We start from the raw sequence: 57,671 nt of genomic DNA on the forward strand, positions 1-57,671 counted from the left end.
TTAGTCCATGATCCGCCGGGCATGGCATGAGACGCCTCGCTGGGACTATCCCGCTATCGCGAGAGGTATGTCAGTCGAGAGTCTCAGGTATGCCTGGCGAATCTCTGTTGGCGTCCGCCAAAGTGCCCGAGCCATCCGCTCGATCTGGGGCCGATCAATAATCTGTTGCGGGTCGATCTCGGCACCCCCGTCGCCGTAGCGGGTGAGCAAGTCACGCTCGAATTGGTTACGCAACTCGTTTCTATAGATGCCCATCCATTCACGGCGGACCGACCGGGACGGCGCAGTCAGTCCAATCCGCATCAGCCGCTGCGCGTGCGGGTCGCCCAGCCGGGCAAGCGGCCCGATCAGCGACCATCGGGCAGCAGCGGTCAGGTCGCCGTAGCTGCGTCGTAGCTCGGCCATGGGTGCAGCTTCGCCGAATGAGGCGAGGGCCCAGGCTGCTGTTTCCCGAAGGTAGTAGTTCGGATGATTGAGTAGCCTGCTGAGCGGTTGCTGAGCCATTCGCGCGTCGAGCCGGACGATGGCCCCGACGACTGCCACGCGCACCCACGGCGACGGGTCGTGCTCAAGTCGATCAATGAGTAGCGGAATCGCGGCCCGGTCGTTTAACCCAGCTACCGTGCGTGCTGCTTCCCGGCGCACTGCGCTTTCCGGATCGGTCAACGCTGTGCGGAGCGGCGCCTTCGGCACGGCGAGTTGCGCCCGCCGGAACTCGCGCACCGCGACTTGCCTGACCGCCGAGTGCGGGTCGTCGAGAGCGTCGGTCAGTAGCGGTATTACGTCTGGTCCTTCGATTCGGGACAAGGCCTCGAGGGCGGTCGCGCGCCGGCTCCCATACAGATCGGACAACTTGGCGTGCAGATACGGTGCGGCGGTCCGCGCGCCAACGACCCCAAGCGTCCACATCGCCGCCTCGCGTACCCGCTTGTCTGGGTCATCCAGATATCGAATCAAATGCCCGATTGCGCCGTCGTCGTCCAATGACAAGAGGGCATTACGCCGTACCAGCGGATGTGAGTCGGCCAGCAGTGGCAGCAAGTCGTCCACGCGACCCGGCGAGGCGACTTGGCCGATCGCGTCGGCGGCCGCGGCGCGCACATGCGGATGCGAGTCGTCAAGAAGAGTCCGCAACGTCGGCCGGCAGGCGGGGACGGCGCCCGCCGCGAGGGCGTCCGCGACAGCGCGGCGAACTCGGGGTGCTGGATCCGCCGGTCTGCCTGTCAGAACCGCAACGACGTGTTCAGATGCCAGATTACCGAGTGCGATCGTCGCTTGGCGGCGAACCTCTGGCTGTGGGTCATCGAGCGTGTTGGCCAGCGGTTCGATTGCTCGGTCGTCGAGCAGCAAACCTAGGCCCTTCGCGGCGTGTATCCGTTCTAACGCGTCTTCCGCGCGCAGCGAGCGGACGAGTCCAGAGAAGGTGCCGGGTCCGATGCCGACATCGCCTAACGACTCTACCGCCGCCGCACGCACACTTGGATCTTGGTCCTCAGCTAGACGGCGGAGAGTGCCGGCGATTGTCGAACGGCCGCACGGTTGGCGCAGAGCCAGGGCGACGCCGCGACGTACCTGGGAAACTGGATCATGGCTTGTCGCGATCAACAGGTCGCGAGCGCGGTCCTCGTCGTATTCTTTCATGCTCAACGCTGCAGCCTGACGTACCTGGGGATAGGGGTCACGAAGGCCCATTGCAAGCATATTGAAATCCGCGTTGGTGCACGCTGAGTTTATTGCCTTCATTGCCGCGGCCCGGACCGTAGAGTCCTCGTCGGCGGCCAAGCGTCTATTTGCCGCCAATGCGGACTCGCCGTCGAACTGGGACAAGGCGTCTGCCAATTTGGCGCGGACTTCGGCGGATTCATCCGCGACCAAACAGGCCAATTTCCGTGCGGCCTCATCGTCGCCGATGTACTCGTTCGCCCAAACGGCCTGTCGGCGCGTTTCGGGCGCGCTCGAAGCCAGCGCGGACTCGATCACTGTCCGATCTTCCAGGTCAGCCTCCATGAGCTGGCCAAGGGCGAGCACCGCCCACTCGGCGCCCGGAAACGTAGCGTTCCTCGTTAGAAATCGGCGCACAGTGTCGAGCGCTCGGCGGTCGGGTATCTGGTCGAAGGTGAAAAAGGCCCATGGGGCGGTCGATTCGGGCAAATCGTCGAACGCGTCCACCAGCGGGGGCACGACGCGATCGTCTCCTATTCTGCGCAGGGCGTCGAGGACACGTTCCGGCAGGCTATTGTCCGGCGACTGAAACCGCTGCAGGAGAGGATCGACTGTTGTCGAGTCGCCAATCGTGCCGAGTGCCCGTATTACCTCGGAACGCACGCTGCTTGCCGGATCGTCCAGCGCTGCGATGAGTTCGCCAGCAGTGGTGGTGTCGGCCAACGCGCCGAGGGCCGATGCGGCAGCTGCCCGAACGTTCGGTGCTGCATCGCCAAGTGCAGCCATCAGCGCCGATCTGGACGCGGAACTGCCGAGTGCGAGCAGGCCTGAGGCAGCGCTTTCGCGGACCTCGACCTCACGGTCAACGAGTGCTGCCAGAAGGATTGGCAGGACCGCCTCTTGGCCGACGTAACCAAGTAGCCGAACTGCCTCACTTCGCACCGCCGTGGCGTGGTCCTGAGCGATCTTGCCGAGCACGCCAGCCGCGTCTGGCCATCGGCGCGGACCCACCGCGTCGATGAGGGACAGCAGGGTGCTTCGCTCCTGCGCGCTGGTAGGCGCGAGCGAGACTACTTGGTCGATGGCTTCGTCAGACGGCCACCAGCCGCCTCCCGACGGGGGCTGCGTCATAGCCATAGCCCAGGCGACTGCTGCGACGACGATTGGATCCGGGCGCTTCAGAAGAGCCAACAAGTCGGCGGTCGGGAGCATGATCGGATCGTCATACTCGCTGGTCATCTGAGCGAACACCAAGGCGGCGACGAGCGGCTGATCGCCGTCCGCCCGGAGGCCGGTTAGCAGCGCAGCTTGGCGTGCTGTCAGATCATGACCACTGGCTGGCCGAAATGCCTGGCCGATCAGCCGCCCCAGTAATGGCACCGCCCCCGGGCCGCGCAGCCGTAGCTCCGCAAGCAGATGATCGCGCAGGCTGGATGACCATGTTGTGCGGCTAAGAGCGTTGATTGCCATGGCTTCGGGTGAGTCTGGGCGCGCGTCGGCGGGTACAGCCCGCACCAAGGCGTGCAAGATGGCGCCGACCACGTCGATGCCGGCGTTCGGTTCGTCTTCGAGGCAGCGGGCGGCCAGCACTGGATATTCGGCCAACACGGTGCCCAGCAGCCTGTCCACGTCGTCGCCGTGGCACAGTGACACGCACAGCCGGATCACCTCTTGCCAGGTGTCCTCCGAGTCGTCCCGGACTCTTGCTCGCGCGGCCAGGCGGCCAACCCGGGCGGCCAAGTCCTCGCCGCGGTCACGACCCGGGAAGTGGCCCTGCACCATGGCCTGGGCGGTTAGGTATTCCTGAAAGGTCAGGTGCCGGAACTCGAAGAGCGGCACTAACCGGCCCGCCCGGCGTACGTGACCCTTCTCGATCACGAGGCTGGTGCGGCGCTCCAAAAGGCGGAGAAAGTCGGCCGGATCGTGTCGTTGGAGCGGTCGCAATTGGGGATACTCGGTGCGGATCTGTTCCAGCAGCTCGAGCATCTCATCCTCGGTCAGCTGCTGTGCGCCGCGATCAGTCATCGCGTACGCCAGATATTGCAATTGCGGGTCAGCTTCTCGCGGGCTGATCGGGTCATCTACCTCGGATCGCCAAGAAAGGAGCACCCGGACGGCGTGCCCGTAGAGGTCGGCCCTGTGGTCGGGCAACTTTCCCACGCTCCGCTTGACTAGAGCTAGCGTGGTCAGCAGCATCGGATTGTTGGTCAGCTGCTCGACCCGGTCGGTGCCGTGTACGTCCGCGATGAGCTCGTCGGCCGCCGCTTTGCGGCGTTCGGGCGGCTCGGTGACTGAGCACCAGCGCCGGATGAAGTCGTCTTTGGCGGGCCTGTCCAGTTCCGTGATTTCGACGTGCTCGAAGCCGCGGCCGATGGTGTGGCTCATCTCCCGGTAACCGACGATGCGGCTGGTGATCACCATTGGTGCTCTCGGCCGTGAGAGGTGAATGCGTTCGAGCGACTCACAGAATCGAGTCCGGGAACGCGCGTCGCTGATCTCGTCGAGGCCGTCTACAAGAACTAACGCGGTGCCGGCGGCCAGCCGCGCGTCGAGGTCGGTGCGCATCGCCTCAATCTCCGCGGGAGACAGCTCGGCTCGTCGAAGGGTGTGTAGCAGAACATCCTCGAACGTGCCGTCAAGTTGTGCCGGGCCGAGGTCCCGGCAGCGCACCAGAATCGGCAACCAGTCCTTGTCAGGTAGGGTGTCGACTCCAGGTAAGTCGTGCCAGGCTGGGTCGTCGCGAAGGCGCAATAAGTAGGCGGTGGCCATCCATCGGAGCAGCGTCGTCTTGCCGGACCCTGGGTGGCCGAGGACCACTAGCCGACGGGCTGCCTCGAGCCGGACACCAGGAGGCTGAGCCGTGGTCTCTACACGGGCGCTCTGCACCGGCCCGCGAATCCGACGCGGACCGGTTAAGGCAGGGTGTTGTTCTCGCGCGCCGGGTGCCGACGGAGGGGTCGCGTCCGGTTCGGTATCCGCTCGCACAGTCAGCGGAAGAAAGAGATTACGCAGCGCCAGTTCTTGAGTGGCGAGGCGGCGGTCGGCAGGGAGGTTGGCAAGGTTGATGATGTCGGTAGTGCCTAAGAGTAAGTCGCGGTAGCGGCGTACGGCCGCCATGCCATCACTCGCCGGGGGCGTCGCGATGGAACTTATGGGGTAATGCCGCAGTAGTGCAGTGACTACCGCCTCGAGGGCGCCGGCCGGGTCACGCCAATACTGTGCGATCTTGCCGTCTAGTGAGAGAGGTTGCAGGTAGGCGTCTTGTTCGATGGCGACCCCGTAGACAGGTGTCTCCAGATTCATGCCGCGTGCGGCGTTCACCACGCGGTGCGCCCAAGGAGTTCCCATCGCGCGGATCGTGCCGCACAGCACAATCGGAGCGCCGACCGACAGCGCACGGCTCACCTCTTCGATGATGCTGTCACCGACAAGAACGGTGCCGGCGTGCACGACGGCGTATCCGGCGGCGGTGATCGAGTCGGCGAGGGTCTCGGCGTACTGCTCGTCACCCGCGGCGTGTGCAATGACGACAGGTCGACTCATCGAATCGCCGCGAGCAGTTGACGAATGCCGGCGTCCCAGTTCCTAACGAGATCGGCGTACTTGATGTCGGCGAGGATGGCGGGAACGGCGTTGCCGGTCAACCGCACCGGAAGAATCTTGACGGGTTGCCCGTCGAGCTGGCGAGCCAGGGTGGACATCCACTCCCGGCTCATCCACGGGGACTCCACTCCTGAACTGGAGTAGCAGAGGATCAGGTACGCCGTTGCGCTCAAGCCGGTGGAGATGCGCTCGACGATGGAATCGCCGAGGTCGATCCGCCACTCGTCGAACCACACTTCGTGGCCGGCGTTGCGGACCTCTTCCGCCAACCGGCGCGCCGCTGGCGCGTCCGCCAACCGATAGCTGACGAAGGCCTCGGCCATGTACGCCCCCACGAAGCTGATCGGTGTCGGACCGTCACGCTACCGGTACCGCGGGTGCCCGGCCAGCCCTGTCGAGGCGGCAGTGCGGGCAGAGGCCTGCCACCTCTCGTTCGTGGCACGCGGCGCGCTCGAGGCGGATGAAGGCACATCCTTGGTGGTGCGGGTCAAGAATGTGTCGCGTTGACGCCCCGGTACCGGGTTCCGGGAGATGCGCGCTCTGCGTCTCCGCCGGAAGCGTGAAGGCAAGCCACCGACCCAGTCGCTGGATGCTGGGGCGCGTTCCTCTTCGTACACTCGCAACGCGAGGGAGGCTGCCCATGCCCCTGTTGTTCATCAGCTACAGCCGGCACGATATGGCCGCCGCGGTCGAGGCCCGCGAACGTCTGATCGCGGCCGGATTTACCTGCGTGTTTCACGACGTCGACCCAGAAGAGGGCATCCCGACCGGCGCTGACTGGGAACGTACACTCTGGTTTGAGCTGCGGCGTTGCTCGGCAGTTGTCTTCCTCAGCAGCCAGCATGCGATTTCTTCACCATGGTGTCTCGCCGAGTTGGCCGTGGCTCGCTCCTCCGGCAAGCCCATCTTCCCCGTGGCTCTTGATGGTGCGCTGCCTCCGCTGCTGAGCGACACCCAAGCGGCCGTCGCCACCGGCGGCCTACCGACGGCGGTGCAGCGACTTCTCGCCGCAATGCGCCGCGCGGGACTCGATCCCAACGACTCCTTTGCGTGGGACCAGACCCGGCCGCCGTACCCCGGGCTGAAAGCGTTCGAGGAAGTCGATGCTGCCGTGTTCTTCGGCCGCAAGGACCAGGTGCAGCGGTTGCACGACATGCTGCACCCGCCGCTACAAACCCGCGGACGCGTTGTCGCTGTCGTCGGACCATCCGGTAGCGGCAAGTCGTCGCTGGTCCGGGCAGGCTTACTGCCCAAGTTGCGCCGCGACCGGCAGTGGCTCGTGGTTGCGCCGCTGGACCGCGACGGGCCGCTGCTCGAGCGGTTAGCACGAGGCCTAGCCCGAATCGGCGGACGCAATGACTGGCGTCCCATCGCTCGAGCCGTCGACAGCGGCGGCGCCGAGGCGTTAGCGACTATCCTGCGCGACCTTCGTGACAAGCCGGCAGCCACAGCCGCAATCTTGGAGCGCCCGAATCGGGTCCTTGTCGTGATCGACCAAGCGGAGGAGCTTGTCACGCACGCCGCGCCGGCCGAAAGCGGCGCGTTCCTGCGGCTGCTGCACGAGGCGGTACATGCCGGCACCCTGCTGTGGGTGGTGTGCACCGTACGGTCGGAGTTCCTCAGCGCGGCGCCTGAGCATGCCGTCCTGACCGAATTCGTCGACGACTCGATGCTGCTGGGTTCCCTTCCGCCCGAGCGGCTGACCGATGTAATCGGCGGCCCGGCACGGCGGGCCGGTTTGCACATCACGCCGGACCTCATTGCTCGGATCGCCGCCGACACGGCGGGAGGCGATGCGCTGCCGCTGCTCGCCTACACGATGCGGCTGCTCGCCGACCGAGCCGGACCCGGCGGTGAGATCACGCAGGACGGCTACGACCGGCTCGGCGGCGTCGTTGGGGCGCTGCGCCAAAACGCCGATACGGTTCAGGAAGCGCTGACACGCCAAGGCCTTGCCGAAGACATCCTGCCGACGCTGGCCGCGCTGGCCGCGGTCGAACGAACAGGTGAGCCCATTCGACGGCGGGTTCCTCTCGCTTCCTTCAATCGCAACGGGCAGCATGTGCTCTCCGCTTTTGTTGACGCCCGGCTCGTCAGCCGCGGCACCGACGCGAACGGTGACGTCGTCGTCGAAGTCACCCATGAGGCCCTGCTACGGCAATGGGAGCCGCTGCGTGACGCCATCGAAGCCAGCCGCGCTGATCTTCGCCTCGAAACCGACCTGATTCGCTGGGCCGAGGAGTGGCGGCACGCCGGCACGGACAAGTCCTTCCTGCTCACCGGTGAGCGCCTCACCGCGGTGAATCGATGGGCTGAGGCACACCTGGACGCGTTCGCGCGGCTGCCCGACGCGAGAGAATTTGTTGAAGCGTCGCGAAGGGCGTCCCTGGAGGAACGCGGCGAGCGGGCGGACCAGGCCGCCGTTTGGGCACAGCAGCTAGCGAGCCGTGATCTGAACCTGGCCACGGCCGTTGCCGCAGCGGCCGTGGCGGAACTCGCGCCCACGCAGGCTTCTGTGCTGACGTTGTGGGGCTTAGGTGCCCAACCGGTAGCCACATCACTGCCCGTCGCCCACACCGCGCCGGTGTGCTCAATGGTCTGGATGCCGGACGGGCGCCTCCGCACTCTCGACGAGCAGGGCAAGGTCTGCACGTGGATGGACGGTCACCGCACCCAGGAGTGCCGATTGAGTGACCCAGCAATGGACCGGACCGGCGTCCTCAGCCGGAACGGCAGCTACGTGGTCGGCGCCACTGAACGAAATTCTGCTGGAGTGTGGCGGGTCGACGATGAAACCTACCTTGGCGGCAGGGAAGCAGGTTACGTCGATGAGCAACGACTTACCTGGGCGAATGATGAGAGATTCGCAATCTCACTCAGTTCGCTGAGTGTCGACGTGTACACCATCGAAGACAGCCAGCCGATGCACCATGTGTCGTTCGATGTGCGGCAGTTCGAAGGCGTAGCGTTTTCCGCGGATGGTGACTACCTTGCCATCGCCGCCTCGGGCCAAGTACGCATCTACCGCAGCGACAACCCCACCACGCCGACCGCCAAGATCAGACTCCGTGGTGAACTCGTCCGCATGGCGTTGGCGCCGGCCGGTAAGTTCCTCGCCGTGCTGGCTCGCGCTCGACCGGACCGGCTAGGTGACGGCCTCACCCTCACCATTCATTCCGGAAACGGACGCAAGAACGCCAGTTGGCACGTTGATGGCATCGACTCGCCGGTCGAGTGGTCACCGGACGGCACGACGGTGGCGTATGTGCAAAGAGATGACGTGGAGCACTACGTAGAGCTGCGCAAAATCGGCTCAAGTCGGATGGTGCACCGGCGCGTCGATGGCAACCCGAACCATCTCGCGTGGAGCCGCGACGGACAGCAAATCGCGATGGACCACATGACGGGCAGGCTGGCTGTCTGGATGCCAGACGACGACCGACTCGAGCACCTGCCTGGCGGAAGACTGCGTGTTGCCCGCTGGTCCGGGACGTCATCTGCGGTCGCTGTCACGGCTGTGCAGCGACCGGTGCGGATCATTGACTCCCAAGGCACTATACGCGAGTTGCCTGCTTCCCCAGAGGGCAGCCGCATCGAAGTCGGCTGGTCACCAGACTCGTCTATCCTGGCGATCGCCGACTTCGATGGCATGAAGATTTACAGCGACGTCGGCAAGCCCGGGCTGCAGTTCGGACCTCAGCAAGGCGAGGTGGGGGCCTTTGATTGGGCGCCAGACGGCAGCCGCATCGCCCTCTCGTGCTGGCACTTCAACCAGACCGAACCGACGGTCGTCTCGCTGTGGAGCGTTAAAGACGGCGCGATGCTCAAGGTGATGGCGGGGGAGCCCGACTCGCGCAACGTCGCCTTCTGCCCTGACGGGCGGCGTATCGCCGGAACGACCAAGGACGACACTGTCCTCATATGGGATGCCGAATCCGGCGCGGTCCTCAACCGCTGGTTCGTCGGTGCAGGGCTCATCACAGCGCTGGCCTGGGCGCCGAACGGGCGGTACCTCGCCGCAGGCTCTCACCACGACACCCATCTTTGGGACACCGTGGCAGCAGCCGGTTATGCCCGCACCGGATACCCGCAGGACGTCAACGCGATCTGCTGGTCACCGGATTCCGCCTACCTGGCGGCCACCGACGGGCAACGAGTCACAATCTGCCGATGCTTTGACGGCCGACCTCTCACTGCTCTACAGGTACCGTCCACCGCCGGAATGGTTGACCTGTGTTGGACTGACCACCTGACCATGACGCTCGAAGACGGCGTCGTGCTTCGTTGGATGATCCCCCTGGACGACCCGCCGACGGATCTCGACACCGAGGCGCGGAACCGGCTCACTGCAGAGGACAGACAGCGTTACCGCTTGCCGGTCGACACAGACCGCGAATAGCACGGCGAAGCTGCAGCACGCCGAGGTGGCGACGACAGCCAACGACTCCGGCCTGGTTCGACGCGGTCGTCTGCGGGGTCCGGACATCTCTTGGCACCACAACAGCCAGGCGGCGCGGATCTAACAGCCAGGGGACGCGGATCTGATCAGCGAAGACATGGAGATCATCGACCTGCCGGGCGACCGGCATTCCGATCGACATTCGTCGTTGCAGCGGTGGTCCCAAGCGCGGGCATGCGCCCGTGGGTGAACCACTCGCTGCCATGCATGCCCGAGTAACGCACACGTATCGGTGTTCTGAGCCGTGGTGAGTCTCCACTGACCGGCCGCCTCGGCACGCCGGCCAACAGTCGCGCCTTCGTGGAATTTCGTGCCGGGCTCAACTGCGCCTCTAGCTTGAATCTCGTCAAGTCTTGTCAAGGTGCAGGCACACTCGAAGGACGCGCCCCGTATCCGGCAGTCACAGTCGTCTTGTGCCTGGAAGCTCGAGGACCCTCCGTTTCAGGATCTCCGCTCTCCGCCGCTGCGGTCCGGGTGATGGGATGGCAGCCCCTCAACCACTCACCCAGAGGCCCGCTCGACAGTTGCAGCCGTTCCAGGTTTTGAGATCCCGGCCCGAGGCGTTGAAACCGACGCAAGATCTGCGGCGGTCGCAGTGCCGTCAAAACGACTGTTCACCGGTGAGGTGAGGAGGTGAGGTGAAGCGCGCGCCCCCCGAAAGCTACAGAGAACTCTGGCGGCGTGTCCGGTCAGATGTCGCCCGAGTCGGAGGCGCCAATCGAGATCGGCTGAGGTCTTCTACCGCATCCGCACTTGGCCCGTCAGGAGGCGTGTTCAAAAAGAAAGATCTGGGTGAATTGCGCCAATGGGGCGAAATGCTGGACGCGAGGGCCGGCTTCGCGAACAATCTGACCGCAGCTCCACAAGTTGACAATATGTAAACCCGAAGCGGCGTCGCCCACCGCAGACTGTTGGTCGAGCAACCTGGCAAACAGGGCTGGCAGTCGACACCAAGGAGGCAGCACCAGCCAACCCGCCGATCAATACCAGTCACCGAACTAGTCGCTTGACGCGCACTCACGACGAAAGCGATGGGACGACGCCCGGATCCCCAGAGACGGGGACGGCCCGCTTGGCAGAGCGGGCCGTCGTGCCGCATCCCGCCACACGAAGCAGTCGCATGCATGACGACAAGGAGTACGACGTGTCCACCGTATCCACCTCATCCGGTCAACACCAGAAAGAACCAGATCACCGACCCACCGTCATCAAAAAAATGCTCGCCATAGCAGGCAGCGGCATACTAATCATCCTGAGTGCTGTGGCGACCGGTGCTCTCGCCGGCGGCTTGGCATACGCGGCGCTCATGCTGCTCGGCATTCTGGTCCTCGGCGTTGTCCTCGCCGTGGTGATCTACACCGTCCGCCGGTAGGCGGCCAGCGGGCTGGCAGGCCCCGGCTGGCCGGCCCGCGGCGCCCCACCCGTTCCCCGGACGCAGTAGCACCGCTCCATCGCGCTCGGAACAGGGGGCCGCGATGCCAGCGTCCGCGTCACTCGACGCCCATGATCGATACTCTGGGCATGGCGACCTATGCCCAGTGGTATTAGCCGGGCGAGAACATCTGGGGCTACGGCGAACTCGACGACGAGCGATGGCCCACCCGTCACATCGAGGTACGCGCGCAAGACGAGATGGTCCTGGCCGCCGCGTCTCTGCCCGAAGTTCTCAGAGCGCGGAACTCGGGCGGCGCGGACGCTGTTATCGCCTATGTACATCGGTACGGCATCGTGTCCGAGACGCCCTTCCTGGTAGATACCCGCCGACGGTGAGCCGGCCATCGAGCCGATCACAGCAAAGACGTTCGACCGGCTGTGGGAGCACGGTCGCCAGGCCCGCAAGAGCGTCCACGATCATCGTTGCGTATAGGCAAGGACAGCCGATGCCTGGTGGCGCGGAAACTCACCGACACGACTCCCGGCCCGAAGTCGGTGACGTTGAGCCTTGGTTGCAACCGGCACTCGAGCACCGCTGAGGGCCCTGATGCCGATCGCTATCCGCTTCGCCCACCGCTCAGGTGCCGGCGCAGTTCACGGGGATGAGCTAGCAGGACCAACAGGTGCAGGAATACGAGCATCGCGAGATCCGGTGGAACTGCACCGTTGTGTGCTGCAAGAAGCAGGTTGGTCTCCTGCACCGACCCGGCCTTCTTGGCGCCGTGTCCGTGGGTCGCGTTGCGCAGCAGCTTGACGTAGCGGGCAGCCGCCCGCTCCCGGGTACCGAGGGCAGCCGCGTCGAGGAAGAAGCCCTGCTGCAGGTCCTGTAGGGCGACGACGCCGCGCTCCGCGAGCGGGAGCAAGACCGCGGCCGCTGGGGCAGGTATCGATTGCTGCAGGCCAGCGAAAACCTTCCGGACATGTGTGAGCTCGCACAGCGTCTCGATCGGTTTGCCGGTCATGCGCTCAAGCGTGTCCATGACCGTGAAGAAGAGCACCATCTGCGCCCGCACGTCGCGATGGAGGGTGAGCATGGTCGCCACACGCGCGAACAGCTGCTCGGCAGTCATCAGCGCCTGGTGGTGCGCGGCCGGGTCGTAGGTGTCTGATGCGTCGGCGAACACCACAGGATCGCTGAGGACGCCGAAGAATTCGTTCAGGCCGTTGGCCCACCACCGCACTGCGTTCCCGCAGGACGACGCCGCAAGCTGCGGCCGAGACCAGGTGGTGGCGCTGCGACTGAGATGCGGTAGCAGGTGCAGCATCTCGGCCGGTCCGCGGCGGGTTCCGGCGACTGTGGTCCCGAGGCTGAACAGGATTGCCCCGAACGATCGGTGGCCGGCAAAGCCCCAGACATCGGGCGTCAGCGAGCCGAGCAACGGTCCTATGTAATCGTCGAGTAAGTACAGGCCTCGTAGCATGTCCTGACCGCTCGCGAACGCTGGCTTGCGCTCGGCGAGGAGTTCGCTCAAATGGCGGGTCTGGCCCGAGCGCAGCTTCTCGTCGTAGCGCAGGCGCAGGAGGACGGCGGGCAGTTTCGTACGGTGCAGCAGCATTGGGTCGCGCTGCACAAGGTGAATACCGGCGTGCGCGAACGGCAGGACGGACGGGTCTCCCTCGAGTGTCGTGCTGGTCAGCGCCCGGTAAGCGTGCTCGATATGGTCGGGCAGTCGCGCGTGCGGGACGACGCTTGCCGTGAGTCTCAGGTGCTCGAACCGGTCGACGAGATCACCGGACGCGGCGGCCCGCCGGCCAAGCTCGTCGAGTTCTTGCGCGGTCGCAGGTTCTAGTACTCTGGACTCGAACCCGGTCCGCGCAGCCGCGCTCGCGAGGTCGGCAAAGGCGGGCTTTCGTTTGCCTGGACCGGCGATGGCCTGTTCGGTGACAAGACGCGGGCGTGTGCGGTGATAAGACTCGTCGGTACGGATTCGTATAACCCCGCCGACGTCGCGGGCATGCAGCCCGGCGGCGGAAAAGTAGCCCCGGGATGCCCCGCCCCAGAACCACGGCGGGATCTGGATCGTCACGAGCTTGCGCAGTGACGACTGCTGTCTCATGAGCGCAGGCTAGCGTGTACACCAGGGCCGAGTGAGTTCTTACTCATGCGACCTTCCCACCTTCTGGTGTCTTGGTAGCCGGAGCCCCAGACCGCCGTGCTGCGCCTGGAAGCCGTCGCGCCGGCGTCCCCGAACGTCCCGCTCGGCGACGCCGGTCCGGATGACATCATCCTGTCGCTCGGCACCGAGCAGTTGGCGCGCCTCGACGGCCGGTATCTGTCCACCGAAGTCGCCTCCGGCTTCACCGGCCGCATGCTTGCGTTGTCCGCTCCCACCGTCGCTGTCCACGTGCGCTCAGTGCAGTATCGCCCTCGCGACGAGTAACGCCACCACCGTTCCGGCGGGTCGCAGGGTTCCAAGCTGTGAGGTAAGGCGGATCATGGTCCTCGGGCTGCCGGTATCGGCCGCCGGCGTTCCACAACCTCGTGGCGTCGGCAACGCGTCGCCGCTCAATGACGGCGCGTCGGCGGTGCTGCCCGGCAGCGCGGACGCGGCCGGACGGATCGGCAGCGCGCCGATCGCCCGGATCGCCGACCGCGGGGTGACGGCGGTCGAGCCGCCGATGTTCGGCTACGCGCCGGTCGAGGCCGCCGGTCGCGCCCTGCGGCGAGCCGGGATCACCTGGGCCGACGTGGCCGCGGTCGAGCTCAACGAGGCGTTCGCGGTGCAGTCCATCGCCTGCGTCGACTCCTGGCTCCACGAGGGGCTGCGCGACCCTGAGATCGTCAACGCCCGGGGCGGCGCGATTGCCATCGGACACCCGCTCGGCGCCTCAGGCGGGCGCATCCTGGCCACACTTGCCGCCCGCCTGCAGGAGTCGGGCGGGCGCTGGGGCTTGGCCGCGATCTGCATCGGCGTCGGCCAGGCCCTCGCCGTGGCGCTGGAGAACGTGGCCTGACGGCGACGCTCGGCGACAGCATGGCCTCGTTCGCGAGAGGGGACACCAGATCCTCGCGCGACTGTTGCGTCGCGTGGGTGTCCCACCTATTGCAGGATTGACAATCTTTCGCCGCGAACGGGTACTTCCTCAGTCTTTGATGTGAACGGCATGCTGAGGCGGTGGAGGAAGGCCTGGCACAAGTTCTCGAGGCGCAACTGAGGCGCGGGCGACATCATCAAGGTGACGCCCTTTGGAACAAAGCTCGTGAGATCGCCGACCGACTTTTCGCCGATGTCGAAACGCTAAGGAACGAGGCGCTGAAGGGTGTAGCCATGGGAATCCACGTCCTTGCGCACGAGCAACTCGGCAGTCCTCCGTGCGACTCGGCCCGCGGTTGGTCGAGCACTCGTGCGACTGAATTACGGCGCCGGGTGGACAAACGTGGTGGAGGGCGGTCAGTCGTGGAAATAGCGACGGTTCTTCTGCATGACAACCTTGCAAGTGGGGGCACCATGAAGGTGAGTGAAGCTTTCAAGTATGCCGTCATGCTGTCGCGATAGGCGCGTTCCGGCCGAGGGATGCTGCGGCAGTGAGGCCGGCTGAGCGGATCAGCGCTCGGGCAACCGTCGAAGTCACAACGCTGGGCGGGTCAGCGTGGCGCCGATGGCGTCGAAGCATCGGATGGTGTCCTCCAGCATCGTGGGCGCCTGGGCGTCGGGCCAGGACGACAGCTTTGCGGCGACGGTCGCCGTGGCCGGGTTGACGTAGAGCATCTGTCCGTAGATGCCGAGGCACAGCAGGACCGGCCCGGTGTCGCGAGGCAGGAACCAGAACTGGTTGCGGTACCAGCCACCGGGAAGGTAGGGCCCGGACGCCGACTCGGCGAACGCGCCGAGAACATCAGCGTCGACGTTCCAGGAAGCGTTCAACCATTCCGAGGGAACGACGACGCGGTCCTCCACCTTCCCGTCCGCCAGCAGCATCAGGCCGAAGCGAGCCAGGTCGCGGGTGGTGGAACACATGCCGCCGTCGTGGACGGCCGTGCCGACGCCGTCGCACGTGATCTCCGCGTCCTTCTCCGCCCCGATCGGACCCCAGATGAGCTCGGCGATGAGGTCCGCCATCCGCCGGCCCGCGGCTCGTTCGCACACCCAACCCAGAACGTCCGTCTCGCAGGACCGATACTCAAAGACACCGCCGTGATCACGCGCCTGTGTCAGGGTCGCCAGGTAGGCGTACATGGACTGGGGAAGATCGATGCGGGTCTTCGGCCGCCAGCCCATCGCCTCCTCGATGACCCGGACTTCGGCGTCGAGATCGGTGTACTGCTCGCTGAACTTGATTCCGGACCGCATGTCGAGCAGGTCGCGGATGCGGGCGCCGCGGTATCCGCTGACGGCGAGTTCGGGAATGTGGTCGGTGACAGGCTGGTCGAGGTGTACTACGCCCCAGGAGACCAGGTTCGCCACCACGCATCCGACCACGGACTTGGACATGGACATGAGCAGGTGCGGGGTGTCGGACCGGGTCTCGCCGTGATAGCGCTCCAGGACCACGCGGCCGCGGTGCACGACGAGCACCGCATCGGTGAAGGTGTCCTCGAGGACGTGATCCACGTCGGTGACGGTGCCGGCCAGACCGCGTACCGCTACTTCACCCACCGGTTGAGGATCGACGACCAACGCCGTCGGCGGGCTCGTTCCGCGGCGGATCCGTTGCGTCGGAACGACCTCCCGCAGATGGGAGAACGACCAGCGGTTGTACGGCGGATCCTGCCAGTTGGCCAACGTCACCTGTGCACCTGGGACCGGGGGAAATCCTTGCATGAGCATGGCGGTGGCGAGCCCTTCAGCGGGGAGCGGCCTCGGTATCGGCAGCTTCGTGGTTGTCCCACCGGCTCAGCGCCGACTGGGTGAAGACGGAGAAGCCGGCTCGGGGTTCGTACCCGTGGATCTCCTTGACGTCGAGCTGGGCGATGAACTCCAGAATCTCGCCGGAGATCAGCTGCCCGGGGACGAGGATCGGGAATCCGGGCGGGTACGGCACGACGAAGGTGGTCGACACCAGGGAGTCGCCCTTGGCGAGCATCTCGCTAGCGGTGGCGAGGTCGACGTGCTCCCGGTCGGCCTCCTCATAGCTGGCGTAGTAGGCGCTGCGCATGTCGCCGGCCGGAGATTCGGGCCGGCTGCGGAAGGCAGGAGCGAAGGCGCTGAAGTTGGGCAGCGACGGCAGATCGCGGGTGACGGCATCGACCCTGCGCTGATAGGACTGACGGGCGACGCGGCTGGCATTGGCGTGACTGGCGCTGATCTCGAAGGCGACACGCTGCAGAACGTCCAGCAGGTACTGCACGCTGGACCAGGTGACGCCGATGGTGAAGTTGAGCAGAACGGTGTTGATCGATGTCTTGTTGATCTGAATGCCCCACCGGTCCATGAGGACGTCCTGGCGGAACTCGAAGCCGTTCATCCCGGTGTCGCCGACGTACAGGGTGACGCGGGTCGGGTCGAGGACGAACTCGGCGTGCTGCCAGGCGTCGTCCCACTTGGCCAGGTCGGCCTCCTCGATGCGCTCATAAGACGTTCCGGCCGAGGCACGGAACTTCTCCGGGACGAGGTCCGCCTCGTCGAGGATGCGGAACCATTGACTGATCACCGGGTCGCGAGCGACACGGTGGCGGAAGGCGAGGGCCATCCGGTACGCCGTACGAACCAGCTCGAATCCCTCGAGGTCGACCTGCCGGCGGGCGAGGTCCAGGGACGCGGTGAGCTCCTGGTTCGGCGAGGTCGAGGTGTGGGCGAGGTACGCCTCGTAGAACGGCTCCCGGGCGAGCCGGTCGAAGTCCTGGTCCCAGATGTGGATCATCGAGCCCTGGCGGAGCGCGGACAGGGACTTGTGGGTGGACTGAGTGGCGTAGACCCGCACACGGGCCAGATCGGGGTCGGCCATCAGCGGGTGCGCGGACAGTTCGGCCGGATCGATGCCGTCCATGCTCGCCCGCCAGCGCTCGTACTCCTCGCGGTACTCGGCGCCGGCAAGACGTTCCTGCAGGCTGCGGGCGGCAGGCATGGCGGTGCGCTGGCGGGCGTAGGGAACCGCGGTGGCGAACGCGTACCACGCCTCATCCCACAGGAAGCAGATGTCCGGTTTGATGGCCAGGACCTCTTGCATGACCTGCAGCGGGTTGGCAACCACGCCGTCGAACGTGCAGTTCGTCAACAGCAGCATCCGGACGCGGTCCAGTTCGCCGATCGCTTCGAGGTCGAGCAGAGCCTGCTTGATCGTCGCCAGCGGCACCGCCCCGTACATGGCGTATTCGGGCAGTGGGTACGCGTCCAGATAGACGGGCTGGGCGCCGGCCAGCACCAGGCCGTAGTGGTGCGACTTGTGGCAGTTCCGGTCGATCAGCACGATGTCGCCCGGCCGGGTGAGCGCCTGGACGACGATCTTGTTCGCGGTCGAGGTGCCGTTGGTGGCGAAGTAGGTGTGCTGGGCGCTCCAGGTGAACGCGGCCTTGGTCATGGCGTCGCGGATGCTGCCGTGCGGGTCGAGCAGGGAGTCCAGCCCACCGGCGGCCGATGAGGTCTCGGCCATGAAAATGTTGCGGCCGTAGAAGTCGGCCATGTCGGCCAGTGTCCGGGAGTTGAAGACGCTGGCGCCGCGAGCGACCGGCAGGGCGTGGAACTGCCCGGTTGACGAGTCGGCGTAGGCGCGCAGGGCGTCGAAGAACGGGGCACGATAGCGGCGGCGTAGCCCGGCGATGATGGTGGAGTGCAGGTCGGTGGGGTCGTTGAGCCGGTAGAAGGTCCGGTTGTAGGCGCGCGGTGTGCCGGTGCCGCCGGCGGCGATCGACTCTCCGTGCAGGGAGTACAGGTCGATGTGCGGGCGCATCTCGCGCAGCGCTTCACCGGCCTCCTCCCAGTCGTAGTGTTTGGTGGTGCGGGCGGTCCAGTCGTCGACCTGAAGCAGCGCCGACGCGAGGGGAGTGCGGCGCTGCGAGCGCAGGGGAAGGTCGTGGCGGATGACGGCCGCCTGGATGTCGCCGTTGAGGGCGACCGCAGTGATGGCTTCCTCGATGCTGTCCACAGTCAGCACGCCGTACACCGTGTCATCGGACGGGAGGCGCATTGCCTCCAGAGCCTGGCGCAACGGCTCTCGCGCAGTCTCCTCCGTGTGGTCCGCCAGCAGCACAGTGTGGTACTGCCGGCGGGCCTGGGTTCCCGCGGGCTCACGATCGGGTGATCCGGCACCGGCGTTCAGCAGGGCGGCGCGGTCGCCGTAGGTGCTCAACAACTGGGCGGTGCGGGTCACCTCGTCGGCCAGCCTGCCGAAGTGGGCCTCAGCCATGAGCTCTCGTAGCCGGCGCAGTCCCGCCTCGCCCGGATACAACCAGTACCGCTCGTATGCGTCGAGCTGGTCGAGGAGTCGAGCGACGTGAGCTGCGTCGGTTGTCGTGTCCCGGCCGGCGTCATGCAGGGCGGCCAGCCGCCGACAGGTTTCGTCGAGGGCCTGCCAGACGTCCAGGCGCCGGTACGCCGGATTTGCCAGCGCGGCCATGGTGGAGACGTGGAGCCGGTGCGGGCGGTACGGCTGGATCGGCATGTGCTCACCCCTGGGGGACGGAATCGGTGTCAGCGGCCGGGTGTGGTCAGGAGGTCGCTCAGGACGGCGGTGAGAGCGTGCGCTCCGACTTCGGCGTCGGCGGCCTCCACGTGCTCGCTCGGTGAATGGGAGACACCGGTGGGGTTACGGACGAACAGCATCGCGGACGGCCGGACGGCGCTCAGGACACCAGCGTCGTGGCCGGCGCCGGTGGCCAGCAGTGGTGCTCCAGGCAGTGACGCGCTGAGGCGAGCGTTCAGGCCGTCGTCGAAGTGGACGGTCGGGCTGAGCGATTCCTGCGCCAGTTCGGCCGTGCAACCCTCCGCGGCGGCGACGACCTCGGCACGCTGCCGGACCGCCTCCACGATCGCGGTGGTCACCGCGTCGTCGGGATGACGCACGTCGAGCCACAGATCGACTCGTGAGGCGATCACATTGGTGCCGCCTGGAGTGGGGATCAGCCGGCCGACGGTCGCGCGGGCGACGGGGTGGGCGCGGGCGATGTCGCGGACGGCCGTGATGATCGCGCCGGCGGCAACCATGGGATCGTGCCGGTCCTCCATCAGAGTCGTCCCGGCATGGTTGCCCTCGCCGGAGACGGTCAGGCGCCACCGTCCATGGCCGAGGATCGAGGTGCCGATGGCAACCGCCCGGTCGAGGTCGGCGAGCCCGCGGCCCTGTTCGACGTGGAGTTCGACGAAGACCCCGATGCGCCGCAGCGCCTCCTCGTCGTGCCCGAGCCGGCCAGGGTCGAGCCCGTGTTTCGCGGCGGCCTCGGCAAACGTCGTTCCCTCGCTGTCGGACAGCCGGGCGGCCGCCTCGGGTGACAACTGCCCGGTGAGCAGGCGCGATCCGAGACAGGCAATACCGAAGCGCGATCCCTCCTCCTCGGGGAAGACGGCGATGGCAAGCGGTCGATCCGGTTGCACGCCGGACCAGTTGAGCTGGTCGACCGCGACAAGCGCGGACGCCACTCCGAGCGGCCCGTCGAACGCACCGCCGCCCGGCACCGAGTCGAGGTGGCTACCGGTCACGACGGCGTTCTCCAGCGGGGCACGAGCCGGGTTCCACCAGGCCCAGATGATGCCGTTGCGGTCCGTCTCGACGTCCAGCGAGCGGCGGCGGGCGTTCTCGACGAACCAGTCACGCAGGTCCGTCTCGGCCGGCGAGTAGACCGGCCGGGTGTACCCGCCTCGGCCGGTGTCGGCGCCGACACCCGCAATCTCGGTGAGCAATGCGGTGACACTCGAGGCAGGCCCCGGATCAGACATGAGCGGCTGCTCCGATCGCGCTTGCGGTGAACCTTTCCGGCACTGGGGCGGCGCCGGTGGCTGCGTCGGCGGCGATGTCGCCGATCACGGGGGCGAATTTGGCGCCGTGGCCCGAACACGGGGAGAGGAGTGTGATGCCGTCGATGCCGTCGACAAGGAAGTTCTCGTTGGCAGTGTTGGTGAACAGGCAGGTGGTCTCGGCGTACGGCTCAGGCACCAGTCCCGGCAGGTAATGCTGGACGTACTCGACGATTCGCTGCCGGTTCGCCGGGTCGATGACGCCGTCCTGGTCGAGCGCCGACGGGATGCGGCGGCCGCCGTTGTACTCCGCCAGCTTCTGTCCGCGGTAGTCCGCGTCGCGCCCACCGGGCAGGCTGTATGTCTGGATCGCCTCGCTCTTGTGGATGAACGTCGGCCACACCGGGCCAGATGCCGGCTCATCCCGGTACGGGAAGTGGTACGCGTACTCCTGGCTGACCTGCAGAGCCGGCACCGTCGCGCGGAAGGCGGCCGGAAGAGGCAGCTGGTCGAGCAGGGCCGGCAACCAACCACCGGACGCGACGACGATCCGCTCGGCGTCGATCGTTCGTCCGTCGCCACTGTTCAGCCGGTAGCCGTTCGCCGTGGCTTCGACTCGGCTCACAGGCCAGGGCGAGAAGAACTGGGCCCCGTGATGCCGGGCGGCGTCAAGCATGGTCGTCACGGTGGTCTCGGCATCGATGACCCCAGCGCCGGGGTGCCAGAGCACATCGGTGTCGACGCCGATCTGCGGCCAGCGTGCCCGAGCCTCCGCAGCGCTCAGCAGTTCGTGCTCGACTCCGGCCGACTCCAGCACCGCGGCCAGCGTCTTCGGGTCGCGGATGGTGCCGAAGTCCAGCGACCCGGTGGCCGTGATCAGCCGGTTGCCGCTGAGGCGCTCGAGCTCGTCGAAACCACCGCGGGCGCGGATCACCAGCTGAGTGTAGAAAGCATCCGGATAGGCGTAGCGGAAGATGCGCGCTGATCCGTGAGAGCTGCCGTCATGGGCGGCGGGCCGGGTTCGTTCCAGGACGGTCACCTCGTGCCCGCGGCGGGCGAGACTCCACGCGGTGGCAGCACCGGCCAAGCCGGCTCCGATGACGACGTACTGCGACGCATTCACGACCGGTCACTCCAAGGGGGCGGTTGTCGGACGATGGACGTGGACGTTGCCGAGCAGGACGAGCGCAGCGGTGGCCGATGCGGCGTCGATGCGAATGCCTTGTCGGCCGAGCACGAGCGTGTCGAAGGGAGACAGCGACTGATCGGCGACACCCAGCCGGCCGCTCAGAACGACGACAGCCGCGGCGTCGCGGTCGGAGAGCTCGGTTGTTCCGATCAGCTGTCGCACCTCGAGCCGGCCGTCGAGGCAGTCACCGGTCATCAGGTTCAACGCCTGGCAACCGTCCGGTGCGGACACCACCTCCACGTCGGCGGCGCCATCGAAAACGACGGACTCGGTGTGATGAAGGGTCGTGGCACAACCATTGACGGACAGGCGCAAGATGTCGCCGGACGCAAGCAGGAGGGTCCGCCGAACTCCCGGCAACACCGAGAAGGGACCCGGTGACTGGATGGTCGCCAAACTGAGGCGCCACGCGAGCCGATCGTCCTGCGCTTGTTTGTAAATCTCCCTGGTTCGGCCTCTGCCGTTCGCCCACGGAGCCTCGGCTACGTCTTGGGTCCGAATCACCTTGGCCGGCTCCGACTGATCGGCGACCCACATGTTTTCGAGCCTCCGTCTTCATCTCGGCAGCCCGCTCGACAAGTGCTGGACGTCGAGCAGCCGCGACCCGGAAGGCTGACCAGATTTCTGAAATTTCAGTGATGGTACCTACACTGGAAAGCGTGAGTCAACAGCCCCTGAGTTCAGGCGAGGAGTTCCCGACGGGATCGGCCGGCAACGGACGTGGGCGTCCACGCCTGGTCGATCATGCGTATCAGGAGATCCGTGATGACTTGATCACACTGCGGATCGAGCCAGGTGCGCCGCTGGACGAGAAGCAGTTGAGCACGGCGTTAGGCGTCGGGCTGACTCCGGTGCGAGATGCGATCAAGCGGTTGACACTGGAGCGGCTTGTGGTGATCTACCCTCGGCGGGGAACCTTCGCCGCGGAGATCAACATCAGCGACGAGCGATGGCTGACGGAGGCGCGGACCGGGCTGGAAGGGCTGGCGGCCGCGCTGGCGGCGCAGCGGGCGACGGACGCCGATCGCGCAGAGCTGCTCGAGCTGGCGCAGAAGCTCGACGCCGCGAGGTTGTCGATGTCGTACATCGATCACGACGCAGCGGTGCACCGGGCAATTTATGCCGTGGCGCGCAATCCGTACCTCGAGTCGACGTTGAACCAGTACACGAACGCGGCTTTGCGAATCTGGCACTACGCCCTGCGGAATCTGGGGTCACACACACCCCGGGCCTGTGATCAGGCCGAGGTCATCGACGCCATCGTCACGCGTGACGGCGAGCGGGCGCGCGCGGCCGCGGAGGCCCATCTGCTCGACTTCTCGGTGGAGGTCCGCCGCCTCCTGCGTACCTGAGCAGCAGGCCATCATCCGGCTCGGCGCAGGATCTCGACGGCGGTCCACAGCTCGACGCGTCCGCGAGGGGTGTCCGGGTCGCGTCCGGTGAGGTCGGCAATCCGGCGCAGTCGGCGACTGACGGTGTTGCGGTGGACGCCCAGCGCCGCAGCGATCACCGTGATCTGCCCATGGTGGTGGTGAAACGCGTCCAGCGTGGCGAGCAGAATGGCGTTCTCCGCGGAGTCGGCCGCCAGTGGCCCCAATACCGTGCGAGCGAATCCGGTAGCTGCCGCATCGGGAAGCAGTGCCGGCAGCCCCGCATCCACCACGTCGGCCCATCGTGCCAGCGGCCGGTGGGCCGAGGCGTGGGTCAGGGCTTCGCGGGCTGTCGCGTCCGCCATCGCCAGATCGTTCAGCGGGCCGGTGTCGCCCACCCCTGCTCGCACGCCGGTACCGAGGATCGCGAGGGTGTCCGCCGCATCGGTCCTCGCGTCCAGCAGCGCCACCGGCTGCCGGTCGGTGGCTGACAAACCCACGAGCCGGGACGAGGGATGCGTCGCGGCCCACCGTTCGAGGGTGGCAAGCGTGAGGGCAGGGTCGGCGGCGGTCAGGCGCACCACCTGGAAGGAAGGACCGCGAAGCGGTGCCGCCTGCGCGGCGCGGAGAGCCAGGAAGGCCTGGGCCGATTCGGCCCGGCCGACGAGGAACAGATCCAGCGCAGCCGCGCGGATCTCCCTTGCCGTGGTAAGCGCGTCGGCGCGCCGCTCGAGGTCGAGCGACAGGAGGGAAGCCGCTATGGCGACGGCGTTGCGGGCAGCGCCGTCCCACGGTGACGGTGTCGAGATCACCAGGTACGCGGTGGGGTCGCCGCTGAGGCCGAGAGGCTGGATCGACAAGGAACCGCTCGGGCCGGCCTCGGTGTGCGAGGCGCGCAGGCCACGCGGACGCAGGCGCTCGATCAGGCGGTCCAGATCTCCCGGCAGGTCGGGCGGAGGCCGATCGGCGACGCTTGTCGGCGGCGGCAGGATCACCCGGGCCTCGTTGTCGCAGACCACCACGTCGCCGCGTACCAGGCGGGCGAGCCGAGCCAGGATGGCCGACGCCCCCTCCGTGGCGGCGGCTGCGCGGGTGAGCTGTTGAAGCGCTCGTTCCTCTGCGCGCTGCACCAAGCGCGCGACCGCGCGGCTGACAGCGACGAACGGCACCGGGCGCGGAACGGTGAACAGCGCCAAGCCGCTGCTTCGCGCCGCCGCCACCAGCGCCAACGGGGCTTCGGTGAAGGTCAGTCCGACGCCCAGCCCGAGGCCGACGGCTCCGGCGTCACGCAGGCGCCCGACGTAATCGCGCCATTCTTCGCGGTCCCACGTCGCAGTGGCCAGCCCGGTGGTCAGGACGATCTCACCGCCCTCGAGAAACGGCGCCGGGTCGTCCAATTCACTCGTCGCCACCCACCGGACCGGCGTTCCGGCCGGGGCCTCAACCAGCACTGTCAGTCGCAGCGAGGGAATTCGGAAAACCTCGTCCAGAGTCGGCATGCGCCCATAGTGCACCCCGAACGCTCATCGGTGGTGCGATGTGGCGCTGGTCAGAGCCTGCAGCCGCTCCTAGCGTCGTGAGCTGAGCCCGAAATTATTTCGTCATCACGCCGAGGAGGACGCCATGACCATGAGCACCGTCAGCACCGGTGGCCCTACGCTCCCGCAGGTCCGCCGGCTGGTCACCGATACGCCAGGTCCGCGCTCCCGGGCTCTCGCGGAACGCCGGTCGGCGGCCGTGGCCGCAGCAGTCGGCAGCGTCATGCCCGTGTATGCGGCCGCGGCCGGTGGCGGTGTGGTCGTCGACGTCGATGGCAACTCCTTCATCGATCTGGGCTCGGGAATCGCAGTCACCTCGGTCGGCAACAGCGCGCCCATGGTGACCGAGGCGGTGGCCGAGCAGGTACAGCAGTTCACCCACACCTGCTTCATGGTGACCCCGTACGACGGGTACGTCGCGGTTGCGGAGATGCTCAACATGATCACTCCGGGCCGCCACGAGAAGCGTTCCGTGCTGTTCAACAGCGGCGCCGAGGCGGTCGAGAATGCGGTGAAGATCGCGCGATCGGCGACCCGCAGGTCCGCTGTCGCCGTATTCGACCACGCTTACCACGGCCGTACCTCCCTGACCATGGCTATGACGGCGAAAAGCATGCCGTACAAGCACGGGTTCGGCCCCTTCGCGCCAGAGGTCTACCGTGCTCCGTTGTCGTATCCGTATCGGGACGGAGGCCTCGACGGTCCTGCGGCCGCGGCACGAGCCATCGACCAACTCGAGCGCCAGGTCGGAGCCGAAAACCTCGCGGCCGTGGTCATCGAGCCGATCCAGGGCGAGGGCGGGTTCGTCGTACCGGCGCCCGGCTTCCTGCCGGCGCTGGCGTCATGGGCGCGCCATCACGGCATCGTGTTCGTCGCCGACGAAGTGCAGACCGGCTTCGCCCGGACCGGCGCGATGTTCGCCGTTGAGCACGAGGACGTCGTACCGGACCTGATCGTCACGGCCAAGGGCATCGCGGGCGGGCTGCCCCTGGCTGCGGTCACCGGCCGCGCCGATTTGATGGATGCCCCGCATACCGGCGGGCTCGGCGGCACGTACGGAGGAAACCCGGTCGCCTGCGCCGCGGCGCTCGCCACCGTGGCCACCATCGAGCAGGACGGCCTGGTCGCCCGGGCCACCGCCATCGGCGACCGGCTGCTGGCCGGGCTCCGGACCATCCAAGCTGCCGATCCGCGCATCGGTGACCTCCGTGGTCGCGGAGCGATGATCGCCGCGGAGATCGTCCGGTCCGGCAGCACCGAGCCCGACCCGGACACCACCAAGGCCTTGGCCGCCGCCTCCCACCGAGCCGGGCTGATCGTGCTTACCTGCGGCAGCTACGGCAACGTCCTGCGGTTTCTGCCACCGCTCACGATCGGCGACGCTCTGCTGGCTGAGGCGCTCGACGTCCTCGCCGACGTGTTCGCGGCGACCCGCTGATCCCCGTCCTTCCCTCCACCCCGGGAGTTCCCATGACTTCATCAACTGTCGCCGCCCCCACACTGCCCGCCGACCCACCGCTGAACCCCTGGATCGGCGGCAGTGCACAGCGGACGGCCACTTCCATAGCGGTGCTGAACCCCGCTACCGGCAGGTCGATCGCCGACGTGGGCGACACCGAACCGGCAGCAATCAAGGCCGTCGTCGACGCCGCGGCGGACGCTCTACCCGGCTGGGCCGCCACTTCACCGCGGCACCGGTCCGAGTGCCTGGCCCAGGCCTTCACGTTGATGCGGGCCGAAAGCGAAGGACTGGCCCGGCTGATCACTCTGGAGAACGGCAAGGCCCTCGCGGACGCCCGCGCCGAGGTGACGTATGCCGCCGAGTTCCTGCGATGGTTCGCCGAGGAGGCGGTCCGGATCGGCGGCGCGTACGGTGAGGCGCCCGCCGGTGGGGCGCGGACCGTGGTCCGCCGCCGCCCGGTCGGGGTCAGCCTGCTCGTGACCCCCTGGAATTTCCCGGCCGCGATGGCGACCCGCAAGATCGGGCCGGCGCTCGCTGCGGGCTGCACTGTTGTGCTCAAGCCTGCGAGCGAGACCCCGCTGACGGCGCTGGCCCTGGCCCGGCTGCTCGAGCGGGCCGGGGTCCCGGCGGGCGTGGTCAACGTCGTCCCGACCAGCCGTTCCGCCGCGGTGGTGTCGGCCCTGCTCGCCGACCGGCGGGTGCGGAAGCTGTCGTTCACCGGATCGACCGAGGTCGGCCGCATACTGCTGCGGCAGGCGGCCGATCGCATCGTCAACCCGTCCATGGAACTGGGCGGCAACGCTCCGTTCGTCGTGCTGCCCGACGCCGACCTGGACGCTGCGGTGGCTGGCGCGCTGGTGGCGAAGTTCCGCAACGGCGGGCAGGCGTGCACGGCGGCCAACTGCCTGTTCGTGCACACCGACGTGGTCGACGAATTCACCGCGCGGTTCGCCGCCGCCGTCGCCACGCTGCGCGTCGGGCCGGGCCTCCACGACCGCACTGCCATCGGGCCGCTCATCTCGGCCGCTGCGGTGGCCGGCGTGGCCGATCTCGTCGACGAGGCAGTCGCACACGGCGCCCAGGTCGTACACCGCACGCCGGACATGCCGGACGAAGGATTCTTCTACCCACCCACCGTGCTGCGTGACGTGCCCAGCGGTTCCCGTCTCCTCGCCTCGGAGATATTCGGCCCGGTCGCACCGATCGTGACCTGGAGCAGTGAGCAAGACCTGCTGACGGCCCTCGACCAATCGGAGTACGGCCTCACGGGCTACATCTACTCCGGCGACGCAGCCCACGCCATGAGGCTAGCCGAGCAGATGGACATCGGCATGATCGCCGTCAACCGCGGCACCGTCTCCGACCCGGCTGCGCCGTTCGGCGGCACCCGGCAGAGCGGCCTCGGCCGGGAGGGCGGACCCGATGGCATCGAAGCATTTCTCGAGACGCAGTACCTGAGCGTCGATTGGCGGACGCCGTGACCAACCAACGCCCCGAGCTGACCATGGAGCCCGGTGACCGGCCGAACTCCGTGCGATGCACGATCACCTGGCCCGGTGCCCTGCCGCGGCTGGCGGAAGTGGTGCCGCTGTTCGACCAGCTCGGCGTCTCGGTCGCCGACCACATTCCGCTGGACCGCACCGACCCGATGACTCCCCGCGACGCGTACGTGCTCGAACTACCTGCGTCCGGCAGCGGAAACGCCGATGCGCTGCCCAGCGCGTTCGCGGCGGCGTGGACAGGCGACACTGAAGTCGATGGTCTGTCGCCGCTCATCCTCACCGCGGGCGTGAGCTGGCGCGAGGTGGCCGTCATCCGGGCCGCCTGCCGCTACCTGCGACAGGCGGGCCTGCAGTTCAGCCCCGCTTACATCGACGAGACCGTCCGCGCCTGCCCTGCATTCGTGTGCGCCTTGCTGACGGCCTTTCACGCCCGCTTCGATCCTGAGCACACCTGTCCTTCTCGCGCCCGAGATGCAGCGGCGCACGTCGACGAGCTCCTCGCCGGAACAGCGACGCTGGACCAGGACCGCATCCTGCGCGGCTTGCGGGATGTCTTCGCGGCGGTCCTCCGGACCAACTTTTATCAGCAGGAGGGCGACGGACGTAGTAAGCGGCATGTGACCTTGAAGATCGACTCGTCCGGCCTGGAATTCCTGCCGCTGCCACGGCCCGCGGTGGAGACGTTCGTGTCCGCGCCGACGGTGGAGGGCCTGCACCTGCGCGGCGCCCGTGTAGCCCGAGGTGGCATCCGGGCGTCCGACCGCCCGGAGGACTTCCGCACCGAGGTGCTGGGGCTGATGAAGGCACAGCTCGTCAAGAACGCGGTGATCGTGCCTGCCGGAGCCAAGGGCGCCTTCGTCGCCCGCGGCGGGGCGGACGTCCGTGATGCTTATGCCACCTTCGTCGGTGGGCTGCTCGACGTGACTGACAATTTGGTCGACGGTGAAATTGTGCCCCCGGCCCGTTGTGTCAGCTATGACAGGCCGGACCCGTATCTGGTGGTGGCCGCGGACAAGGGGACCGCCACGTTCTCCGACCTGGCCAACGCGATCGCCGCCGAGCGTGGTTTCTGGCTCGGCGATGCCTTCGCGTCCGGCGGTTCGAGCGGGTACGACCACAAGGGCATGGGCATCACCGCCCGCGGCGCGTGGACGGCGGTCACCCGCCACTTCGATGAGATCGGCATCGACGTGCGCACCGAGCCGGTCTTGGTGGCCGGTGTGGGCGACATGTCCGGCGATGTGTTCGGCAACGGGATGCTGCGCTCGCGGCAGTTGCGGCTGATCGGCGCCTTCGACCACCGGCACATCTTCCTCGACCCGGATCCCGATCCCGAGATCTCCTTTCGCGAACGCGCCCGCCTTGCCGCCCTGCCCGGCTCGACGTGGGCGGACTATGACCCCGCTCTGATCTCCGCGGGCGGGGGAGTGTTCCCGCGCGGCGCCAAGAGCGTCCCGCTGTCGCAGCCGGTTCAAGCTCGGCTGCAGGTCGATGCCGATGAGCTGCCGCCGGCCGAGGTGATCCGTGCGCTGCTGCGGGCACCCGTCGACCTGCTGTGGAACGGCGGCATCGGCACATACGTCAAGGCGTCGACCGAATCGCACGCGGACGCCGGCGACCGCGCGGGCGACCCGGTCCGGGTCGACGCCGACTCTCTGCGGTGCGCGGTGATCGGGGAAGGCGGCAACCTCGGGCTGACTCAGCGGGCCCGCATCGAGTTCGCGCGCCGGGGTGGCCGGTGCAACACCGATTTCATCGACAACGCCGCCGGTGTGGACACCTCGGACCGGGAGGTGAACCTCAAGATCCTGCTCGACGGGGCGGTTGCCGACGGCGAGATCGGCCGCGACGAGCGCAACAGGTTGCTGCGCTCACTCGAGGACGAGGTCGCCGCGGCCGTCCTGACCGATACGGCGCGTCAGGTGCGCGCCATCAGCGTCAGCCTCGCTCAGGCCCCGTTCCTGCTCGATCGGCACGCCCGCCTCATTCACAATCTCGAGGAGCAGGCCGGCCTGGACCGGTCGGTCGAACACCTTCCCACCGAGGCAGACATCGAGCGGCGCCGGTCCCGGGGCGAAGGGCTCACCCGGCCGGAGCTCGCCGTGCTGCTGGCCTATTCGAAGAACCTGGTGCGCGCAGAGCTGCTGGCTGCCGGCCAACCCGAAGACCCGGCGCGAGTCGCCGCGGGCTACTTCCCCCGTGACGTCCGGGACCGGTTCGGCCATCGGATCGCCCGGCACCCGCTGGTCCGCGAGATCGCCGCGACCATGCTGGCCAACGACCTCATCGATCGCGTCGGACCGGGGTTTCTGTACCGGCTGGAGGAACGCACCGGGGCGGCCACCCCCGCTGCCGCGCGCGCATTCGCGGCCGTCCAGCAAGTGTTCGACTTGCCCTGGGCGTCGGCCGACGCCCTGGCGCCGGCCGCCGAGCAGGCAGTCCTGCGGGAACTGCAGGCTGTCGCCGAGCACACCGCCGAGGCTCTGCTCTACCGCGAGGATGTCGCCGGTGCCTACCGTCGGTACCGGGCTCCGGTGGGTGAGCTGGCCGCCTATTCGGCCGGTTCGTCTCGCGCCCGTGCGCGACGCGACCGGCTGGTTACGGCCGGGGTCCCCGAGGAGCTGTCGGCGCGGGTCGCCGTGCTGGCGGGGCTGACGCACGCGCTTGACCTCGTTGACGCCGCAGTCGAGCTTGGTGAGCCGGTCACGACGATCGCCGCTCGTCATGACGCGTTGGGGGAGCGCTTCGATCTCCCGTGGCTCAGCGACCAGCTTGAGCCGGCGCCGGCCGACGCCTACTGGACACAGGCCGCCAAGGCGGCACTACGCGAGGAAGTCGTCGAACAGTGGGTACGGCTGACCCGGGCGTCGGTCGCAGGTCTCCACCCGCCGCCGGATCGGGTTCGAGCCCTGGTTGATCAGCTCCGTGCTCAGGCAACGGTGGAGTTTGCGATGCTCGTGGTGGCGGTGCGGGAATTGCGCCGGGCGGCCGCCGCGCGCGATTGACGAACCGTCGTCACCTGGCCCGCCACCGCTCCCAGGCGGCCTGCTTGCTGGTGCCGGCCAGATCGGCCACCCCGGACCAGGAGACCTGCTCCGCCAGCGACCGCGCGGAGGTGCCCAGAGATTCCCCGGTGATCCGGGTCAGGCGCAGGAGGTGGCCGAACGCCTCGCTGTCACCGCTGCGTGCCAGCGTGGTGATGGCTTGCTCGGCCAAGTCGGCCAGCTCGGCCGGCGTCGCACGATCCAGCTGGTCCGGGGTCCACATGTCTCCAGACTGCTGAGGCGCCATGGGTTCGTCAACCGATTCCCTCGCCTTGCTGGGCCCCGGCAGGGCGACCGTGTGGACAGCGTCGGGGGAGTCGAAGTCCCGACGCCACACCGATCCCGGCCAGCGATACTCGAGCGTCCCCTCGTCGGGCCGGTAGACCGCGGTGTACATCGTGCCGAACCCCCGGGCGTACTCGGTGCGGTGCAGCGGAGGCTGGAGGAACGCTTCGATCATCGCCTCCTCGCCGGTTTGTTGCGCGAGCAGGGCGAGCAGGGTCTGCTGGCGCTCGACGCTCTGCAGCGACCGGGCGTGAGCGGGATCGTCGGGTTCGGTGCCCCGGTGGTTGGTGGTGGCCCGCAGAGCGGACACCTCGGCCGGCGCACCGGGCCGGACGAACACCGTCGCGGAGTTGCCCGCCCGGTCGAGCAGCATGAGGTTGTAGGCCATGTTCACCGGCACCCTGCGCAGGACGGCCACTGCATCCGCGAGGGTGGCCGCGGTCTCCAGCACGTACCGAACTACGAGGGGGATAGCGAAGCCCGGCCGACGCGCCGGATCCCGCACCGCGGTCAGCGATACGACCAAGCCGGCGTCGTTCATTCCGTCCACCAGCCCCCAGAGGCAGTCGCCGGAGCCGATCACGCGCCGCCCGGTGAAGGCGCTGGAGTACACCACCCGTTCGCACAGATCCGGCCGGTAGTCGTAGTTGCGGATCAGTACCGGCCGGTCGCCGGTCAGCACCGTCTGCGAACAGCCGGTCGCGAACCGCGGCGGTTCCCACAGCGACAGCATCCGAGCGGCCGTGACGTCACCGGTCAGCTCGGCCAGCCTTTCCCAGGTGGACATGAGTTCCGGCATGTGGCGGGCCAGCATGTCCCGGGCGGTGTCCAGCGACGGGCGCGCCGCGTCGCCCTCGGCGAGATACCAGGAGCGGTATCCCGGCCAGGTCGCGTCGAACAGCTGCTTCCACCGGGGGCCGGGCAGCGGTTCGTTGATGCCGTGGAACGCAAGCGTTGTCATGTCGTCAAGGTTCCCTTGACGACTGTCAATCGTCAAGGAAATCCTGACGCCAACTTATTTCACGGCACCTGGCACTGCCGGCGGATGGCCGTCGCCCAGGGAAGCGGACCGCACCTGCCGCCGGATCCCGTCGACCCACTTGTGACACAGGGGCGTGAGGGCCGCGCGGCCGTCGCGCAGGTCGGTCTGCAGCCGGCCACGGCTTACCAGGATGCCTATGTCGGCCCCTTTGTAGAGGTAGTCGCCGGGGCCCGAAACGCGGAGATAGAAGCCGCGCCGACCGGCAGTTCCAGCAGTCAGGTCGTGCCAGTCCGTGTCGCTGTGGTCGAAGGTCAGCTCGCCGCTGGGGCGCATGCGCCAGATTCCGGTGGCCGGCGCCTCCTGGATCAAGCCGGTCTCGTCGCCGGTGTGCTTGATGACGACCTGGCTCCACACGTCGATCGTGTCCGGATCCGCCCAGCGAGCGTTGATCTCATCTACGTCGATCTCATAGTCGACGTCCAGGTACTCCAGGAGGTGGAACAGAAACAGCGGCAGCTCGGCGTAAGCGCCTGCAGTCACGTTGGTCATCGAGCTGATGCCGGACAGCCGCGGATTGAGCTCGCCGAGATACAACTCGCCGGTGTCGGTATCGACCAGGTAGTCGACTTCGAAGAACCCACGGTACCCCTCGCTGGCCAGACGATCACCCAGGTGCTGGGTGAGCACGCGGGCTCGGGCGCGCTGGGTCTCGTCAAGGACGTCGAGATAGACATCGTTGCCGGCCCAGCCACCCTTGTACGGGGTCAGCTCCGGATGACCAGTGATGTCCGACATGAGGGGACCGACCAGAGTCCCGTGGCGGGTGAGCACCGCCTCTACTGCGATCGGGCGGCAGTTGATCCGCTTCATGATCTTTAGCTCGACGTCGGTCAGCTCGTGACCGGCTGCAGCGGTGTCCCAGGCGGCGCGCGAGTCCACGAAGAACGTCGTCTTGCCCGAATCACCCCACGGCAGCTGCACCACGAGATCCGTGCCGAGCCCGGCCCCGGCAGCCAGCGCCAGCAACTGGTCGTAGGCGTCCGGGCCGCCGGCCACGCTTCCGAGCACGTTCGGCACGCTCGGCACACCGGCTTCGTTGCCCAGCCGCGTGGTGACCAGTTTGGAGTCGAGCCGATGACGCAGTGCGGCAGGAGGGAGGGCCAGATCGATGCCTCTTTCGGCGGCAAGTTGCTCGGTCCGGTCGTCGACCATGACGAGAACGGCCTTGCCGCCCGATCCCTGCTCGGCGGCGAAGGCGGCGAACTCCGGGTGGCCGAGCAGGAAGTTGTTCATCTCCTCCATCGACCCGAAGTCGTCGACCCCGCGGTACCGCGGCAGGAACACGTGCGGATGGGCACCGTCGAACGAGTCGTAGTAGTTGACGTAGTGGAAGTTGGACACCCACCGGTCAATCCCCAGCAGGTTGAACGGCGTAGGGGAGACGAAGTAGATCGGTGTTGTGTTGCGCCGGAAGAACGCGCGGATCGAGGAGACGCCGCGCAAGCGCGTCCGTGCGGGTGCTGAGGTCGCCGTGACGGACGGCGCCGCGTCTGCGCTCGTGGCTGTCGCCGGCTCAGTGTTCCGGTGTTTGGCCGGCTTGCCCGAGGGTTTCTTGGCCGCGGACTTCTTCGTGGAGAGTTTCTGGGCCGGCTTCGCGGCAGCTTTCTTGCCCGTCGCGGCAGACTTCTTGGCCTTGGCCGGCTCTGCCTTGCGGGTCGCCGTCTTGTTCTTGAGCGTCGATCTCGCCGGCTTGGCCGGGTCTGCCTCTGCCATGTGTTCTCACCTCGGGAGGTACTGGCGCTGCCGCACGAACGGTCTCGAGGAGCGTCGCGGGGCACGAGGTCCGGCAGACACGCCGGAGGACCGCAAAATCGTATGACAGAAATTTCAGAGCGGCAATGCCATGGGCAGTCTCAGTGCCACGACTCGTCTGCGGTGGCGGGCAGATGCTTCGAAAAGGACCTTCGGGGTTGGCGTGCCTCCACGCGTTGCTACCGTGAAATTTCTGTTATACGGTCTGGCTTGGTGTCGGGGTAGAACGGCATGTCCCCAGGAAGCACGCGGAGGGCAGCTGGCGACGCCCCTTTCATCGTCGTCGGGAGCCACCCCTCTGTACCTCCCGGGAGGACACACATGATCAGCCGACTTCTGTTGCATGCATCGGAAAGCAAGAAGCTCGAGCACACGGTGAGCCGATCACGGCTCACCCGGGGGCTCGTGAAGCGCTACGTCGCCGGCAACACGCTTGACGACGCACTGGCCGTCACCGCTGCACTGAAGAAGAAGAACATCGACGTGAGCCTCGACCTGCTTGGTGAATCCGTCACCGACCTGATCGAGTCCGAGCGGGCGACCAAGGAGTACGTCGAGGCCATCCAGGCCATTCCCCGGCATGTCCCAGGATCGACGATCTCGGTCAAACCGTCCCAGCTCGGGATGCTGGTCGACAAGGACGCCTGTGCGCGCAACCTGAGTGTTCTGCTCGCAGCGGCCGCGGAGAACGACGTCCTTGTCGAGGTCGACATGGAGCAGAGCGCCGTCGGGCCCAGCACCCTGGAGGCCTACCGGGCGCTCCTGCCGAAGTACACCGACACGCGCGTGGCCATGCAGGCCGCCGTCCGGCGCACCCAGGATGACTTGGAGTCCTTCACCGAGCACAAGCCGCGGATCCGCCTGGTCAAGGGCGCCTTCAAGGAGACCCTGGCCGTCGCGGTGCAGGACAAGGACGAGGTCACCTACCGCTACTTGAAGATGAGCGAATGGGCGCTGGCGAACCTGCCGGACCCGGCGTTCGGCACCCATGACGACCGGTGCATCAACCATGTCAAAGCCACCGCGGAACGCCTCGGGGTCGATCGCCGCAACTTCGAGTTCCAGATGCTCTACGGCGTACGCCGCAAGCTGTGGACCGAGCTCGTGCAGGAGGGCTACCGGGTACGGATCTACCTGCCCTACGGCACAGCTTGGTACCCGTACCTGATGCGGCGGATGGCCGAGCGGCCGGCCAATCTTCTGCTGTTCATGCGCTCACTCGTCGGAGGCTGACCGACGACCCGCCGGTGCCGCGCACGTCACCGGCGGCCACCCGTCTCGAAAGGACGTTTCATGACCTCCGCAAGCGTGACCATGACCGGAAACTTCCGGGTTCCGCGGCCGCACAACGAGCCGGAGCGCTCGTTCGCCCCCGGCTCGCCCGAGGCGGACAGTGTCCGTGCCCAGATCAAGCACATCGAATCGCAGGTACGCGACCTGCCGCACGTGGTCGACGGCGCGCGCAGCTTCGGCGGGCAGACCATGAACGTCGTCGCCCCGCACAAACACGCGCAGGTCCTGGGGCGCATCCCGATGGCCGACGCCTCCGTGACGAAGTCGGCAATCGATGCGTCCCTGCGGGCACACCACGACTGGGCCCGCACGCCATGGTGGGAGCGGGCGGCGATCTTCTTGCGTGCCGCCGAGCTCGCCTGCGGTTCGTATCGCGACGAGTTGGTCGCGACCACGATGCTGGGCCAGTCGAAGACCTTCCACCAGTCGGAGATCGACGCCGCTTGCGAGGTCGCGGACTTCTTCCGCTTCAACGTGTTCCTGGCGCAGGAGATCTACGCGGATCAGCCCTCGTCGCTGCAGGGCAACTTCAACCTGCTGGACCAGCGGCCGCTCGAGGGATTCGTCCTGGCGGTCACGCCGTTCAACTTCACCGCGATCGGCGCCAACCTCCCGTCGACGCCGGCGCTGATGGGCAACACAGTGGTGTGGAAGCCGTCCGAGAAGGCAGCGCTCAGCAGCGACGTCGTCATGCGGCTGCTCGAGGAGGCCGGTCTGCCCCCGGGCGTGATCAATCTGGTGCATGGATCCGGCAAGGACGTCGCGGCGACTGCCGTCGCCCAGCCGGAGTTCGCCGGCCTGAACTTCACCGGCTCGACCCAGGTCTTCCGCGCCCTGTGGAAGACGGTGGCCGACAACCTGGACTCCTACCGGTCGTTCCCCCGGCTCGTCGGCGAGACGGGTGGCAAGAACGCCGTCGTGGTGCACCCCAGCGGCAACTACGACGCGATCAAAACGGCGCTCATCCGCAGCTCGTTCGAGTACCAGGGTCAGAAGTGCTCGGCAGCGTCCCGCGCCTACGTGCCACGGAGCATGTGGAACCGGCTGCGCGACGACATGGTTGAGACGGTGCGGACGCTCAAGGTAGGCGATGTCGCCAGCCACGAGACCTTCGTCGGCGCAGTGATCGACGAGGCGGCACTGCGACGCATGGAGAACGCCTTCCAGCGTGCCTCGGACCTCGACAGCCACCGACTGCTCGTCGGCGGCTCGGTCCACCCCGAGGAGGGCTGGTTCGTCGAGCCCACCATTTTCGAGACCACGGACCCGCACGCCTTCACCCTCGCTGAGGAGTTTTTCGGCCCGTTGCTGACGGTGTTCGTCTATGAGGACGAGAGCTGGGACGAGGTCCTGCCGCTGGTCGACGAGGCGAGCCCGTACGCGCTCACCCTGTCCGTCTTCGCCTCCGACCGGCAAGCTATCGCGCAGGCCCTCGATGTGCTGCGTAACGCCTCAGGTATGACGTACGTCAATGACAAGCCGACCGGCGCATTGATGGGCCAGGTCTCGTTCGGCGGCGGCCGAGCTTCGGGCACCAACGACAAGACCGGCTCACGGCTGTCGCTGCAGCGATGGCTCAGCGGCCGGTTCGTCAAGGAGACCCTGAGCCCGGCGACGGACTGGACCTACCCGTACCTGGATCGCTCTTTCTGATCTGGCAGCCACCTCCAGCCCGGGCGCCGCGCAGTAAGCGGCGTCCGGGCTTGCCTTTGTCAGGCCCAGAGGTCGCCGACCGTGAAGCCGGTGGGGAAGGGGTCGGTCGGGTCGAGAACGTGCGTGGTGAACCCGGAGATCCACGCCTGACCGCCGATAGTCGGGACGACACCGGGCCGGCCCGCGATCTCCACCTCGTCGATCAAAGTGCCGGTGTAGATGTTGCCGAGCAGACCCTCGTGCCGGAACGGCTGGTGCAGTCCGAGCTCGCCCTTGGCATGCAGAACGGCCATCTTCGCGCACGTGCCCGTACCGCAGGGACAGCGGTCCAGGGCGCCGGTCCAGGTGGCGGGGTCGTCGAGACTGATCGGGCCGCTTGCCATGGTCACGGTATTGCGCCAGTCGGCGCCCGGACTCTGCGTCGGACCGGACAGCTGCGCGATGGTGATGCCTATGCCGGGGTAGTCGGGATGGGACACCCTCAGCTGATCCTGCGCAGCCCTCAGAATCAGAGCCGAGATACGCGAGATCTCCCCACCGTGCTCGGGTCGCAGCTCCAGGCCCCGGAACTGGCGTACATCGGCGATGACGTAGAACATGCCGCCCCAGGCGACATCAACGGTGACCTTGCCGAGGGTGGGCACGTCGATCACGGCGTCGAGATGTGCAGCGAAAGCTGGAACGTTCGTGAACGTCACTTGGGTGACCTTGGAGTCCCGGCATTCGGCTCGCACGTCGATGAGCCCGGCCGGCGCTTCCAACCGGAACTCGGTCACCGGCTCCTGCATTGCGATCATGCCGGTCTCGAGCAGCACCGTGGCCACGGCGATGGTGTTGCCACCGCTCATCACCGGGTACTCGATCTGCTCCATGATGATGTAGCCGGCGGCGGCGTCGGGGTGCTTGGCCGGAACGATCAGATTGACGCACAGCGGCGGGTATCCCCGTGGCTCACGCATCATCAGCAGGCGCAGGTCGTCGTCGTTCTTGGCCAGCCACTGCATCTGCTGATAGACGGTCTCGCCCGGGATGGTCGGCACGCCACCGGTGACGACCCGCATCGGCGTGCCGGAATGCGTTTCCACGGCTTGGATCATCCGCTTGAATCTCATGACGTCTCCTCGTCGACGCGCGGTGTCAGCGATCGTTGATCGGCACGGCGCTGCTCTCGAGCCGGGCAATGATGCTCTCGGGCAGCCGCAGCTGCTTCACGAGAGGCAGATGTCTGCCGAAGTCGATCCCGAAACGTGTGTGTAGCCGTTGCAGGTGGTCCTCCACCCGGTCCAGGTAGTCGGAGGCGAACGCTGTCGGATCCATGGCGGCCAGGAAGAGACCGACGCGCGGCGGCTCCTTACCGGACGCGAAATCGGGCGCGTCCATCGAGAACGACGCCCCGGACAGCACGGACAGCAGCTCGATCACCACGGCGATGTTGCTGCCCTTCACCCCGCCGAACGGCAGCAGCGGTCCCAGCAGGGCAGCGGCGGCGTCGGTCGTCGCCGCTCCGTCGGCGTCCAGTGCCCACCCCGCCGGTATCGGCTCGCCGGCCGCCGCCGCGTCTCTGATTCGGACCCAGGCCACCGCGCTCGACGCCTGGTCGATGATGCGCGGCGTCGGCCGTCCCGGTAGTGCGAACGAGAACGGATTGGTCCCGGTCACCGCCGCGGGCGCGCCGTAGACCGACATCAACGCCGGTGAGTTCGCCCCGGCAAGGGCGACCAGGCCATCGGTCGCCATCTCCGACGTGTAGTAGCCGAGTTCTCCGACTGTGAAGGCGCCGCTGATGCTGAGGACGGCGATGCCGCATTCCTGAGCCGCCGCGACGAGGCCAGATCGTGCCGCCTCGAAGGCGAGCTGGGCGATGCCGTCGTCGGCCGCAACGGTGACCACGGCTCGGCGATCGTGGCGGACGACGGGTCGGGGCTTGCCGTTGAGGCGGCCGTTTCTCAGGGCGTCCAGGTAGTCGAAAAGGTGGGCCACGCCTACGGCGGCGTTGCCGCGACGCTCAGCAGCGATTGCCGCATCGGTCAGCGCCGCGGCGGTGGCATCGTCGCCACCCGCGGCCGCGATGGCGGTCGAGCACAGTGACGCGAGCCGATCCCAGTTGACGTCGATCACGTGTATCGCCTCCCGCGAAGGTCACGTCGCGCAAACCATACAACAGAAATTTCTGCGATCTAGACCTGCGAGCAAACGGTGCCAGATGTCGAGCAATTCGAAGAAGGCGAACGCCCACGGACCACGGTGTTGACCCATGTGGCCACTCTCGATAGACTCTCGTGAAATTTCAGTCTTGGTTCTAAAGTTCGCTACGAAACGCTCCTGGAGGCGGCGCCACTCTCGCGTCGCCTCGCACCACTGATTCGATCCTGGTCGTGACAGGCCACAATCCATCCCCGCGAGCGGTTGCGGTGAGCCGTCTCCATGGTCGGCCGTCGGTGGCTAATTCTTCGCGCGCGGCCCGACGATCGCCCATCAGCGAGGACCAGACCATTAGGAGCAACTGGTGTCAACCACAAGAGACAGTGCTGCCAATGCCGGGGCGGCCTCGGATGCCGCTAAACGACGTTTTCTGGTTCGTCTGGTCGCCGTCCTGTCCGGCGGCATGTTCCTCGACGGCTACATCCTCGGCATCATCGGCACGGTGGTCAGCATCATCGCCGACGACTTGGAATTCTCAAATCTCTGGGAAGGCCTGATCGCGGCGGCCGCCTTGATCGGCATCCTGGTCGGCTCACCGCTCGGGGGCTGGCTCGGCGACAAGTTCGGCCGCAAACCGTTGTTCCTGATCGACATGGCGCTGTTCTGCGTCGCCTCGGGTCTGCAGTTCTTCGTCGATTCCGCGGGAGTGCTCTTCGTCGTACGCCTGCTGATGGGCGTCGCGATCGGCGTCGAGTACTCGGTCGGATGGCCGATGATGTCCGAGTTCTCCCCGGCCCGGCTCCGCGGCAGGCTCATGGGCATGGGCTTGATCGCGTTCTACGTCGGATTCATGGTCGCCTACCTGGTCGGTTACGTGCTGACCACCGCCACCGACCTGAGCTGGCAGTTCATTCTGGGCACCACGACGTTCCTGGCGGTCCTCCTGTTCGTCGCGCGGATCGGGCTCCCGGAGTCGCCCCGGTGGCTGTGGAACCAGGGTCGTACCGACGAGGCTCGTACGGTCGCCCAGAAGTACCTGCTGGACTCCAACGATCTGACCGACGTCCAGCATGAGGACACCCGGAAGGGCACTTTCGGCATGCTGTTCTCCCGGGAGTACTGGCGGGCCACCGTCTTCTGCTCGGTCTTCTGGTTCTGCGCCGTCACCCCGTACTTCGCGATCGCCACCTTCGCCGCAAGCGTGCTCGAGAACTACGGCCTCGGCAGCGGGCTCGCCGGCGGTGTCGGGCTCTCCGCCGTCGCCGCGGCAGGCGTCGTCGTCACGGTTATTTTCATCGACAAGATCGGCCGCCGCCGGCTGACCATCCCGCCGCAATGGCTGTGCGCCGTCGTGCTCGCCATCATCGGCTTCTGGGTGGGCGCTCCACCCGTCGTCGTCCTCACTCTGTTCCTGATCTTCTCGTTCTTCAACGCCATGTACAACACGCTGACCGGCGTCTACCCGGCCGAGGTCTTCCCGACCGAGATCCGTGGGCTCGGCACCGGCTTCGCCACCGCCTTCAGCCGCATCGGCGCCGGCCTGGGAACTTTTGTCCTGCCCTGGTCCATGGACAACATCGGCGTCAGCGCGACCATGCTCTTCGCCGCCGGCCTCGTCACCGTCGGCGCCATCGTGTCCCAGCTGCTCGCCCCGGAAACAGCGGGCGTCAACCTCAGTCAGTGCTCCTCTGGTATGCAGCACGGGCATTCGCTGGCCAACGTCTCTCACTGACAGCGCGTCAGACACCTTCGGGCGGACCTCGCGGACACACCACCTCCGTAGGGGCCGCCCGCTGGTGTTGTCGCCTGTTGTCCGTACGGCCCGGTCCGTCCCTCGATCCCAGGCGGAGACGCCCGCACCATGACTTCTCTGATCAACCGCGTCCGCGGACGGCTGAATTGCGAAGCACGCGACCTGATGCGCGGCGGACCGCCCACCGACGAGCTGGTGCGGCCGATGGGCGGCGACGTGCCGTCGGATACCCGAGTCGTTCAGGTGCTCGACCTCTGCATGCGCGTCGGCGAGGTACTGCTGTCCAGCGGAGAGCCGGCGGGCCATGTCGGAGCCACGATGACACGGCTCGCCGCGGCCTGTGGGCTTCCGACGGTCGACGTCGACATCACGTTCAACTCGATCGCCGTCTGCTGCCATCGCGGAGTGGCGGCAGCGCCCGTGACGACGATGCGCATCGCGCAGTACCGCACCACCGACCTCACCCGGCTCGAGTTGGTCACCGGCATCGTCGAGCGGGTCGAGCGCGGCAAGATGACGGCGGAGACAGCGGCCGGCGAGCTGACCGCCGCCATCGCCGCCCGCCATCCGTACCCGCGGTGGGTGGCTACGGCCGGGTGGGCCGGCCTCGCAGCAGCCGTGGCGCTGTTGCTCGGCGGATCTGTGATCATCGCTGCCACCGCCTTCGTGCTCAACGCCTTCATCGATCGCCTCGGCCGTCGGCTCGGACGATGGGGAGTCGCCTCGTTCTTCATGCAGCTGATCGGGGCGGCGGTTGCGACCACCGCCACCATCGGTTTGTTCGCTGCCGGGGCGATCCCCGAAGGCGCGCGTCCCTCGCTCGTCATAGCGGCCGGCATCACTGTGCTGCTGTCGGGTCTGTCCGTGGTTGGCGCCGTCCAGGACGCGATATCGGCGTACTACGTCACCGCCACGGGCCGGGCCGCGGAAATCGCCCTGCTATCGGCCGGTCTGCTGGCCGGTGTCATCCTCGGACTCAAGCTAGGCCAGCTGTTCGGCCTCATCCTCGACCCCGCTGCAGCGCTGGGCGCCGACCTGAGCCAGTTCTGGATCTCCGCCTGCGCCGCCACCGTCGCGGCCGCCATGTTCGCCCTGGCCGGCTATGCGCCGCTGCGCGCCCTCCCCGCCGCGGGACTGACCGGAGGCGTCGGCTGGGTGATCTATGGTGCACTTACCGTGTTCGCGAACTTCGGCCCGGTCTCCGCTACCGCCGTCGCGGCCACGTTCGTCGGGCTCGTCACCGGACTCGTCCGCCGGCGCAGGCGTTTGCTCCCACAAGTAATTGTGCTGTCCGGCATCATTCCTCTGCTACCCGGTCTCACCGCATACCGAGGCTTCTACCAACTCGCCACCCAGGAGGTGGTCGACGGTCTGGTCACCCTCACTCTTGCTGCAGCCATCGGCCTGGCCCTCGCGGCTGGGGTCGCGCTCGGCGACTTCATGTCCCGTCCCCGGCCGGTCAACCCCTGACCCTCACAGCGAGGGCACCTCTCTCACACCGAGAGGCCGACTGCGCCACCGGCGCCGGTCAGCAAATGCACCAGCTGCCGAGAGCGATGGTGCAAGGTCGCGCTGGCTCCGAGGACGAGCGACTCATAACGTGGCCTTTGAACACCATCGGCTCATGTTCGCAGCCTCCACCCTGACCAGCCCATGCCGTGACAACGGTCGGGGCGATGCCTGATGTCGAGCTGCCGCAGCGGTTCCCTTCAATCGCCGCAGTACGGGCACCAACCGTACGAGCCAGCGGTGTACATCCCTGGTGAAGTCACAGGAACAAAACTGAGGAGCTGAGTATGAGCAGCGGCAACGTGCGATGGTTCACCGAACTGGGTATGGCCGACCTCGACCAGGTAGGGGGCAAGAACGCCTCCCTCGGCGAAATGATCGGCAATCTGGTCACGGCCGGGGTGAACGTGCCGGACGGGTTCGCCACCACCGCGGACGCGTTCCGGCGGTACGTCGCGCAGGTGGAGACCCAGATCAACGATGAGCTGGCAGCGCTCGACGTGGACGACGTGCGGCAGTTGGCCGCGGCCGGACGCCGGATCCGGGCAACCGTGCTCGAGCAGCCGTTTCTCGAAGACCTGGAACGCGACATCCGCGAGGCGTTCTCTCGGCTGGACAGCGACAACGCAGGATCCTTCGCGGTGCGTTCCAGCGCGACCGCGGAGGACCTGCCGGACGCCTCATTCGCCGGACAGCAAGAGACGTTCCTCAACGTCCGCGGAATCGACGCGGTGCTGCGGGCGGTCAAGGAAGTCTTCGCGTCGCTGTACAACGACCGGGCCATCGCGTACCGGGTACATCACCGCTTCGAGCACGCCGGGGTCGCTCTGTCGGCCGGCGTGCAGCGGATGGTCCGCTCGGACGTCGGCTCCTCCGGGGTGATGTTCACCGTCGACACCGAGTCCGGGTTCCCCGAAGCGGTGTTCATCACATCCTCGTACGGCTTGGGCGAGGCGGTGGTCCAGGGCGCGGTGAACCCGGACGAGTTCTACGTCTACAAACCCGCTCTGCGGGCCGGCCGTCCCGCCATCCTCAAGCGAGGTGTCGGCAGCAAGGCCACCAAGATGGTGTTCACCAACGACCGTGCGGTGGGCCGGACCACCGAATTCGTCGAGGTACCCGAGGGCGACCAGGCCCGGCTCAGCCTCACCGACGACGAAGTGGAGCAGCTGGCTCGGCACGCGCTCACCATCGAGAATCACTACGGCCGGCCGATGGACATCGAGTGGGGCAAGGACGGCGTTGACGGCCGGCTCTACATCCTGCAGGCCCGGCCCGAGACGGTTCAGTCCAGGCAAAACGCCGGCGCCGTGCGCCGCTTCCGCCTCACGGAGTCCGGCGAAACGCTCGTCACTGGCCGGGCGATCGGCCAGCGGATCGGCGCCGGCGCGGTCAAGATCCTCCAGTCGGCCGAGCAGATGCACTCCTTCGCACCCGGGGACGTGCTCGTCGCGGACATGACCGACCCCGACTGGGAACCAATCATGAAACGCGCCGCCGCCATCGTCACCAATCGTGGCGGGCGCACCTGCCATGCCGCGATCATCGCCCGCGAGCTCGGCATCCCGGCAGTGGTCGGCACCGGCGACGCCAGCCGCACGCTGATCGACGGCCAGGAGGTCACCGTCTCCTGCGCCGAGGGTGACACCGGCCTGGTGTACGCCGGGCGGCTCGACTTCGCAGTGGAGGAGAGCGATACCGGTGAACTGCCGGACATCGGCGTCAAGGTGATGATGAACGTCGGCACGCCGGAGCAGGCCTTCGCGTTCGCTCGCATCCCCCACGCCGGGGTCGGCCTGGCCCGGCTGGAGTTCATCATCAATCGCCAAATCGGCATCCATCCGAAGGCGCTTCTGCAGCTATCCGACCTCGACCAGCCGCTACGCGCCACGATCGAAGGCATGATCACGGCGTACGCGAGCCCGCGCGAGTACTTCGTGCGACGGGTCGCCGAGGGGGTCGGCATGCTGGCCGCCGCGTTCGCCCCGCATCCGGTCATCGTGCGGATGTCCGACTTCAAGAGCAACGAATACGCCAACCTGGTCGGCGGCGAGGTGTTCGAGCCGGACGAGGAGAACCCGATGATCGGCTTCCGCGGGGCCTCCCGATATCTGTCGGAGGACTTCCGTGAGTGCTTCGCGATGGAGTGCGAGGCGATGCGGATCGTCCGCGACGACATAGGGCTGACCAACGTCAAGCTGATGATCCCGTTCGTCCGGACGGTCGCCGAGGCGCAGGGAGTGATCGAGCTGCTGGCCCGGTACGGCCTCGAGCGCGGTCGTAACGGCCTGGAAGTGGTGATGATGTGCGAGGTTCCGTCCAACGCGGTGCTCGCCGATCAGTTCCTCGACCACTTCGACGGCTTCTCCATCGGCTCGAACGATCTAACCCAGCTCACCCTGGGCCTCGATCGCGACTCGGCGCTGATCGCAGAGTCGTTCGACGAGCGCGACCCGGCGGTCCTGTCCCTGATCAGCGCGGCGATCCGGGCCTGCAAGGCGCGCGGCAAGTACGTCGGCATCTGCGGGCAGGGACCCAGCGACCACCCCGACTTCGCCGAATGGCTGATGGGGGAGGGCATCGACTCGATCTCGCTCAACCCGGACTCCGTCGTGGAGACGTGGCAGCGGCTCGCCGCTAACTCCTGATCTTCAGCTTCTGCAGGATCAGCGTGGCCATCTCCTCGACGGACGACGCCGAGGAGTCGATGGTCGGTATCCGGTGCAGCCGGAACATCGCCTCGGCGCGGCGCAGTTCGTGGGTGCACTGCGCAAGAGACGCGTACCGGGAGTCCGGACGCCGCTCACTGCGTACCTGACTGAGCCGCTCGGGGTTCGTGACTATCCCGAAACAGCGATCCCGCAGCTTCCGCAGCGGCCGGGGCAGACCGACACTCTCGAGGTCCTCGTCGACCAGCGGGTAATTGGCCACGAAGATGCCGTGCTGCAGGGCCAGGTACATGGTGGTCGGCGTCTTCCCGCACCGGGACGGCGCCAGCAGGATCACCTCGGCTTTGTCGAGCGCGCGCAGGCTCTGCCCGTCGTCGTGCTCGATGGCGAACTCCACGGCCGCCATGCGGTTGTTGTAGCGCTGGATGTCCCCGACGCCGTGCAGCCGGGCCGCCACATGCATGCCTCGCACGCCGAGGATGCGCTCCACCGGCTCCATGTGCAGGCCGAAAAAGTCGATGACCGGGCACCTCGTCGTGAGCAGCACCTTCCGGATCTCGTCCACCGCGGCGGTGAGAAAGACCAGCGGCAGGACCGGCCCGTCCATCGCCTCGTCCAAAATCGCGACAATGCGCCGCGCCTCGTCGACGGTGGAGATGAACGGGAACAGCCGGCGCTCGAACGCCAGATCCGGGAACTGGATCAGCAACGCGTTCCCCATGGTCTCGGCGCTGATCCCGGTGCTGTCGGAAAGGAAGAACACCGGCACGGTCGCATCGCTGGACACCATGGCTTCCATCCTCGCGCACCCGACGCTCAAGGGAGACAGACGGCTGAGCGGGTCGGCGGCGAGCAGGCGTGGCGCGGGCACCGGTGGCGGCGTGGTCTCGAACGCGGCGTAGGTGTCGATCTCGGCGTTGAACTTGGCCAGCCAGAACGGGTGAGCGTCGATCAGTAGCTTCGCTACCACGTCGACGCCGTCGTGCACGTCGGCGAGCAGGACCGCCTTGTCGCGGCGGTGCAGCACGGCATCGACGCGTAGGCCAGGACACAGCGTGCTGGTCTGTCGTCGAACGGGCGGGTGGCGGTGTTGATCTTCAGATGACCTCCCCGCATGCGACAGCGGACTGGGGCCGGGGCGCCGCTACCGCCGGCGGGAGGTCGAGCGCGGCGTCGGCGCTCGCCCGATCCACCGGCTTGGTGACGGCGGCGGCAATCACCGGTAGCGCTTGCTCTTAATAGTACAGGTCTACCGGCTTGCCGCGGGTGTGACGAGGGCGTACACGCGGTGCGGCATCCAGCGCGCCGTTCGGCCCGGCTGTCCGGGTTGGGGTGCCGGTAAGAAACGTGTCACCAGCCGCCAACGACGGTGATTACATCTACGCGAGGTAGCTTGCGGCGATGTCCTCGGGTGGGTTGGTGTAGCGGTGTATGTGGCGCTGGGACCGGTGGCCGAGCCGGCGCTCGAGCTCGTAGGCGTCGCTGCGGATGGTCTCGGCGAGCGCGAAGGCGTACGTGTGTGCCGCACAGCCCCACTATCCAGCGCGCCCTGGCCAGCAGACGGTGACGCTGCTGTACTACCAGCCGCAAGTCCGACTGATTCTCGCCCCGGCGGATGGGCCGCCCGAGCCGGGGGCTTGTGTGGGTCGCCGTCCGCACGAGGTGACCGGCTTCGTCCGCCGGCTACCGGCCGGAGCGACAGCGTCGCCGCAGCAACTCGAGCATCGGCACGGAATTAAGTCACGATCCTGTAGACAATGATAGCGGCAGCAACGACGAGAGCGACGAATACACCGCCAATTAGGACGTGTCGCCACGTGTACGAGAGCCTCAGATGCACAGTTTCGCTGTAACTGTGGTATCTGGCGTTACCGATAAAAGGGCTCGCACTAGGTGCCGAATCTCGAGCAGCTTTGCGCATCTCTTCGTATGCTGCCTGGGCCGCGCGCTCATCTCTGATTCTCCGCCAGCGAACTACACCGAAGACCGCCCCGGCTAGAGCTATCGCGCCAGCGATGACCGACGCAACTTTGTCGGCTTCGTCCAGCCAGTCCCACATAGCCGCAGCCTAACGAGGTTCCTGCAGGAAGATAAAGATCGAGGCCTGAATGGAAAATTAGTACTGGTGTTCTGCTCACCGCTAGGGTCACGCCGTGGGCGAGCCTCGCTGCGAGCTGTGGCAGTCAGTCGTGGAGGTCTCGTATCGGTCTGCCAGCTCACGAGTAGACGGCAGGTTTGCGACCAGGCTTTAGCAACCCGGCGGCTGTGCCCTGCCGAGATCGTCTCTGATGGTCCGCCAGAGCGGCGGCTATTACCCCACAAAGACAGCCAACCGGGATAGCCCGCTACCCGTCTCAGGAACCCACGCCTTACGGCAAGCGATGCTTGATGATCGCGTGGCACGCACCGCTCGGTCCTCAGGGCTGGTCGTCGTCGTCGAGATGCGGCCGGTGCTGCTTGATCCGTTCGACGTCGGCGGCGTCCCACACCTTGCCCATCTCAAGCACCTGATAGGGGTCGGGAAAGTCTTTGCGGGTGATGATCTGGTAGGCGCGCTGGCGGGAGACGTTGAGCCGTCTGCGGATCTCGCGCGGCCGCGATCACCGGATCCGTGGCGATCTCCTCCTCGGCCGGGCCGGTCAGCCGCAACCAGGCCATCACGGCGACGGGTTCGTCGTGCCCGGGGCGGCGGTACACCCGAAACGCCTCGGGCTGGCGGTCCAGCCAGAACGCCGCGATTGCCGCGCTCTGCGCTTCCTCGGTTCGCGTCACTAGGCGCCGGACCTGCGCGGCGTCGCCCGGGCGCAGGGAGTCCTGCCACACTGTGCCGCGGTCGCCGAAGTCAACGTACGGGGTGAACAGCGGGTTGTCGCGCTGCAGGTAGAACAGGTCGAGGATGACCCGCTGTTGCTCGCCGCCACCGGCGCGACGCAGCTGCTGCATGAGGTGCTGACGGATCCGCTCGTTGAGAACTGCGTACGCGTCGTGGTCGCGCCACCGCATGTCGGCGTCCAGCACCTCCCGCACGAGGTCGTGCGGGAACAGTCCGAATGGTTCCTGCTCGATGAACGACAAGCTGCGCATCCAGGAGAACACGTCCGATGCGTCGGTGACCTGCAGTCCGGCGCGCAGCAAGTCTTCGGTCGTGGCCCGTACCCGAGCACACACCTCAAGCGCCCGGCGGTGCCGCGGTCCCGGCACGGTGGTCAGGAACCGGTCGAGCAGCAACCGCACCACGTCCGGGATCCCGGACTCCCACCCCGGGCCGCTCACCGAAAAGATGCTCGACGTGCGGAAAGTTGCTGGCCACCAAGGCACCCCCCACGCTACGCCTCGCTGCTGCACAGCGGCCGCAGCGGCATCAAGCACCTTGGTCCGTCCTTCTCTCTACCAGAACCGGCGGTCCGCCGCCGACAAGCCAGCCAGATGCTGTTGCTAGACCGAATCGCCGCCCAGCTCATCCCTCAGCTTCCGCAGCCGCGCACGTTCCTCACGCTCCCACTTCTCAACAGTGGGATACGGCAGATCGAACTCCTCCGCCAAGTCCTCGAACTCATTCCTGCCGAAATGCTTCGCCCGCAGCTGCTCCGTACGGCGACGATTCTCCAGCGCCATCCGCTCCGCCGCCGACGCGCTCGACGAACCCGGCTCCGGATCCCCCAGCAGTAACCGCTGACACCACGCCAGCGCCACCACAGCGGCCAGGATGCCGAAGATCAACATCTTGACAATCTAAGGGCCACCAACACCGCCCAACTGCACAACGTCCGGTTCAAGATCAACGGACGACACAGAACTGGCTGACTAGACGAAAGCCGGACAGGTTAGCGCCGATGTCCTTCCCAGAAGCGCGATGCCGATCATCGCCGCGGCGTCGTCCGCCCGCCCGGCGTCACAGCCGGTGAGCGCCACGCGGGCCCCGGCGTCGACGAGGGCCGCGGCCGTGGCGGCGCCAAAGCCCGCTGGTGCCGCCGGTGACGAGCACGCGGACGCCGTCCCCCGCAAGTCGCTCGTGGGCAAAGCGTCGGCCAGCGGCGAAGGGGGGCCTGCAGTCCATGCGCCCCTTTTCACGACATAGGACCGACCCAGAGCCCGACAAGGGCTCCGACACCACGCGGAACTGCATCAAGAGGGCTCGGGCCCGGGAACAGCACGGCCGCCACGATCGAGCCACGTAACCCTCGTGCGCCGCGGAAGTCGCGCCCCGACGGCCGTACTCTGCGCGCATGATTGAAGATCCGTTGCGTGAACTCGAGGACGGCCTCCGCTACTGGAAGACTCGCCCGAAGTGGCCCGCCGACCTGCACAACAGCTTTTACCGGCGGCGAGCGGAAATCACCGACGGCCTGTTCACCGACACCTGGTGGAAGCAGACGCTGCGCGACCTCCACGCGTGGATCGCTACCCGCAATGCTCGCCATGCCGATCTGACCGAGCGGTTCCGCCACCACCGCACGGAACTGCAGCACGCGTGGGCGTCGGTGATCGCACCGAATCTCGCCGGAGACATCACCACCGTCACCTGGGAACAGGTCTGCGACCTTCCGGCGCTGGGTGCACGGATCAAACCGACCGCCTCGGGGTCCGGGGTGTTCCCGTCGAAGCTGTCGCACTTCATCGCCCCGGCCCTGTTTCCGGTCCTGGACCAGACCGCGCTGCCCGGCGGTCAGGGCAGCTATGCCGGCTACTTCGATTTGGTGCGCCAAGCTTGGGCCGGCACGCGCGCCGCGGACCGGGCCGCGCTGCAGGAACGGCTTACTGCCGAGATCACGAATGCTGGCCATGATGAACCCATCACGGGGTATCCGTTCGTGAACAAGATCGTGGAGTTGCGCCTTATCGGCCGGCATCACCCGGCCTGAGACCCACCAGTGAGTACGGGTCCAGGTGAACGTCGTCGACTCCTACGCGTCCGACTACGCGGCCCAGCCGAGGCTTGGAGCTCTCCGAGAGCAGAGGGCGTGCCCCCGGCGGCGCGTAGCCCTCTGCGTGGTCGAACGGTGACGGCCCCGGAGGCCCGGCATGTCGGTGGGCGCATATACGGTGTGCCCGTGCTCAGGGGGAGGCAGGCGCGCAAGCTACTGCGCGTGGTGATGGCGAATTGTCCGCATACGGCGGATAAACGGTCATTAAGGAATGTCCGGGTCGACGTCTCACCGGCCCTGCCACGGTTGTCCAGTGCGACCGAGGTTCGACCGTGACCGGGCGGATCCCCGGCCGGCCCGGCGCGCCGGCTCAGGAATCGGCAGGAGTGCGGACAGCCGGGGCGGAAACGTCGTCGATGACCGTGCCCGAGGCGTTCCGGGCGCTGCTGGTGGCCGGTGGGCGAGATGCGTCTCGCATCCTGGCACAGGCGGCGCAGGACATCGACACGCAGAGCAGCGTCAGTGAACACAGAGGGTCGCTCGGGGACGCCGTCGAGGTCCTGCGTCACAGTTCGGTACGCCTCGACGCCGTCTGCGACCTGCTCGCGGACCGTGATGTCGAACGACCCTTTCGCGTCGTCCTGATGGGCCGGACGATGGCCGGTAAGAGCACCCTGTTCGAGTACCTGTCCGCCGGCGACGGGACACGCGTCGGCGACGGCAGGCAGCGCTACTCCCGGGACTCCTGTGTCCGGGTCGCGAAAAAGATCCCTGTCGAGATCGTCGACACTCCGGGCGTCGGCGCCATGGATGGCGAAGAGGATTACGAGGTCGCGTTCGGTCAGGTCGCGGAAGCGGATTTGATCCTCTGGGTGGCCACCGACCAGGCCACGCAGGAACAGACCGGACACGCGCTCGAACGGCTGGCCGACCTCGGCAAGCCGATCCTCGTCGCCCTGAACTGTCTCACCGACGTCACGGACGACATCGGGCTGCTGGACATGATCGAGGAGCCCGACCGGGTGTTCGCCGACGCGGAGGGCAACCTGGCGCCGATCCGTCGTCACCTCTCACGCGCCGGCGGGCGTTACCTCGACGCGGTGCCGATCCACGCCCAGGCGGCCCGACTGGCCTCCACCGGTGAACTCGACGCCGACGAAGCCCGCATCCTGCACGCCAACAGCCGCATCGACGCCCTGGTGGGGGCACTGCGCCTGCAAGCGGAGCGCACCCGCGGACAACGGCGGATCATCAGCATCTGCGACGGTCTGCGCCTGGCGCTGCTGGACGCCGCCGGCGCGCTGGGGGACGCCCGCGTCACAGCGGCCACGGCGCTGAAGACGAGCATGGGGATGCAACTCGAGTTCCGGACGCGCGCCGTGCGACGCGTCGACGACGCGCACGAAGAACTCAACGCCGCCTTCGCGGCAGCCGTCACCGCCCGCGAGCGCTGGGCCGAGACCGTCGACGTCGACCAGGACCTCGACAGGATCAACCAACGGCTGAACGACGAGATCGCCGCGCTGCGCACCGAACTCGAGCGCTCCGCCGCCGACACCGGACAGCGGCTGCAGGCCGACCTGAACGACATCGCCGTCGACGTGGCCGACGACTGGGCGGGGCTCGCCGTCGACGGCTTCCGCGATCTCGACGGCACCGGCGCGGTCTGGGGTAACCGCGCGGTCAAAGCCGGTGGGCGTTTCGCCCTGGGGCTGGGCGGGCTCGCCCTGGGCGCGAAGGCTGGCGCGGCCGCCGGCACTCTCCTGGGGCCCGGTCTGGGCACCGCGATCGGTGTGGTCGCCGGTGGCACCATCGGCATCGCCTCGAGCCTGCTCGGCGCCGACCGGCTCATCGACTGGATCGGCGACAGGACGTTCCGCAGCGCCGCGGAGATCCGCAGACGCCGCCGCCGCAAGATCCGCGACCAGATGTCCGAGCGGCTCACGAAGCTCAAGGGAGATCTCGTACCGGCCGCCGAGCGGGTACGACAGGGCTGGCTCGACGCGGTCGAGGACGAGGTCGCCCGGCAGTACGCTGCCAGCGCCGTGCTCGAACGCTCCCTCACCGTGCTGAAGCGCGCCGCCTCGGACGAGATCGAACCGGCGATCGCCCGGATCGACACCGAACTCGCCCGCGAGCTCCTGCGCTGCACCGGCCACGAGCAGGTCGCGTCGACCGTCGTACGGGCCACCCGCTGGCGGGGTGCGGGCATCGCGGTCGAAGTCCCGGAGCCGGCCTTCCGCGAACTCGAACTCCTCCCGGCGACCCAGTGCGTGGAACGGATCATGCCCACCTCGGCGGAGGGATCGGCGAGCGCCGGCGCGCTGCAGATCATCCGGCATCTGGCAGAACGCGAGGTGACCGTCCACGAGACGAGCCCGGACAGCCTGGAGGTCGTCCTGGACGAGCCCGTGGCCGCCGGGGTCCGGGAGGCATGGCATGCTCTCGCCCGCGTGCACACCGGCGTCGACGTGCGCATCAGGGAAACGGTCGAAGGAGGCCCCTCGTGACGAACGTCCTCGTGCACGAACTGCCATCGCGTGCCCAGGAGCTGATGTCACGCCTGCAGCACGTCCTGCAGTCCGGTTCCGGCGCGCTCGCCGGGGAGCTACTCGCCCGCGCCCGCATCGAATCCCGGCAGAAGCCGCGGATGGTGCTCACCGGCCAGTTCAGCAGCGGCAAGTCGAGCCTGATCAAAGCGTTGACCGACGGGGCCGTGAATCCCGTCATCGACGCCGACATCGCCACCGATGCCGTCACCGAGTACGAATGGGACGGCGCGGTGGTGCTCGTCGACACTCCCGGTGTCCAGTCGGGTCTGCGCGGCCACGACGAACTGGCCTCCGGGGCGATCGGCGAGGCGGACTTCATCCTGTTCGTCATCACCGTGAACCTCTTCGACGACGCCTCCCGCGACTACCTGCGGCACCTGGCGAACGGTCTGCAGCTGTTCGGACAGACGATCGTGGTGATCACTCAGGCCGGCAAGCAGACCGCGGCCGAAGGCGTGCGCGACAAGGCGGTTCAGGACGCGCTCGGCACCTCGGCGTTCAACCTTCCGATCGCCGAGGTCGACTCCGTCTACTACCTGCGCAGTCTCGACGGCGGTCCCCGGGCCGGACTGCTGCGCACACGCTCCGGCATCGACGACCTACGCGCGCGGATCAACCAGATCAGTGAGGACCGGGGCGAACTCGCCCGACTCCGCCAGCCGCTGCATCTGATCCGCCAACTGTGTGACGAGGCACAGCAGCTGTTCGTGGAGGACCCCCAGGAGCAGTCCGCGCTCGGCCTGCTCGCCGCGCAGCGTTCCGCGGTCTCCGACCGCCGCTACATGATCGAGAGGTCGTTGCTCACGGCAGAGTCGGACTTCAGATCGGCGTGCCTGGTCGACGTCACGGCGTTCGTCGACACAACGACGAGTCTCCGCGCCGACGATGCACGGGCGAAGGAGGTCCGCGACGCGGCCGAGGCACGGCTTGTGGAAGCGCTCGAGCGCCATGCCGAGCAGTTCGCCCACGCGATCAACCGGCTGACCGCGATGCAGTTCGACAAGTTCGTGGAACGACTGTCGGAGATCGGCGGCAGCAATCGAGCCCAACGCCTCCTATCGCCGCCCGCGAGTGATGTGGCGCTGGAGACGCCGCCCGGGGTGCAGACCACGCCGTCGGACGCATCCGCACGCCACCAGACCGCGCCGAGCATGGACTGGCGGAAAGTCACCGATCAGATCACGAAGGGCCGGCAGTGGTGGGGTGCCGGAGACGGTCTCAAGAGCGCGTCAGGGTCGGTCGGCCACAACCTCGTCAAGGACGTCGGCCACCTGTTCGGGAAGAAGTTCAAGCCCTGGGAGGCTCTGAAACTAGCTGACAGGATCGGCAAGGCCGCCAAGATCGGCGGCTTCGCGATACAGATCGGCCTGACCGGCTACGAGGTCTGGAGAGGCGAACGCGAAGCGCGCACCGCTCAGCTCCAGGACGAGCGTCGGCACGCGACATTCGTCACCGAGATCATGGGACACGCCGACAAGATCGCGGCCGACGCACGCCGGCAACTCTGGCAGATCATCGACCCACCCATGGACGCCTTCCTCGCCGAGATCCAGGCCGCTCAGGACGAAATCCTCGGCGCCGACCTCGCGCGCGGGACTGCTGCTCGAGAACTGAGCGCGATCGCATCGGAAGCGGATCGTCTCCTGACCGAGAGCTCTGCAGCGGGCGGGTAGTCGACGCGCGCTCGCCGAGAAGCAGAAACCCGATCATGGCCGGACAGCGGTTCGAGGTAAGAAGTGATTCATGGTGCACCGCCGACGCCCGGATTGCCGGTCGGCTCGGTGGCTTCCTGCCTCGATCTCGAGGATCTGCACCCGCCGGGCCGCTGCGGTTCGGGCTCACGGCTCGCCGCCGTACCGCCAGCGCGTAGGACCGCTCCGGCACGCTGTCCGCACACGCCGATGAGCTGGCGGTACGCATCAAAAACAAGTGGTGGTGTGGTTGGTGAATTCGTCACCAATGCAGGCGGGGCGGTCACCGCGGTCCGCATCTTGACGGTCGATCCACCGACACGATCGGGTGACCTCTCCCGATGATGTGAACTAGGAGCTTCCCGCGGCCGTGGCAGCAGCATTAACCGTTTCGCGAACAGTCGCGATCTGCGACGCGTTGGCCGAATCGGCTGCCCAATCCCAGCTCGGAGGATCGCCATGAACCGCATGTCACGCGCAACCGCCCTGACCTTTGTCCCCTTGGCTCTCGGGGCCATCGCGGTTGCGCCGGCTGGTCCGGCGCAGGCCGTTGAGGGTCACCCGGCGGTGGGCTGCCGGGAGGCGCATGCCCAGCAGGATCTGCGGACCATGTCCGGGCAGCGCATGGGCACCGTCCACCTCCGGCAGTACTGGTGCTGGGACGGTGCGAAGGTCACGCAGGTTTCAGACCCGAGGGTGACGATCACTCGGCGGATTCTGGCGCAGTACACCTATAAGTGGACCGACCAGAACGTCACCAAGATCGACCGGGAGCCGCAGAACGGTGGCTACTGGACCCGCCAAACGGTGCTCACCGGCGTGATGAGCTTCTGCGTCCTCAAGTACGGCTGCATCCGCAGTCTCGACATCGAGCTTGACCAGTCCCTCTTCGGCGACGGCGTCTCCTACGTCGCCCCTTGAGAAGTGGCACGTCGCGGATGGCCGCGTCCGCCCACCGGCGGACGCGGCGACTGCATGACCGCGGTCAGGCTGCCGTCATGGTCGTCCTCGCCCATGGCTCGGTGCGCGCCGGATGCCGCGTCGCCCAACGGCGGCAGCGGGCGACGGAAATCGCGGCCTATCGAGTTTGGTGGGTTAGCTGACCCGCGGTGTGTCGGCTCCTCCGAAACGCCGGGGACGGCCTGGAGTTCAGGAGTCGTCGTCGGCGCCAGGGCCGCGGCGCCGACGTTGAGTCGTTGAACGATGCGCGGGCCCACCGGGCGCACCGGCGCACCGGGCGCACCGGGCGCCCGAGCCGTGTGCTGGGCACGGCGAGCCGGGAGCCGGTCGGAGCGGTCGGCGCCGACCGGCACGCCGCGGTACGCCAGGCGTCGGCCGAGCGGCCGGGCTGGCGGACGCGAGCGGCGAACCTGCGCACCAGCCCGGGCGACGACCGCGAGGTCGAGTTCGTCTTCGCCGTCGACTACCAGGTTCGGGGCGGTAGCGGGCTGTCCGTGCTGGCCACCGCCTCGACGGGTTGGTCGTGCGGGGCCGGTGCTGTGGCGGGACAGCCACCAAGCGGTTGCCCCATCCGGCCCGCGGCCGCAGCGCTCGGGGCCGTAAGTCGCTGCTGCGAGCTCGCGATGCCGGTAACGCCGCGGCCAACCGCAACGCCGACACCGCTTCGCCACTCTGGGCGAACGTTCTTCGTGAGGCGCGGTCGCGCCGATGCAGCGTAAAGGGAAAGGGTGCCGTGGTAGCCGATCGTCTGCAGAAGGCGCTGGAGATGGCGCAGACCGTCCGTGACCCGCGCCGGCGGCGTCAGCCGGCCAGCGCGCTTGGAGGCTGGCGGTGAGCGGGTCGCGCATCCGTGACGCGGGGTGGGAGGCGCACCGTGCCGCGATCGCACATCTGGAAGCGTTTGGCGACGCGATGCTGGCCGAGGAGGACGGCTACGCCGATGAGGTCGTGTCGCCGGCCGTCGGCCCGTACTGCGGATGTTCCGACTGCGACGTGCGCGAGACGCTGGCCGCTGCCTGGCCCATCCTGCTCGCCGATGCCGCCGCGATCGTCGAGGTGGCCGGGCATAAGGTCGCGGCGCAGCTGCTACGCGCGGAAACCACTCGCGTCCGGGAGGTCTTGGCCATCGACCCGGGCGTCGCGCACTGACGGGATCGGCCATGCCGGCAGCTCGGACCGGGCCGGCCAGCCGGTGGGCTCTACGGGCGTCCGGGCGAGCTGGTCAACGGCTCGGGTCAGGCAACGCCTGCCGGACCCGGACTGCGGGCACCTGCAGCACCGCGGCGAGGGCGCGTATCTCGTCGTCGGTGGCGGGGCGGCGGCCCTGCTCGAGCAGGGCGTCCTGGAGTTCAGCGCTACGACCGAACAAGACGTCGACGCAGACGTCATCGCCGAGGCACGCCGCATCGTCGGTTCCACTAACCTCACTGCTACGGAAGATTTCTAGCCGGAGTGTCACGGATCATCTGACCCGGATCCGTAATGCATCAATTGGAGCCTGGCACCCCGCGCCCGCCTCTTCTCGGAGTCTCGGAGCCGGCGACCGACGGATTAGAAAGGGTCCCGTCGCGTTGTCAGCCGCGACCGCGAGCCCGCTCCCGCCTTTGCGTGGCGCGGATGGTCTTACGGCGTGACGGCAGCACAGGCGTGCGTTCACGCCGCATCGCGATCAGCTTTCGTGTTGGCGCCTCAAGCACGAAGGTCACGCCGGCGAGCACAAGGAGAGCCAGGCCGATCGCAAAGATCGCCGTCGCGAGGAGCGACATGACGATCGCGCCTCCAGTCGGCTCCTGCTTCGAAGTGGTGCGGTAGCTGAACAGCTGACGACGGGTGGTGTAAACCGTCTGGGTTTCTTGGGTGGCAGGGTCACGGAACACCCTGGCGGCCCACCCGTTCATGAAGGCGCCGGCGCGATAGATCCGCACGCACAGCATCGTCTGAGCGTGGTTGATGTTGGTTCGGCTCATGGCTCTGCTGATCGGTTGTCGGGGCGGCGGGTTTAATATCGCGGCCATCACCGTACGGTCCGAGCCGCTTAACCGGGCCGGGCGGCTGCCGAAAGGGGACGCGTGGCCCGCCGACCCCTCCTGCTCACCGCCGCCGTGGCCTTGGCCACGGCGGCTGCCGCCGGTTGCCGGGCCGACGCCCCGCCACCGACTGCGCCGGTCGTCTCGGCAGCGCCCGCGGTTACGGCAGCCGCGAGCGTCATGGCAGCCCCGGCAGTCACCACGAGTCCAGCATCGCCTGCTCCCGACGTAGGAGCGCAGGTGGAAGCCGTCCGGGAGCTTCTTGCCCGGATCCCGGTAGGTGGCCGCGGCTCTAAGCCGGGCTACGACCGTTCGGCCGTGTTCGGCGCGCCATGGGCTGACGTCGACGGCAATGGCTGTGACACCCGTGACGACATTCTGCGCCGCGACCTCCATGGAGTCCGCTTCTTGGGACGCTGCACCGTCGCCGCCGGCTTGCTGAACGATCCGTACACCGGCCGCGCAATCGAGCTCTCCGGTGGCGGCATCCAGATCGACCACGTGGTACCGCTGTCCCTGGCCTGGCAGCTCGGCGCCGCCAGTTGGACGCAAGACCGGCGCGTTCATTTTGCCAACGACCCAGCCAACCTCCTTGCGGTCGACGCCTCCGCGAATATGCAGAAGCGGGACTCCGGGCCCGACTCGTGGCTTCCGCCCAACAAGCTGTACCGGTGCACGTACGTCGTCCGCTTCACTCGGGTGACCAGCGGGTATGGACTTCGACTCACCGCGTCCATGCGCGACGCCATCGCTACTCAGCTGAACGGGTGCCGGGAAATACAGGGCGACCTGCCCGCGACTTCCGTGCTCTCGATCTCGCCATCCACCGCGGCCGAAAGCTACTTCCCCAACTGCGCCGCCGCGAGGGCCGCTGGTGTGGCCCCGATCCGTCGCGGCCAAGAGGGCTACCGCCTCGGCTTGGATCGCGACCAGGATGGCATCGCATGCGACTAAGTCCGACGACTGGCTCTCGCCTCTTTGCAGCCGCCGGCGCGATATTTCTCCTCGACGCACCGACGCGGAAACTGATCGCAGTGCGGCGTGAGCGGATGCCCGCGCTGCCCTCACGCCGGTAGACCATCCGCGCCATGCAGGCGCGCGAGCGGCTCGGGGTCGCGGCTGACAAGGAGACGAGCAGGGTCCGCTGCTCGGACCAGTTGGCAGATCTCACGGCAGCCGAGCCTGCTCATACCACCGCGACGCTTGGGTGCCTCCGGTCGGTGGCGGGTTAGCGTGTATCCACCCTCGAGGTCATGGCCGCCCAGCCCGGCACGACCGGCTGATCCCGCTTGCGACCGGACCGGCCGGACCGGTCGCAAGCGCAACACGGGAGCAGCCACCTAACTCCTCTGCGAGCGAGCGTGGGCGATTGCATTTCGGCCACACA

General features: G+C 67.4%; 37 protein-coding genes. 19 read left to right on the plus strand and 18 right to left on the minus strand.

From position 1 onward, the window contains the following. Nucleotides 1-45 precede the first annotated feature (45 nt). Nucleotides 46-5,205 carry a HEAT repeat domain-containing protein gene (locus tag ACSNN8_RS25040; protein ID WP_436651986.1) on the minus strand — a complete coding sequence of 1,720 codons (5,160 nt, stop codon included), beginning with the start codon at nt 5,203-5,205 and terminating at the stop codon, nt 46-48. Next, entirely contained in the window at nt 5,202-5,588 is a 387-nt protein-coding gene (locus tag ACSNN8_RS25045; RefSeq protein WP_436651987.1) for a toll/interleukin-1 receptor domain-containing protein, read from the minus strand. The genes ACSNN8_RS25040 and ACSNN8_RS25045 overlap by 4 nt, the downstream gene beginning before the upstream one ends. A 317-nt stretch (nt 5,589-5,905) precedes the next feature. Between ACSNN8_RS25045 and ACSNN8_RS25050 the strand changes: the two genes are divergently transcribed. Both ACSNN8_RS25050 and ACSNN8_RS25055 read left to right on the plus strand, forming a co-directional pair. Next, nucleotides 5,906-9,664, plus strand: coding sequence for an nSTAND1 domain-containing NTPase (locus ACSNN8_RS25050; protein ID WP_436651988.1), 3,759 nt, complete (start codon nt 5,906-5,908; stop codon nt 9,662-9,664). Nucleotides 9,665-10,844: 1,180 nt separating this feature from the next. After that, the gene (locus ACSNN8_RS25055) at nt 10,845-11,096 is read left to right on the plus strand and encodes a hypothetical protein (protein ID WP_436651989.1); all 252 of its coding nucleotides are present in this window, start codon (nt 10,845-10,847) and stop codon (nt 11,094-11,096) included. 619 nt (nt 11,097-11,715) lie between these two features. On the opposite strand, the gene ACSNN8_RS25060 is transcribed toward ACSNN8_RS25055, so the two are convergent. Continuing rightward, nucleotides 11,716-13,215: a hypothetical protein gene (locus tag ACSNN8_RS25060; RefSeq protein ID WP_436651990.1), complete on the minus strand. Its 1,500-nt coding sequence runs from the start codon at nt 13,213-13,215 to the stop codon at nt 11,716-11,718. A 96-nt stretch (nt 13,216-13,311) separates the two neighbouring features. Between ACSNN8_RS25060 and ACSNN8_RS25065 the strand changes: the two genes are divergently transcribed. Together ACSNN8_RS25065 and ACSNN8_RS25070 are read left to right on the plus strand one after the other, a co-directional pair. Continuing rightward, entirely contained in the window at nt 13,312-13,539 is a 228-nt protein-coding gene (locus tag ACSNN8_RS25065; RefSeq protein ID WP_436651991.1) for a hypothetical protein, read from the plus strand. A 55-nt stretch (nt 13,540-13,594) separates the two neighbouring features. Beyond that, nucleotides 13,595-14,113 carry a hypothetical protein gene (locus ACSNN8_RS25070; protein WP_436651992.1) on the plus strand — a complete coding sequence of 173 codons (519 nt, stop codon included), beginning with the start codon at nt 13,595-13,597 and terminating at the stop codon, nt 14,111-14,113. 614 nt (nt 14,114-14,727) lie between these two features. Here the strand turns inward: ACSNN8_RS25070 and ACSNN8_RS25075 are convergent. From ACSNN8_RS25075 to ACSNN8_RS25095, 5 genes are all read right to left on the minus strand, one after another. Further along, the gene (locus ACSNN8_RS25075) at nt 14,728-15,756 is read right to left on the minus strand and encodes a serine hydrolase domain-containing protein (protein WP_436651993.1); all 1,029 of its coding nucleotides are present in this window, start codon (nt 15,754-15,756) and stop codon (nt 14,728-14,730) included. Nucleotides 15,757-15,943: 187 nt separating this feature from the next. Continuing rightward, the gene (locus ACSNN8_RS25080) at nt 15,944-18,697 is read right to left on the minus strand and encodes an aminotransferase class I/II-fold pyridoxal phosphate-dependent enzyme (RefSeq protein WP_436651994.1); all 2,754 of its coding nucleotides are present in this window, start codon (nt 18,695-18,697) and stop codon (nt 15,944-15,946) included. 29 nt (nt 18,698-18,726) lie between these two features. Continuing rightward, nucleotides 18,727-19,968: an allantoate amidohydrolase gene (locus ACSNN8_RS25085; protein ID WP_436651995.1), complete on the minus strand. Its 1,242-nt coding sequence runs from the start codon at nt 19,966-19,968 to the stop codon at nt 18,727-18,729. Beyond that, nucleotides 19,961-21,109: an FAD-dependent oxidoreductase gene (locus tag ACSNN8_RS25090; RefSeq protein WP_436651996.1), complete on the minus strand. Its 1,149-nt coding sequence runs from the start codon at nt 21,107-21,109 to the stop codon at nt 19,961-19,963. Before ACSNN8_RS25090 ends, ACSNN8_RS25085 begins: the two co-directional genes overlap by 8 nt. A gap of 6 nt (nt 21,110-21,115) precedes the next feature. Further along, nucleotides 21,116-21,712, minus strand: a complete 597-nt coding sequence (locus tag ACSNN8_RS25095) for a HutD/Ves family protein (protein ID WP_436651997.1) — start codon at nt 21,710-21,712, stop codon at nt 21,116-21,118. 122 nt (nt 21,713-21,834) lie between these two features. On the opposite strand from ACSNN8_RS25095, the gene ACSNN8_RS25100 reads away from it, so the two are divergent. Further along, nucleotides 21,835-22,527: a GntR family transcriptional regulator gene (locus tag ACSNN8_RS25100; RefSeq protein WP_436651998.1), complete on the plus strand. Its 693-nt coding sequence runs from the start codon at nt 21,835-21,837 to the stop codon at nt 22,525-22,527. 11 nt (nt 22,528-22,538) lie between these two features. Here the strand turns inward: ACSNN8_RS25100 and ACSNN8_RS25105 are convergent, their stop codons facing one another. Then, entirely contained in the window at nt 22,539-24,044 is a 1,506-nt protein-coding gene (locus tag ACSNN8_RS25105; RefSeq protein WP_436651999.1) for a PucR family transcriptional regulator, read from the minus strand. A gap of 124 nt (nt 24,045-24,168) precedes the next feature. Between ACSNN8_RS25105 and gabT the strand changes: the two genes are divergently transcribed. Genes gabT through ACSNN8_RS25120 form a run of 3 tightly spaced genes read left to right on the plus strand, consistent with a single transcriptional unit; the run spans nt 24,169 to nt 30,052 of the window. Further along, nucleotides 24,169-25,521 (plus strand): 4-aminobutyrate--2-oxoglutarate transaminase, encoded by a 1,353-nt coding sequence (gene gabT, locus ACSNN8_RS25110; protein ID WP_436652000.1) that lies wholly within the window; start codon nt 24,169-24,171, stop codon nt 25,519-25,521. 32 nt (nt 25,522-25,553) lie between these two features. Next, nucleotides 25,554-27,026, plus strand: a complete 1,473-nt coding sequence (locus tag ACSNN8_RS25115; protein WP_436652001.1) for an NAD-dependent succinate-semialdehyde dehydrogenase — start codon at nt 25,554-25,556, stop codon at nt 27,024-27,026. Next, entirely contained in the window at nt 27,023-30,052 is a 3,030-nt protein-coding gene (locus tag ACSNN8_RS25120) for an NAD-glutamate dehydrogenase domain-containing protein (protein WP_436652002.1), read from the plus strand. The genes ACSNN8_RS25115 and ACSNN8_RS25120 overlap by 4 nt, the downstream gene beginning before the upstream one ends. Nucleotides 30,053-30,062: 10 nt before the next feature. On the opposite strand, the gene ACSNN8_RS25125 is transcribed toward ACSNN8_RS25120, so the two are convergent. Together ACSNN8_RS25125 and ACSNN8_RS25130 are read right to left on the minus strand one after the other, a co-directional pair. Further along, a complete protein-coding gene (locus tag ACSNN8_RS25125) occupies nt 30,063-31,337 on the minus strand; it encodes a C45 family autoproteolytic acyltransferase/hydolase (RefSeq protein WP_436652003.1) in 1,275 nt (424 codons plus the stop codon). Between the two features lie 54 nt (nt 31,338-31,391). Beyond that, nucleotides 31,392-33,131 carry a biotin carboxylase gene (locus ACSNN8_RS25130; RefSeq protein WP_436652004.1) on the minus strand — a complete coding sequence of 580 codons (1,740 nt, stop codon included), beginning with the start codon at nt 33,129-33,131 and terminating at the stop codon, nt 31,392-31,394. 360 nt (nt 33,132-33,491) lie between these two features. Here ACSNN8_RS25130 and ACSNN8_RS25135 point away from each other — a divergent pair, with 360 nt between their 5' ends. Together ACSNN8_RS25135 and pruA are read left to right on the plus strand one after the other, a co-directional pair. Further along, complete coding sequence (locus ACSNN8_RS25135; RefSeq protein WP_436652005.1) at nt 33,492-34,403, plus strand: proline dehydrogenase family protein; 912 nt, start codon at nt 33,492-33,494, stop codon at nt 34,401-34,403. Nucleotides 34,404-34,484: 81 nt separating this feature from the next. Further along, nucleotides 34,485-36,116 (plus strand): L-glutamate gamma-semialdehyde dehydrogenase, encoded by a 1,632-nt coding sequence (pruA, locus tag ACSNN8_RS25140; RefSeq protein ID WP_436652037.1) that lies wholly within the window; start codon nt 34,485-34,487, stop codon nt 36,114-36,116. A gap of 59 nt (nt 36,117-36,175) precedes the next feature. On the opposite strand, the gene ACSNN8_RS25145 is transcribed toward pruA, so the two are convergent. Together ACSNN8_RS25145 and ACSNN8_RS25150 are read right to left on the minus strand one after the other, a co-directional pair. Continuing rightward, entirely contained in the window at nt 36,176-37,228 is a 1,053-nt protein-coding gene (locus ACSNN8_RS25145; protein WP_436652006.1) for a proline racemase family protein, read from the minus strand. A gap of 25 nt (nt 37,229-37,253) precedes the next feature. Continuing rightward, nucleotides 37,254-38,234, minus strand: coding sequence for an Ldh family oxidoreductase (locus ACSNN8_RS25150; RefSeq protein WP_436652007.1), 981 nt, complete (start codon nt 38,232-38,234; stop codon nt 37,254-37,256). 388 nt (nt 38,235-38,622) lie between these two features. On the opposite strand from ACSNN8_RS25150, the gene ACSNN8_RS25155 reads away from it, so the two are divergent. The 3 genes from ACSNN8_RS25155 (at nt 38,623) to ppsA (ending at nt 44,168) form a co-directional block, all read left to right on the plus strand. After that, nucleotides 38,623-39,990 carry an MFS transporter gene (locus tag ACSNN8_RS25155; protein WP_436652008.1) on the plus strand — a complete coding sequence of 456 codons (1,368 nt, stop codon included), beginning with the start codon at nt 38,623-38,625 and terminating at the stop codon, nt 39,988-39,990. A gap of 129 nt (nt 39,991-40,119) precedes the next feature. Continuing rightward, nucleotides 40,120-41,481, plus strand: coding sequence for a threonine/serine ThrE exporter family protein (locus ACSNN8_RS25160; RefSeq protein ID WP_436652009.1), 1,362 nt, complete (start codon nt 40,120-40,122; stop codon nt 41,479-41,481). A 326-nt stretch (nt 41,482-41,807) separates the two neighbouring features. Then, complete coding sequence (gene ppsA / locus ACSNN8_RS25165) at nt 41,808-44,168, plus strand: phosphoenolpyruvate synthase (protein WP_436652010.1); 2,361 nt, start codon at nt 41,808-41,810, stop codon at nt 44,166-44,168. Here the strand turns inward: ppsA and ACSNN8_RS25170 are convergent. From ACSNN8_RS25170 to ACSNN8_RS25180, 3 genes are all read right to left on the minus strand, one after another. Continuing rightward, on the minus strand, nt 44,158-45,216 hold the full coding sequence (locus ACSNN8_RS25170; RefSeq protein WP_436652011.1) for a pyruvate, water dikinase regulatory protein: 1,059 nt from the start codon (nt 45,214-45,216) through the stop codon (nt 44,158-44,160). The two genes, ppsA and ACSNN8_RS25170, sit on opposite strands and share 11 nt — an antisense overlap. Before the next feature lie 1,472 nt (nt 45,217-46,688). Continuing rightward, complete coding sequence (locus ACSNN8_RS25175) at nt 46,689-47,417, minus strand: hypothetical protein (protein WP_436652012.1); 729 nt, start codon at nt 47,415-47,417, stop codon at nt 46,689-46,691. A 207-nt stretch (nt 47,418-47,624) separates the two neighbouring features. After that, on the minus strand, nt 47,625-47,912 hold the full coding sequence (locus ACSNN8_RS25180) for a hypothetical protein (RefSeq protein WP_436652013.1): 288 nt from the start codon (nt 47,910-47,912) through the stop codon (nt 47,625-47,627). A 503-nt stretch (nt 47,913-48,415) separates the two neighbouring features. On the opposite strand from ACSNN8_RS25180, the gene ACSNN8_RS25185 reads away from it, so the two are divergent. The 5 genes from ACSNN8_RS25185 to ACSNN8_RS25205 all read left to right on the plus strand — a co-directional run bounded on the left by ACSNN8_RS25185 (nt 48,416) and on the right by ACSNN8_RS25205 (nt 55,406). Continuing rightward, on the plus strand, nt 48,416-49,051 hold the full coding sequence (locus ACSNN8_RS25185; RefSeq protein WP_436652014.1) for a hypothetical protein: 636 nt from the start codon (nt 48,416-48,418) through the stop codon (nt 49,049-49,051). 335 nt (nt 49,052-49,386) lie between these two features. Further along, nucleotides 49,387-51,564, plus strand: coding sequence for a GTPase domain-containing protein (locus tag ACSNN8_RS25190; RefSeq protein WP_436652015.1), 2,178 nt, complete (start codon nt 49,387-49,389; stop codon nt 51,562-51,564). Then, on the plus strand, nt 51,561-53,279 hold the full coding sequence (locus tag ACSNN8_RS25195) for a GTPase (RefSeq protein ID WP_436652016.1): 1,719 nt from the start codon (nt 51,561-51,563) through the stop codon (nt 53,277-53,279). The genes ACSNN8_RS25190 and ACSNN8_RS25195 overlap by 4 nt, the downstream gene beginning before the upstream one ends. A gap of 477 nt (nt 53,280-53,756) precedes the next feature. After that, the gene (locus tag ACSNN8_RS25200) at nt 53,757-54,218 is read left to right on the plus strand and encodes a hypothetical protein (protein WP_436652017.1); all 462 of its coding nucleotides are present in this window, start codon (nt 53,757-53,759) and stop codon (nt 54,216-54,218) included. A gap of 870 nt (nt 54,219-55,088) precedes the next feature. Beyond that, nucleotides 55,089-55,406, plus strand: coding sequence for a hypothetical protein (locus ACSNN8_RS25205; protein ID WP_436652018.1), 318 nt, complete (start codon nt 55,089-55,091; stop codon nt 55,404-55,406). A gap of 73 nt (nt 55,407-55,479) precedes the next feature. Here ACSNN8_RS25205 and ACSNN8_RS25210 read toward each other — a convergent pair whose 3' ends face one another. Both ACSNN8_RS25210 and ACSNN8_RS25215 read right to left on the minus strand, forming a co-directional pair. Beyond that, on the minus strand, nt 55,480-55,626 hold the full coding sequence (locus ACSNN8_RS25210) for a hypothetical protein (protein ID WP_436652019.1): 147 nt from the start codon (nt 55,624-55,626) through the stop codon (nt 55,480-55,482). A gap of 205 nt (nt 55,627-55,831) precedes the next feature. Beyond that, nucleotides 55,832-56,224 carry a hypothetical protein gene (locus ACSNN8_RS25215; RefSeq protein WP_436652020.1) on the minus strand — a complete coding sequence of 131 codons (393 nt, stop codon included), beginning with the start codon at nt 56,222-56,224 and terminating at the stop codon, nt 55,832-55,834. A 300-nt stretch (nt 56,225-56,524) separates the two neighbouring features. Here ACSNN8_RS25215 and ACSNN8_RS25220 point away from each other — a divergent pair, with 300 nt between their 5' ends. Next, complete coding sequence (locus tag ACSNN8_RS25220) at nt 56,525-57,238, plus strand: GmrSD restriction endonuclease domain-containing protein (protein WP_436652021.1); 714 nt, start codon at nt 56,525-56,527, stop codon at nt 57,236-57,238. The last annotated feature ends 433 nt before the right edge of the window (nt 57,239-57,671 follow it).

The organism is Actinoplanes sp. URMC 104, from assembly GCF_051386375.1.
Taxonomy (GTDB): Bacteria; Actinomycetota; Actinomycetes; order Mycobacteriales; family Micromonosporaceae; genus Actinoplanes.

Excerpts from the sequence above, each read along its gene's own strand:
- gabT (WP_436652000.1), top strand. The coding sequence starts at position 24,169 with ATGACCATGAGCACCGTCAGCACCGGTGGCCCTACGCTCCCGCAGGTC.
- ACSNN8_RS25145 (WP_436652006.1), bottom strand. The coding sequence starts at position 37,228 with ATGAGATTCAAGCGGATGATCCAAGCCGTGGAAACGCATTCCGGCACG.
- pruA (WP_436652037.1), top strand. The coding sequence starts at position 34,485 with ATGACCGGAAACTTCCGGGTTCCGCGGCCGCACAACGAGCCGGAGCGC.
- ACSNN8_RS25050 (WP_436651988.1), top strand. The coding sequence starts at position 5,906 with ATGCCCCTGTTGTTCATCAGCTACAGCCGGCACGATATGGCCGCCGCG.
- ACSNN8_RS25180 (WP_436652013.1), bottom strand. The coding sequence starts at position 47,912 with ATGTTGATCTTCGGCATCCTGGCCGCTGTGGTGGCGCTGGCGTGGTGT.
- ACSNN8_RS25125 (WP_436652003.1), bottom strand. The coding sequence starts at position 31,337 with ATGACAACGCTTGCGTTCCACGGCATCAACGAACCGCTGCCCGGCCCC.
- ACSNN8_RS25160 (WP_436652009.1), top strand. The coding sequence starts at position 40,120 with ATGACTTCTCTGATCAACCGCGTCCGCGGACGGCTGAATTGCGAAGCA.
- ACSNN8_RS25130 (WP_436652004.1), bottom strand. The coding sequence starts at position 33,131 with ATGGCAGAGGCAGACCCGGCCAAGCCGGCGAGATCGACGCTCAAGAAC.
- ACSNN8_RS25200 (WP_436652017.1), top strand. The coding sequence starts at position 53,757 with ATGAACCGCATGTCACGCGCAACCGCCCTGACCTTTGTCCCCTTGGCT.
- ACSNN8_RS25045 (WP_436651987.1), bottom strand. The coding sequence starts at position 5,588 with ATGGCCGAGGCCTTCGTCAGCTATCGGTTGGCGGACGCGCCAGCGGCG.
- ACSNN8_RS25070 (WP_436651992.1), top strand. The coding sequence starts at position 13,595 with ATGGTCCTCGGGCTGCCGGTATCGGCCGCCGGCGTTCCACAACCTCGT.
- ACSNN8_RS25080 (WP_436651994.1), bottom strand. The coding sequence starts at position 18,697 with ATGCCGATCCAGCCGTACCGCCCGCACCGGCTCCACGTCTCCACCATG.
- ppsA (WP_436652010.1), top strand. The coding sequence starts at position 41,808 with ATGAGCAGCGGCAACGTGCGATGGTTCACCGAACTGGGTATGGCCGAC.
- ACSNN8_RS25105 (WP_436651999.1), bottom strand. The coding sequence starts at position 24,044 with ATGCCGACTCTGGACGAGGTTTTCCGAATTCCCTCGCTGCGACTGACA.
- ACSNN8_RS25215 (WP_436652020.1), bottom strand. The coding sequence starts at position 56,224 with ATGAGCCGAACCAACATCAACCACGCTCAGACGATGCTGTGCGTGCGG.
- ACSNN8_RS25095 (WP_436651997.1), bottom strand. The coding sequence starts at position 21,712 with ATGTGGGTCGCCGATCAGTCGGAGCCGGCCAAGGTGATTCGGACCCAA.
- ACSNN8_RS25055 (WP_436651989.1), top strand. The coding sequence starts at position 10,845 with ATGCATGACGACAAGGAGTACGACGTGTCCACCGTATCCACCTCATCC.
- ACSNN8_RS25185 (WP_436652014.1), top strand. The coding sequence starts at position 48,416 with ATGATTGAAGATCCGTTGCGTGAACTCGAGGACGGCCTCCGCTACTGG.
- ACSNN8_RS25060 (WP_436651990.1), bottom strand. The coding sequence starts at position 13,215 with ATGAGACAGCAGTCGTCACTGCGCAAGCTCGTGACGATCCAGATCCCG.
- ACSNN8_RS25040 (WP_436651986.1), bottom strand. The coding sequence starts at position 5,205 with ATGAGTCGACCTGTCGTCATTGCACACGCCGCGGGTGACGAGCAGTAC.
- ACSNN8_RS25135 (WP_436652005.1), top strand. The coding sequence starts at position 33,492 with ATGATCAGCCGACTTCTGTTGCATGCATCGGAAAGCAAGAAGCTCGAG.
- ACSNN8_RS25085 (WP_436651995.1), bottom strand. The coding sequence starts at position 19,968 with ATGTCTGATCCGGGGCCTGCCTCGAGTGTCACCGCATTGCTCACCGAG.
- ACSNN8_RS25115 (WP_436652001.1), top strand. The coding sequence starts at position 25,554 with ATGACTTCATCAACTGTCGCCGCCCCCACACTGCCCGCCGACCCACCG.